Origin of the sequence: Ramlibacter sp. PS4R-6 (assembly GCF_037572775.1) — a bacterium.
Lineage (GTDB): Bacteria > Pseudomonadota > Gammaproteobacteria > Burkholderiales > Burkholderiaceae_C > Ramlibacter.
This window is the reverse complement of sequence record NZ_JBBHKA010000001.1, coordinates 891,706-947,804: the sequence shown is the minus strand read 5'-3', so window position 1 is coordinate 947,804 and position 56,099 is coordinate 891,706. Positions and strand designations below refer to the sequence as shown.

The following is a 56,099-nucleotide window of genomic DNA, read 5'->3' as shown; positions in this document are numbered from 1 at the left end:
CTGGCGCATGGAGACGAGCGGCATGGTGAGCTTCCTGCGGGGAGTTGAAGAGACTGCCGCGATTTTACGAGGCGAGGCTCGGCAGGGGAGCTCAGCCGTGGGCCCCCGGCGCTTTCAGGCCACCCGGCAGATCTTCAGCATGTTGGTGCCGCCCGGGGCGCCCATGGGTTCGCCGCAGGTGATGGCGTAGATGTCGCCGCTTTGCATGATCCCGCGCTTCTTCAGGTGCGACTCCGCTTCGCGCAGCGCCTCGTCGCGCTCGGCGCTCTGGTCCATCAGCAGCGGGCGCACGTTGCGGTACAGCGCCATCTTGCGCTGCGTCGTCAGGCGCGGCGTCAGCGCGTAGATCGGGATGTGCACGAGGTGCCGGCTCATCCACAGCGGCGTCGAGCCCGAATCGGTCAGCGCCACGATCGCCTTGCACCCCAGGTGGTGCGCCGTGAAGAGCGCGCCCATCGCGATCGACTGGTCGATGCGCGAGAAGGTCATACCCGAGAAATCGGCGTCGAGCTTCACGTCCTCGGCCTTCTCCGCCTCGGAGCAGATGTTGGCCATCTCGATCACGGTCTCCAGCGGGTACTTGCCGGCGGCCGTCTCGGCGCTGGTCATCACCGCGTCCGTGCCGTCGAGCACGGCGTTGGCCACGTCGCTGACTTCCGCGCGCGTGGGCACGGGGTTGGTGATCATCGACTCCATCATCTGCGTGGCGGTGATGACGACCTTGTCGCGCTCGCGCGCCATGCGGATCATGCGTTTCTGCAGCGCCGGGACCGCGGCGTTGCCGACCTCGACCGCGAGGTCGCCGCGCGCGACCATGATGCCGTCGCTCGCGTCAAGGATGGCTTCGAGGTTGGGGATGGCCTCGGCGCGCTCGATCTTGGCGATCAGGCCCGGCTTGTGGCGCTGCTCGGCGCCGGCCACGTTGCACAGCTGGCGGGCCATCTCCATGTCGGTGGCGTTCTTCGGGAAGCTCACCGCCACGTAGTCGGCGTGGAAGGCCATCGCGGTGCGGATGTCTTCCATGTCCTTCGCCGTGAGGGCGGGAGCCGTCAGGCCGCCGCCCATCTTGTTGATGCCCTTGTTGTTGGACAGCACGCCGCCCAGCTTCACGGTCGTGAGGATCTCCTCGCCACGGACGCCGTCGACCGTGAGCACGATGAGCCCGTCGTTGAGCAGCAGCACGTCGCCGGGCTTCACGTCGCGCGGCAGCTCCTTGTAGTCCAGGCCCACGCCGCGGGCATCGCCCGGCTCGGTGCGCGAGGCATCCAGCGTGAACTTCGCGCCCGGCTCCAGCATGGCCTTGCCGTCCGCGAACTTGCCGACGCGGATCTTGGGGCCCTGCAGGTCGGCCATGATGGCCACCTCGCGGCCCGCGCGCTGCGCGGCCTCGCGAACGAGGTTGGCGCGGTCGATGTGGTCCTGCGCCTTGCCGTGGCTGAAGTTCAGCCGCACGCAGTTCACCCCCGCGCGGATCATCTGCTCGAGCAGTTGCGGCTCGCTCGAGGCGGGGCCGAGGGTGGCGACGATCTTGGTGGCGCGACGGGCCATGGGCTTCAGTTCTCCTTGCGGCCCATTGTCGCCGAACGACGTTGCCGAGGCATGTCAGCCCTTGGCACGCTTCTCCAGGATCTCGAAGGCCGGCAGCTGCTTGCCCTCCAGCACCTCCAGGAAGGCCCCGCCGCCGGTGGAGATGTAGCCGATGTCCTTCTCGATGCCGTACTTGGCGATGGCCGCCAGCGTGTCCCCGCCGCCGGCGATGCTGAAGGCGTCGGACTGCGCGATGGCGCGCGCCACCGTTTCGGTGCCGTGGGCGAACGCGTCGAACTCGAACACGCCGACGGGGCCGTTCCACACGATGGTGCCCGCGGCCTTGAGCTGCTGCGCGAGCTGCTTCGCGGTCTCGGGGCCGATGTCCAGGATCATGTCGTCGGGCGCGACGTCCTTCGCGGCCTTCACCGTCGCCGGCGCATCGGCCGCGAAGGTCTTGGCAACGACCACGTCGGTGGGGATCGGCACCGCGGCGCCGCGCGCCTTCATCGCTTCGATCACGGCCTTGGCATCGCCGAGCAGGTCGGCTTCGGCCAGCGACTTGCCGATGGGCAGGCCCGCGGCCAGCATGAAGGTGTTGGCAATGCCGCCGCCCACCACCAGCTGGTCGACGTTCTTCGCCAGCGATTGCAGGATGGTGAGCTTGGTCGAGACCTTGGAGCCCGCGACGATGGCCACCAGCGGCCGCTTCGGTTGCGCCAGCGCCTTCGTGATCGCGTCGATCTCGGCCGCCAGCAGCGGGCCCGCGCACGCCACCTTGGCGTACTGCGCGATGCCATAGGTGGTGGCCTCGGCGCGGTGCGCCGTGCCGAAGGCGTCGTTGACGTAGATGTCGCACAGCTGCGCGAGCTTCTGCGCGAGTTCCGGGCTGTTCTTCTTCTCGCCCTTGTTCACGCGGCAGTTCTCCAGCAGCACCACCTCGCCGGGCTTCACGTCGACACCGGCCACCCAATCGCGCTTGAGCGGCACCTCGCGGCCCAGCAGCTCGCCCAGGCGCTTCGCGACCGGCGCGAGCGAATCCTCGGGCTTGAACTCGCCTTCGGTCGGGCGGCCCAGGTGCGAGGTCACCATCACCGCGGCGCCGGCATCGAGCGCCATGCGGATGCAGGGGACCGACGCGCGCACGCGCGTGTCCTCGGTGATGTTGCCGGCATCGTCCTGGGGCACGTTGAGGTCGGCACGGATGAAGACGCGCTGGCCGCGCGCGCGGCCCTGGGCACAGAGGTCGGAGAAGCGAAGGATGTTCATCCCCCGATTCTAGGAACTCACCAGCCCAGTCCCAGGTGCAGCGGCAGGTACACGGCCATACCACCGGCGATGGTCAGCAGGACGCTGCGCCGCCAGTAGAAGAGCAGGGCGCCGACGGGGGCCGCGAACAGGCGCGCGTCCTGCCAGGTGGGCACGAGCTGGCCGGCGCTCATCACGACTTCCGGCGCGACCACGCCGGCCAGCGCGGCCACCGGCGCGTACTGCAGCGCGCGGTCGGCCCAGGCCGGCAGCGTCCACGGCCGGTCGAGGATGAAGAAGAAGCAGCGCGTGAGCACGCTCACGCCGGCCAGGCCGACGATGACCGCGAGGGTCCAGAAGTCCGTGCCCCTCATGCCGGCTCCTGCGTGGCCGCGGGGGCGCGGCGCTCCAGCCAGAAGCTCACGGCCACCGCGACCGTGATCGCGACGACGATGTTGAGTTTCAGCGGCAGCGCGTACGCGGCCACCGCGGCGGCGCCCGCGATCACCGCCGCCAGCTTGCGCAGCGGCGTGTTGGCGAGCGACGCGAGGATGCCCACCAGGCACAGCACGCCGGCGAAGCCCAGGCCCCACGACGTCGGGACCAGGTTGCCCAGCACGATGCCGATGACGCTCGCCGTCATCCAGCTGGTCCACGTGACGAAGTAGTTGCCCGAGAGGAAGGCTTCCTCCTCGCGCTTGCGCTCCGGCGTCGTGCCCGGCGTGGGGAAGCGGCGCGTGAACATCGCGTAGCTCATGTCGGCGGTGAGGTAGCCGTTCACCAGCCGGCGCCAGCGCGGCATGTGCATCAGGTACGGCCGCAGGTGCAGGCTGAACACGACGAAGCGCAGGTTGACGCAAAAGCCCGTGGCCCAGATCACCCAGATCGGCGCGCCGGCCACGATGAGCGGGATCGACGCCAGCTGGGAGCTGCCGGCGTAGACGAGGAAGGTCATGGCCAGCGCCTCGACCACGCTCATGCCGGACTTGACCATCGCCACGCCGGTCATCAGGCCCCACGCCGAGATGCCCGTGGCCAGCGGCAGCATGGCCAGCGCCGCCTCCTTGAAGGCGGGATGCGTGTAGTTCTCGCGGCGGAAGAACATCAGCCCAAGCGCTGGCCGGCTTCGAGCGGGAAGCCGCGCAGGAAGTCGGTGGCCGCCAGCCGCTTGCCGCCGGCGCGCTGCAGCTCGGTGATGTCCAGGCGCGAGCCGTCGCCGCAGGCCACGCCGATGCCGGCCTCGTCGATGGCGACGACGGTGCCGGGTGCGGCGCCGCCACGTCCGGGCGCGGCATTCGCGCGCCACACCTTGAGGGCTTCACCGCGAATGGTCGCCGAAGCACCGGGCGCGGGATTGAACGCACGCACGCGCCGCGCGATCGCCTCCGCCGGCTGCGACCAGTCGATCGCCGCTTCGGCCTTGTCGATCTTGTTCGCGTAGGTCACGCCATCGGCCGGCTGCGGCGTGCGCGTGAGGCCGCCGCAGGCCGCCATCTCCAGCGCCTCGACGACCAGGCGGCCCCCCAGCGTCGCAAGCCTGTCGTGCAGCGATCCCGTGGTGTCGTCCGCCGTGATCGGCGTGCGCTCGACGAGCAGCATGTCGCCGGTGTCCAGTCCCGCGTCCATCTGCATGATGGTCACGCCGGTCTCGGCATCGCCCGCTTCGATGGCGCGGTGGATGGGGGCCGCGCCGCGCCACCGTGGCAGCAGCGACGCATGGATGTTCAGGCAACCCAGGCGCGGGGCATCGAGCACCCACTGCGGCAGGATCAGGCCATAGGCCGCCACCACCATCACGTCGGCGCGCGCAGCCTCGATCGCTGCCTTGGCGGCGCGGGCGTCGTCGGGGTACTTGCCGTCCAGCCGCAGGCTGCGCGGCTGCGCGACGGCGATGCCGTGCTCCTGCGCGAACTGCTTGACCGGCGAGGGCTGCAGCTTCATGCCGCGGCCCGCGGGCCGGTCCGGCTGCGTCAGCACCAGCGGGATGGGAAAGCGCGCGGCGTGCAGCCGCTGGAGGGCGACCCGCGCGAATTCGGGGGTGCCGGCGAAGATGACGCGCAGGTTGTCGAAGATCGGGGTCCTATCGGCGGGTGAAGTCCGGGGCGTTGATCCATTCCATCCCGGGGTGGGCGCGCTGCACGATGCCGTTCGGGTCCACGTAGACCCAGTAGAACATGTTCCCGCCCATGACGTCCTGCCAGCGGTATTCCCAGACGACGCCGCGGAAGCTGGAGACGCGGTCGATCTTGCCGGGCGGGCCGAATTCGCGTTCGATGTCGGCGGCCGTCCAGCCCACCTGGATGCGGTTGAAATTGGGGTCGGTCAGCGCCTGGTACACGCGCACCGCGCGCCCCGAGGCGTCGAGGTCGACCATCCAGGCCTGCTGGCCCGCGGGCTGCAGCGAGTACTGCAGCCGCTCGCCGCCGCCGGGCAGCGGCACGATGCGCGTGGGACGCCCGGCCTTGGCGATCACCTGGTCCTTGGGCGTGCCGGGCGGGATTTCGCGCGCGCCGAAGACGGCGCAGGCGGACAGCAGGGCGGCCGCGAAGGCGGCGCTGGCGATCTTCAGGTACTGCATCGAAGAGTCTCCGGGTGGCGGTGGGTTCAGGCGCGCTCGGCGTCGCGCTGCGCCTTGAGCATCTTGGTCTTGATCCGGTTGCGCTTGAGCGGCGACAGGTACTCGACGAACACCTTGCCGCGCAGGTGGTCCATCTCGTGCTGGATGCACACGGCAAGCAGGCCCTCGGCCTCGATGGTGCGCAACTTGCCGTCGGTGTCCAGCGCCGCCACCTTCACGCGTGACGGGCGCTCCACGCCGTCGTAGATGCCGGGCACCGACAGGCACCCTTCGTCGTTGACCTGCGTCTCCTCGCTGGCCCAGGTGATCTCGGGGTTGATGACCACCAGCGGCTGGTTGCGCTCTTCCGACACGTCGATCACGATCACCCGCTCGTGCACGTCCACCTGGGTGGCGGCCAGGCCGATGCCGTTGGCGTCGTACATGGTGTCCAGCATGTCCGCCACCAGCTGGCGGATGCGGGCGTCGACCGCGGCCACGGGCTTGGCGACCGTGTGCAGGCGCGGATCGGGATAGGTCAGGATGGGAAGCAGGGCCATGGCTGTCGCAATTTTGTGTCGCTATTTTCGCTACTTTTGGCGCCCAAGGCTGGACACGGTGGGCATAAACGTTGCCGTATCAAGGGCTTGGGCGCAGAATCATCAGTACTTTGTCAAGACTTTCGACCGCCTGCGCAAGCCGGCGGCCGCGCAGCCGATGCAACACCGCACCCCGCTGAAGCCTGTCCAACGTCCCCGCCTGCCCGCCGTCGCGCTCGCGTGCGCCGGGCTCGCCGCGCTGCTCGCGGCCGGCGCCGCGACCGCGCAGTCGCGCTTCCCGATCACCACGGACCAGCGCTCGACGGCGCAGGCGGTGGCCACGTCGGGCGTGCCGCTGTCGGAGCTGGCGCCCGACGCGCCGGACCAGTACACGGTCAAGCGCGGCGACACGCTGTGGGCCATCTCCGGCATCTTCCTCAAGAGCCCGTGGCGCTGGCCCGAGCTGTGGGGCATGAACATGGAGGAGGTCAAGAACCCCCACTTGATCTACCCCGGCCAGCAGCTCATTCTGGAAAAGTTGGACGGCCGCGCGCGCCTGCGCGTGCGCGGCGGCGACGCCGGCGCCGACCCGGCGCTGGAGACGGTGAAGGTCTCGCCGCGCGTGCGCATCAACCCGCTGGCCGACACCAGCGCCGTGCCCACGCTGCAGCCGAACCTGATCGAGCCCTTCCTGGCCGAGCCGCTCGTCGTCGGCGACGCCGAGTTGCTCGCAGCCCCGCGCATCGTGGCAGTGCCCGAGATGCGCGTGCTCATCACGCGCGGCGACCGCGCCTACGCACGCGGCCTGTCCACCACGCCCATGGTCATGAAGGTCGCGGGCCGCAGCGAGGACTGGCGCGTGTTCCGCAACGCGCGCGCCATCAAGCACCCCGAGACGAAGCAAGTGCTGGGCTTCGAGGCCCAGTACGTCGGCAAGGCGCAGCTGGTTCGCAGCGAAGGCTCGCAGCCCGAGGCGTCGTCGCCCTTCTGGTCGCAGTGGACCGGCGGCAACACCGTGATCCCGGCCACCATCGACATCGTCTCCGCCAAGGAGGAGATGCGCGTGGGCGACCGCCTGCTGCCCGAGCCGCCGCGCCAGTTCACCAGCTACGTGCCGCACGCACCGGCGGGCCCGATGGGCGGCACCATCGTGTCCGTGTACGGCGACGCCGTGTCGCTGGCGGGCCAGAACCAGGTGGTGATGATCGACAAGGGCACGGCCGACGGCGTCGACACCGGCACCGTGCTGGCCATCCTGAAGACCGGCGAGCGCCGGGTGGACCGCACGCAGTCGGGCCAGGTCGCGAACATGAAGCTGCCCGACGAGCGCAACGGCCTGCTGATGGTGTTCCGCCCCTTCGAGAAGCTCTCGTACGCGCTGATCCTCGAGATCAACGACACGGTGCAGATCGGCGACCGCGTCGCCAGCCCGCGCTGAACGACCGCATCCCATGGACCGCGAGGAGCTGGCCGGCTGGCTGCGTCTCGCGCTGCCGGGTGTGGGCAACCAGTCGGCGCGGCGCCTGCTCGCCGCCTTCGGCCTGCCGGCGACCGTCATCGCCCAGCCCCTCGCCGCGCTGAAACAGGTCGTCGGCCCGCAGGAGGCCGAGGCCCTCGCAACGCCGCATGAGGATTTCGCGCAGCAGGTCGAGCGCACGCTGCAATGGCTGGAGGCCGGCGACGCCGACGCGCCGCGCCACGTCCTCACGCTGGCCGATGCGCGCTACCCGCCGGGGCTGCTGCAGATCGCCGACCCGCCGCTGGTGCTGTACGTGACCGGCGAGCCGCCGACGCCGTGGCCCGACGGCATCGCCATCGTCGGCAGCCGCAACGCGACGGCGCAAGGCGTGGCCAACGCGCGCGCCTTCGCCGAGAGCTTCGCGCGCTCGGGTCTCACCGTGGTCTCGGGCCTGGCGCTGGGCATCGACGGCGCAGCGCACGAAGGCGCGCTGGCCGGCGCGGCCCCGGGCACGGTGGCCACCGTCGCCGTCGTCGGCACGGGCCTGGACCGCGTCTATCCCAAGCAGCACCGCGACCTCGCCCACCGCATCGCCGCGCGCGGGCTGATCGTCAGCGAATACCCGGTGGGCACGCCGCCGCTGGCGCCCAACTTCCCCAAGCGCAACCGCATCATCGCGGCGCTCACCCATGGCACCGTGGTGGTGGAGGCGGCGCTGCAGTCGGGCTCGCTCATCACCGCGAAGCAGGCGGCGGAGCAGGGCAAGGAGGTGTTCGCGATCCCCGGCTCCATCCACTCGCCGCAGTCGCGCGGCTGCCATGCGCTGATCAAGCAGGGCGCCAAGCTGGTGGAGACCGCGCAGGACGTGCTGGAGGAGCTGCCGCAGCTCGCGGGCCGCGCGGCCGCCGCCACCGCGCCGCTGCGCGCACCGGCCGCAGGCGGCGATGCGGTGCTCGACGCACTGGGGTTCGATCCGTCCACGCTCGATGCGCTCGTCGCCCGCACCGGCATCGCCGCGCCGCAGCTGCAGGCGCGCCTGCTCGAACTGGAACTGGCGGGGCAGGTTGCGCGCCTGGCGGGCGGCCTGTACCAGCGCATTGCCAGCGCCTGAGCGCCGCCCGGGTTATTGCAGCCGCGCAACACCGCGCAAAAACGCGCGTGCACGCGGCGGCAAAGCCGTTATATTCGCGCTCAATGTTCGATGTGCTCGTCTTTGTCTACGAACACTACTGGCGGGGCGACCAATGCCCCGAGCTCCAGACTCTCGAACGGAAACTCAGCGCCCACGGCTTCGAGCCCGAAGAGATCCACGCGGCCCTCGTCTGGCTCGACGGCCTGAACTTCGCGGCGCAGAACGCCGCCCTTCCCGAAGAAGCGCCCGCGCTCGCCGCAGCGGCTTCCAGCCTGCGCGTGTATTCGCCGGCGGAGCAGGAACACCTGGGCGCCGAGTGCCTGGGCTTCATCGCCTTCCTCGCCGGCGCGGGCGTGCTGCCGCCGACGATGCGCGAGATCGTGATGGACCGCGCCATGGCCGCGCCCGGCGACCCGGTGTCGCTCGACGACCTGAAGATCATCGTGCTGATGGTCTACTGGAGCTTCGGGCAGCAGCCCGACGCCCTGGTGCTCGACGAGTTGTGCGACTCGCCGGAGTCGCGCATCGCGCACTGAACGGCGCGCCACGCGCGCCCTTGGCGCTCCTTACTGGAACAGCCGTTCGGGGTTCGCGTCGAGTTTCGCGAGCGCGTCGCGCGTGGCGCGCACGGTGAGCGCTTCTTCCTCGGCCGGCAGCAGCAGGCCCGCCTGCAGGTAGGCCGCCAGGCGCTTGGCCTGCACCAGGTAGCTGCGGCCGCCGCGCGCGGCGAACAGGTGCAGCTGCTTGCGCTCGCTGCGCCACACGTACTGCACCTGCGTGGTGGCGCCGTTGTGGTCCAGCGCGAACCAGTTGCCCAGCTGCAGCTCGTTGGCCCAGGAGATCATGGCGGCGTTCGGCTTGGAGCCGCCGTCGGCGATCACCTCGATCATCGAGGCGTCGATGCCCAGCATCATCTCGATGCTCTCGCGGTCCAGCGGCAGGTCGGTGTCCGGGTCCTCGCCGACGAAGTCCTCGAGGTTCTCCAGCCGCTTGGTCATCGCGTCGATGCGGTCCTGCGGGATCGCCTCGGTCTTGGACAGGAACGCGTCGGCGAAGATGTCGCCGATCGCCTTGACCTGCGCTTCCTGCGCCTTGCCCGTGATGCCCACCAGCGCCATGCCCTGGCGCAGGCGCCCGAGCAACTTGGGCAGGTCCTGGATCACCTTGGCGCGCTCGCTGCGGTTGGGCTTGGCGCTGGCGGCCCACACCAGCTCGGAGGCCGCCGCCTTGAAGGCCAGCGTCTCCTCGTTCTTGGGGCCGTGCTTGACGGCGGCCAGCGCCAGCACCTCGGCCCACACCTTGAACAGGAACTCGCGGATTTCCTCGCGCACCGGCATGTCGGCGAGCAGCTTGCGCATCTCGATGGTGTACTGGATCGCCATCGTTTCCTTCTGCTCGACCTGCTGCGCGACGCTGACCACCTTCTGGCGCGACTGCTCCTCGGTGAGGAACTTGGCGAGGAACTTCTGGAACTCCTCGTACACCAGCTGGAACACGCGCCGGCCCGTCTCGGGGTACTGCTCGATCACCTGCACGATGCGCTTGATCTCGAGCTCCAGCGCGCTGCCGTTGATGGAGCCGGCGTCGAAGCCCATCACCACCGAGCCCATGCGGTCGATCAGCTGGCGCGCCGGATGCTCCAGCGTGCTGAAGAACTCGGGCTCGCCGATGGCCACGCGCAGCACCGGCATCTGCAGGCGCGCGAACCACACGCGGATGGCCGCGGGGATGCGCTCCTCGGCGAGGATCGCCTGGAACATCAGCGCCACGATCTCGATCGTGGCCTTCTCGCTGTCGGTGTTGGCCTTCTTCTTGAGCTCGCCGGTGCGCTGGCGCAGGTCGACCGCGACGCGCTGCACGGCGGCGTCGTCGTAGACGACGATCGCGTCCTCGTCGCCGGCGCCGGCGCCCGCGGCGCCGCCGCGCGTATGCTCGACGACCGTGTCGTGCACGCGCGAGATCTCGTGCGACAGCGCCTCGGCCAGCGCGGGCGAAGGCCGCGTCGCCGGCGCCGCGTCGTAGCCGGCCACGCGATCGGTGAGCAGCCGCTTGAGCTGGCCGATGACGCCGCTGGCCCGCGCCCGCGCCCGCGCGAGCGGCGGGCTGGACGTCATCATGCGCGTCTCGTCGGAGATGCCCGTGTGCGGCGCATGGCCGGTGGACGCGTGCCCGCCGCCCGTGTGCTGCGCGCCGCCGGCGCCGCGCGCACCCATGGGCGCACCGGCCTGGCCGTTGCCGCCCATCGGTCCCTGCGGCGCGCCGCCGGCCGGGGCGCCGTAGCCGCCTTGCGGCGCATGGCCGCCGCCACCCTGGGGCATCGCGCCGCCACCACCCTGCGGTGCGTAGCCGCCGGCGGCCCCGGCGGCTTGCCCGCCGCCAGCGTATCCACCACCACCACCGCCACCACCGCCGCCGCCGGCCGGTGCGCCATAGCCGCCGCCGACGTACGTCGTTTCCGGAAAACCGTAGCTGCCGCCGGCCCCGGCGACACCGCCCGCAGGCATGCCGCCACCGCCGCCGCCACCACCCCAGTCACCACCACCGCCGCCGCCCATGGGCGCGCCGGCGGTGCCGGGGCCGGAGTCCTGCGGCGGCTGCTCGCCGGGTGCCTGCTGCTGGGGCGGCCGCGGCTGCGCGGGCGCGTTGGCACCGCGGCGCACGCGCGCGCTGAAGTCGATGTCGCGCAACACGTTGTTCGCGACCAGGAATTCATTGAGCTGCGTGTAGGCCTTCGGGACCGTCTCCAGCATGACCTTCAGCACCAGGTCCTGCACCAGGTTCCACGCCTCGTTCGACAGGCCCGCCGCGCCCCACTGCTCGACCAGCGTGAGGCACAGCGTCTCGGGCCGCAGGATGTCGGTGGTGGACTGGTCCTCGCCCTCCAGGTGCTGGATGCGCACCTTCAGGTCGTTCAGGTCCCACACCGCCTTCTCGCCGATGACCAGCGCCAGGCGCGAGGACATGATCTTGCGGTCGACCACGTCCTCGCCGACCAGCTGCAGGTTCATCATCGCGTCCAGCCGCATCATCCCGGTGGCCGTCGGCGGCTCGACCGCCTTCTGCCAGGCCTTGGCGGTGCCGCTCACGAACGCGGGGCCCTTCTTGTCGAAGTCCATCATCGCGTCGCGGCGCTCCTGCATCTCGCGGGAGCCTCCCGGGGTCTGCGCCAGCTCGAGCAGGCGCGCGCGGATCTGCGTGCCCAGCGGGCCGAGCAGCGCCGAGACGTTGGCGACGAACTGCTCCCGCGCCTTGCGTGCGACTGCGGGGCCGTTGGCGGGAGTGCGATGCGTGGCCAAGCGTCGTCGTCCTTGCGGCCTACACCGTGGCGCCGGCGTTGGGGTCGTTGGGATCGCCCTCGCGGCGCGCGGGCGCCTTCACGAGGTCGTCGCGCTTGATGCCCAGCCACATCGCGATGGCCGCGGCGACGAACACCGACGAGTAGATGCCGAAGCAGATGCCGATGGTCAGCGCCAGCGCGAAGTGGTGCAGGGTGGGGCCGCCGAACAGCAGCATGGACAGCACCATGGCCTGCGTGCAGCCGTGCGTGATGATGGTGCGGCTGATCGTCGACGTGATGGCGTTGTCGATGATCTGGATGGTGGTCATCTTGCGGAAGCGCCGGAAGTTCTCGCGGATCCGGTCGAAGATGACCACGGACTCGTTCACCGAATAGCCCAGCACCGCCAGCACCGCCGCCAGCACCGCCAGCGAGAACTCCCACTGGAAGAAGGCGAAGAAGCCCAGGATGATCACCACGTCGTGCAGGTTGGCGATGATGGCCGCCACCGCGAACTTCCACTCGAAGCGGAAGGCAAGGTACACGACGATGCCCACCACCACCATCGCCAGCGCCTTCAGGCCGTCGCTGGCGAGCTCGTCGCCGACCTGCGGGCCGACGAACTCCGTACGGCGCAATTGCACCTTGGCGTCGTCGGCCTTCAGGGCCGCCAGCACCTTGTCGCTTTGCTGCGCCGAGCTCACGCCCTTTTGCGCCGGCAGGCGGATGAGCACGTCGCGCGAGGTGCCGAAGTTCTGCACCTGCACGTCCTGGAAGCCCAGGCCGGCCACGGTGCGGCGCACCTTCTCGACGTCGGCCGGCTGCGAGTAGCCGACCTCCATCACCGTGCCGCCGGTGAACTCCACCGACAGGTGCAGGCCGCGCGTGACGAGGAAGAAGACGGCGGCGGCAAAGGTCAGGAACGAGACCACGTTGAAGACCAACGCGTTCTCCATGAACGGGATGTCCCGCCGGATCCGAAAGAATTCCACTGTTTTCTACCCCTGCTCCGCCTTGGTTATAGCGCCTTCCGTACCGGGCCGCCAGACGGTGCCGATGGAAACGGACTTGAGTTTCTTCTGCCGGCCGTACCACAGGTTGACGAGCCCGCGCGAGAAGAACACCGCCGAGAACATCGACGTGAGGATGCCGATGCAGTGCACGACGGCGAAGCCTCGAACCGGGCCCGAGCCGAACGCCAGCAGCGCCAGGCCGGCGATCAGCGTCGTGATGTTCGAGTCGAAGATCGTGCCCCACGCCCTTTCGTAGCCGGCGTTGATCGCCGCCTGCGGTGACGCCCCGTTACGAAGTTCCTCGCGCACGCGCTCGTTGATCAGCACGTTCGAGTCGATGGCCATGCCCAGCGCCAGCGCCATGGCCGCCATGCCGGGCAGCGTGAGCGTGGCCTGCAGCATGGACAGCACCGCCACCAGCAGCAGCAGGTTCACGCCCAGCGCCACCGCCGAGAACACGCCGAACAGCATGTAGTACACGGTCATGAACAGGCAGATGCCGGCGAAGCCCCAGGCGACGCTGTGGAAGCCCTTGGTGATGTTCTCGGCGCCCAGCGTCGGGCCGATGGTGTATTCCTCGATGATCTCCATCGGCGCGGCCAGCGAGCCCGCGCGCAGCAGCAGCGCGACGTCGTTGGCCTCGGTGGTGGTCATCGCGCCGGAGATCTGCACGCGCCCGCCGCCGATCTCGCCGCGGATCACGGGGGCGGTGACGACCTCGCCCTTGCCCTTCTCGAACAGCAGGATGGCCATGCGCTTGCCGACGTTCTCGCGCGTGACGTCGCGGAAGATGCGCGCGCCCTTGGCGTCCAGCGTCAGGTGCACGGCCGGCTCCTGCGTCTGGTTGTCGAAGCCGGGCTGCGCGTCGGTGAGGTTGTCGCCGGTGAGGATCACCTGCTTCTTGACCACCACGGACTGGCCGCGGCGCTCGAGGAATTTCTCGTCGCCGAAGGGCACGGGCGCGGTGCCCAGCTCGGCGCCGCGCGCCTCGGCGCTCTCGTCGACCATGCGGATTTCCAGCGTGGCCGTGCGGCCCAGGATCTCCTTGGCCTTGGCGGTGTCCTGCACGCCGGGCAGCTGCACGACGATGCGGTCGAGGCCCTGCTGCTGGATCACGGGCTCGGCCACGCCCAGCTCGTTGATCCGGTTGTGCAGCGTGACCATGTTCTGCTTGAGCGCCTGCTCCTGCACGCGGCGCGCCGCCTCCGGCTTGATCGCGGCGACCATGCGGTATTCCGTGCCGTCGGGGCCGTCGGTGGACTGCAGGTCCGGGAACTGGTCCTGCAGCACGTTCTTCGCGGCCTGCAGCGTGGCCTGGTCGCGGAAGCGCACCTCGATCTGCTGGCCGCTGCGGTTGATGCCGCCGTGGCGCACGTTCTTCTCGCGGAACGACGTGCGCAGGTCGCCGGCCAGCGACTCGGCCTTCTTGGTCAGAGCCGCCTGCATGTCCACCTGCAGCATGAAGTGCACGCCGCCGCGCAGGTCCAGGCCCAGGTACATGGGCGCGGCGCGCAGGGACGACAGCCACTTGGGCGAGCCGGACAGCAGGTTCAGCGCGACCACGTAGGTGGGGTCGGCCGGGTCGGGGTTGAGCGCGCGCTGGATCGCGTCCTTGGCCTTGAGCTGCGTATCGGTGTTGGTGAAGCGGGCCTTGACCGAGTTCGGGTCCAGCGCCACTTCCTCGGGCTGGATGCCGGCCTTGCCCAGCGCGTCGCGTACGCGCGCTTCGGTCGTCGCGTCGACCTTGACCGTCGCCTTGGCCGACGACACCTGCACCGCCGGCGCCTCGCCGAAGAAGTTCGGCAAGGTGTAGATCGCGCCCACCAGGAGCGCGATCACGATCAGGACGTACTTCCAGGCGGGGTAACGATTCACTTCACCGTACCCTTGGGAAGCACCTGGACCACGGCGTGGCGCTGCACCTGGACCTCGACGCCGTTGGCGACCTCGATGGACAGCATCGAGTCGCCCAGCTTGGTCACCTTGCCGACCATGCCGCCGGAAGTGGCGACCTCGTCGCCCTTGGCCAGCGCATCCAGCATCGCGCGGTGCTCCTTCTGCCGCTTCATCTGGGGACGGATCATGATGAAGTACAGGACGACGAACATGAGCACCAGCGGCAGCATGCTCATCAGGGAGGAAGACATGTCGCCGCCGGCGGCGGTCTGGGCATAGGCGCTGGAAATGAACACGGGGAAGCTCCGGGCGTGAAAGGGGTTCGAGCATGCGCCCGCACCCCGGTTCCCCGGGGTGCGGGCGAAAGCCATCGATTGTATGTCGCGGGGCTGCTTTAAGAAGTTCGAGTAACTCCGCGATTTCCCTGTGGGTTCGCGGTTACGCGGCCTTCGTCTGCAGGCCCGCGGCGGGCCACTCGCGCATCAGCGCGTCCCAGCGTGCGCGCGCGGCGTGCAGGTTGCGTTCCTTGACGTGGCCGAAGCCCTTGATCTGCTCGGGGATGCGCGCGATCTCGACGGCCGTTTCATGGTTGCCCGCCGAGAGCTGCGCCATCACCTGCTCGAGGCTGGCGCGGTACTGGCCGACGAGGGCGCGCTCGGTGCGGCGCTCCTCGGTGCGGCCGAACGGGTCGAGCGCCGTGCCGCGCAGGCCCTTCAGGCGCGCGAGCACCTTGAACAGCGACATCGTCCAGGGCCCGAACTTCTGCTTGACGAGTTCGCCCTTGTCGTTGCGCTTGGCGGTCGCGGGCGGGGCCAGGTGGAAGTTGATCTTGTAGTCGCCTTCGAACATCGCGGCGATCTTCTGCTCGAAGCCCGTCTGCGTGTACAGGCGCGCCACCTCGTACTCGTCCTTGTACGCCATCAGCTTGAACAGGTAACGCGCCACCGATTCGGTGAGCGTCGTCTTGCCCAGCGGCGCTTCGGCCTGGCGCACGCGCTCGACGAAGTCGCTGTACTGCTTCGCGTACGCGGCATCCTGGTACTGCGTGAGGAACTCGACGCGCCTGGCGACCAGCGTCTCGATGCTGTCGCGCTTGCGCAGCTCGATCACCTGCGCCGGCGTCAGCAGCTTCTCGACCGAGGCCCAGTCGTGCGCGGCGCGGCGGCCCCATTCGAAGGCGGCCTTGTTCTTGTCGACCGTGACGCCATTGAGCTCGATCGCGCGCATCAGCGATTCGTGCGCCAGCGGCACCCAGCCCTTCTGCCAGGCGAAGCCCAGCATCATCGGGTTGGTATAGATGGAGTCGCCCAGCAGCTTGGTCGCTGCGAGGTCGGCGTTGAACACGGCCACGCCGTTGTCGCCGACCGCCTTGGCCACTTCGGCGGCGCAAGCATCCGACGGGTTCGACCAGTTCGAGTTCTTCACGAACGCCGCCGTGGGCGAGCCGTGGCCGTTGAGGGCCACGCGCGTGCGGCCCGGGCGCATGCGCAGCACCGTTTCCTTGCCGGCGGTGACGATGGGGTCGCAACCGATCACCGCGTCGGCGCCGGCCATGGTCACGCGCGTCGTGCGGATCGCGTCCTGCGACTCGCCGATGATCACGTGGCTCCACGTCGCGCCGCCCTTTTGCGCCAGGCCCGCCGCGTCCTGCGTGACGATGCCCTTGCCTTCGATGTGCGCGGCCATGCCGAGCAGCTGGCCGATGGTGATCACGCCCGTGCCGCCGACACCGGCGACGACGATGCCGTACGCGCCTTCGATGGGGGCGATGCGCGGCTCGGGCAATGCGGGCAGGCCTTCGAGCGATGCGGCCTCGGCCTTCGCCTTGGCCTTGAGCTTGCCGCCTTCCACGGTGACGAAGCTCGGGCAGAAGCCCTTGAGGCAGCTCGTGTCCTTGTTGCAGGTGCTCTGGTTGATGGTGCGCTTGCGGCCAAATTCCGTCTCGAGCGGCTCGACCGACAGGCAGTTGCTCTTGACGCTGCAGTCGCCGCAGCCTTCGCACACCAGGTCGTTGATGACGACGCGCAGGGCCGGGTCGACCATCTTGCCGCGCTTGCGGCGGCGGCGCTTCTCGGTGGCGCAGGTCTGGTCGTAGATGATGGCCGTGGTGCCCGCGATCTCGCGGAACTGGCGCTGGATCGCGTCGAGCTCGTCGCGGTGGTGCACCTCGACGCCGGGCGGCAGCTTGGCCACCGTGTACTTCTCGGGCTCGTCGGTCACGACGACCTGCTTCGCGACGCCTTCGGCGGCGAGGCTGTGCGAGATCTGGATCACCGAGTGGCCCTCGGGACGCTCGCCCACCTGCTGGCCGCCGGTCATCGCCACCGCGTCGTTGTAGAGGATCTTGTAGGTGATGTTCACGCCCGCCGCGATCGACTGGCGGATGGCCAGCGAGCCGCTGTGGAAGTAGGTGCCGTCGCCGAGGTTGGCGAACACGTGCTGCTCGTGCGTGAAGGGCTGCTGCCCCACCCATGGCACGCCCTCGCCGCCCATCTGCGTGAAGCCGATGGTGGAGCGGTCCATCCATGTGGCCATGAAGTGGCAGCCGATGCCGGCCATGGCGCGCGAGCCTTCGGGCACGACGGTGGACGTGTTGTGCGGGCAGCCCGAGCAGAACCACGGCGCGCGGTCGCCCTTGACTTCGAGCACGTCCATCGCGCGCTCTTTCGCCTCGAGGATCGCCAGCTGCGCATCCATGCGCGCAGCGGTGTCGCTGTCCACACCCAGCTTCTTCAGCCGCATGGCGATGGCGCGCGCGATGATCGCGGGCGACAGGTCGGCGTTGGCGCGCAGCAGCTTGTTCTCGCCGGGGTTGGCCTGCGACCACTCGCCGCCGGAAGCATCGCCCGGCACTTCGTTGAACTTGCCGACCACGTTGGGCCGCACGTCGGGGCGCCAGTTGTACAGCTCCTCCTTCAGCGCGTACTCGATCACCTGGCGCTTTTCCTCGACGACGAGGATTTCCTTCAGGCCCGTGGCGAAGTCGCGCGTGATGGTCGCTTCCAGCGGCCACACCACGCCGACCTTGTGCACGCGGATGCCCAGGCGGCGGCACGCGGCGTCGTCGAGCCCGAGGTCCAGCAGCGCCTGGCGCGCGTCGTTGTAGGCCTTGCCGCTGGCGATGATGCCGAAGCGGTCGTTGGGGCCTTCGATGACGTTGTAATTGAGCTTGTTGGCGCGGATGTACGCGAGCGCCGCGTACCACTTGAAGTCGAACAGGCGCGCTTCCTGGTCGAGCGCGTGGTCCGGCCAGCGGATGTGCAGGCCGCCGGGCGGCATCTCGAAGTCGGTGGGGATCGCGATTTGCACGCGCTGCGGATCGATGATCGCCGTGCTGCTCGACTCGACGATCTCCTGGATCGTCTTCATGCCGGACCACACGCCGGCGTAGCGGCTCATGGCGAACGCGTGCAGGCCGAGGTCGAGGATCTCCTGCACGTTGGCCGGGAAGAACACCGGCAGGCCGCAGGCCTTGAAGATGTGGTCGCTCTGGTGCGCGGCGGTGGAGCTCTTGGCGACGTGGTCGTCGCCGGCCACCGCGATCACGCCGCCCCACGGCGTGGTGCCCGCCATGTTGGCGTGCTTGAAGACGTCGGAGGTGCGGTCCACCCCCGGGCCCTTGCCGTACCAGATGCCGAACACGCCGTCGAACTTGTGCTGCTCCTTCGGCACGAACCCGAGCTGCTGCGTGCCCCACAGTGCAGTGGCCGCGAGTTCCTCGTTCACGCCAGCCTGGAACACGATGTTGTTGGCCGCCAGGTGCTTCTTGGCGCCCCACAGTGCCTGGTCGTAGGTGCCCAGCGGGGAGCCGCGGTAGCCGCTGATGAAGCCGGCGGTGTTCTTGCCTTGCAGCGCATCGCGCTGGCGCTGCAGCATGGGCAGCTTCACGAGTGCCTGCACGCCGCTCATGAAGGCGCGGCCCTGGTCCAGCGAGTACTTGTCGTCCAGCGTGACCGTCTCGAGGGCCTTGCGGATGTGTTCCGGTAGCGGCGCATTCATGGCGTCGTTGTCTCCTGCTTGGGACTGCACAGTGTATGCCCGGGGCCCAGATAAGTCTTTGCGTTTAGTGCCGGAAACTGGGTAGGATGAGAAAGGATCTTGCTCAAATGGCCACCCCATGGAAACGCTCGACAAGTTTGACGTCCAGATACTGAATGAGCTGCAGGCCGACGCGCGCCTGACCAACGCCGAACTGGCGCAGCGCGTGGGCCTGTCGGCGGCGCCGTGCTGGCGGCGCGTGCGCGCGCTGGAACAGGCCGGCTACATCAAGGGCTACCGCGCCGAGATCGACCGCCACAAGATCGGCCTGGGCGTGCTGGCCTTCGTGCGGCTCGACGCCGACAAGAACACCGGCGAGCGCACCAAGGAGATGGAAGAGGCGATCCGCAAGATCCCCGAGATCGTCTCGTGCCACTACATCAGCGGCGCCGGCACGTTCGAGCTGCAGGTGGTCAGCCGCGACCTCGACTCGTTCTCGCAGCTCGCGCGCAAGGTGCTGATCAACCTGCCCAACGTGAAGGACCTGCACACCAGCTTCTCGCTGGGCGAGGTCAAGGCCAGCAGCGCGCTGCCGCTGGCGCACCTGAAGCCGCCGGCGCGCTAGTCGCGCACGCAGCGCGCCTGCAGCGGCGGCGCGACGAGGTTCAAGCGGGCGTCGCGGCCGTCGAACTCCACCTTCGCGCTCGTGTTGCTGTAGACGGTCTGCTGCGGCGTGGTGCCGCCCGCGTCGCGCAGCAGTGTCTCGGGTTCGCGCGCGGCGAACAGCAGCTCGGCGCTGCCGTCGCCGAAACGCACGTCGAACTCCAGGCCGCCTTCGCAGCGGTAGTGCGGCGGCTTCGCCACGGCAACCGGGGGCGGCGGGGCCGGTGGCGCAGCAGGCGCGGGCGCCACCACGGCTGGCGGCGAGGAAGCGCACCCTCCCAGAAGCAGGACGGCGCTGAAAAGCCAGCGGCACTCGGGCATGCGCGCATTGTGCGCACGCCGCCAGCTCAGCGGGGCTGCAGCACCCACAGTTTCAGCGGCTGGCGCAGGCGCCCCGCGAGTTCGCCCGCTTCCGCACCCCATCCGGTGAAGTAGTCGGCGCGCACGCCGCCGACGATGGCGCTGCCGGTGTCCTGCGCGAACACCAGCCGCTGCAGGCTCACCACGGGCCCCGCGGAAACCAGCCACACCGGCGTGCCGTAGGGGATGCTGTCCTTGTCCACCGCGATCGAGCGCCCCGGCGTGAGCGGCACGCCCTGCGCGCCGCGCGGGCCGGCCGATGCATCACCCTCGGGCAGCGGCTCCTCGCGGAAGAACACGTAGCGCGGGTTGCTCCACAGCATCTCGTTGACGCGGCCCGGGTTCTGCGCGGCCCACGCCTTGATGCCGGGCCACGAGGCGTCGCGGATCGCGCCCTGCTGCAGCAGCCAGTTGCCGACGCTGCGGTAGGGCTGCTCGTTGGTTCCGGCGAAGGCGAGGCGCACGGTGCGCTGCGTGCCGTCGGGTTCGGTGATGCGCAGGCGCGCCGATCCCTGGATCTGCACCACCAGCGCATCGAGCGGGTCGGCGAGCCACGCGATCTCGCGGCCGCGCAGCTGCGCGCGCGCCTCGGGCAGCGTGTCGATCTCCTCGCGCGTGTACCAGGGCCGGCGGCTGGCGAGCGTCGCGGGCGGGCGGTACAGCGGCGCGGCGTTGCGTGCGGTCGCCACGCGCGTCGCTTCCAGGAGCGGTTCGTAGTAGCCCGTGAGCAGGCCGTCGGCGGGGCCCGCGAGCGGCTCGACGCGGTAGGGCTGCAGCTTCTCGAGCATCCACGCGCGCTGCTCGTCGGCCGATGCGATCGACAGGCGCCGCACGTCGCCGCACAGGCGCGCCCAGTTCGCGGGCGGGCGTTCGCAGCCCTTGAGCCACGCGTTCCAGGCGTCGTAGAGGGCGTCGTCGGCGAAGCCCGGCAACTCGCTCCACGCCACGGGCACCCAGCGGCTCTTCGGCATCGTGACGACGTCGCCCGTCACCGCGGGAGCGCTCGTCGCGGGCGATGCCGGCCGCGGCGCTTCGTCCATCGGCGGCAGCGGCACCGAGGCGCAGCCGGCCAGCGTTCCTACAATCGCGAGCCATGCGAAGGACCGTGCCATGTGGGTGATTCTGCTCGAAGCGCTGCTCGCGCTGGCGCTGCTGCTGCTGATCGTGTGGTGGACCATGTTCGCCGGGCGCAAGGGCGGCGAGCCCCCGCGCGACGAAGACAAGGGGAAGGACTAGGCCCCGCGCAGCAGGTTGGCGAGCTCCACCGCCGACTTCACTTCCATCTTGTCGAACACGCGCGCGCGATGCACTTCCACCGTGCGCACGCTGATGTCGAGCTGGTCGGCGATCAGCTTGTTGGGCAGGCCCTCGACCACCAGCCGCATCACGTCGCGCTCGCGTTCGGTCAGCTCGGCCAGGCGCGCCTGCACCGCGCCCTTCGCGCGCCGCGCGTCCAGCACGCCTTGCGAAAGCTTGAGCGCCTGCTCGATGCGGTCGACCAGCGCGTTGTCGGAAAACGGCTTCTCGCAGAAGTCGAAGGCGCCGCGCTTGACCATGTCGACCGCGGTCGGCACGTCGGCGTGGCCGGTCAGGAAGATCACCGGCATCAGCTCCGTCAGGCCGCGCTGCACCAGCTTGTCGAACAGCGCCAGGCCGCTCATGCCGGGCATGCGCACGTCCAGCAGCAGGCAGCACGGCTGCGCGGGCGCCCAGCCGCGCGCCAGCATCTCGTCGAATTCCTCGGCGCCGCCGTACGACTCCGACAGCAGGTGCCGCGAGCGCAACAGCCACGCCAGCGCCTCGCGCACGCTTGCATCGTCGTCGACGATGAACACGAGGGCGTTTTGCGAAGGTTGCATGTCAGGGGGTCGCAGCCGCCAGCGCGCGGGCGTCGACGGGAAGCGTGAACCGGAAAATCGTACCCGTGGGGCGGTTGGGCTCGAATGCGAGGAATCCCCCATGCTGCTCGACGACCGTGCGGCACAGCGACAGGCCCAGGCCCATGCCTTCGGTCTTGGTCGTGAAGAAGGGCGTGAACAGCTGCTGCTGCACCTCGGCCGGGATGCCCGGGCCGACGTCCGCCACCGAGAACTCCAGCCACGCCATGCCCGGGGCCAGCGAGGCGCCGCCGGCCCTGCGCACCTCGATCAACAGAGAGGGCTGCGCGACGCCGCTTTCGTCCATGGCCTGCATCGCGTTGCGCGCGAGGTTCAGCAGCACCTGTTCGACCATCGTGCGGTCCACCAGCACCGGCGGCAGGCTGGCGTCGACGTGCGTTTCGACGCGCACGCCCAGCTTGCGTGCCTGCAGCGACACCAGCGGCATCACCGAATCCACCAGCGCATCGGGCGCGATCGGCTCGCGCTCCTTGTCGCGGCGGCGCACGAAGTCGTGCACGCTCTTGATCACCTTGCCGGCGCGCTCGGCCTGTTCGGCGATGCGCTTCATCGCCACCTCGATGTCGCCGATGGACTCGTCACCGCCCGCCGTCACCTGCGACTTCAGCAGGTTGAGCGACCCCGTCGCGTAGCTGGAAATCGCGGCGAGCGGCTGGTTCAGCTCGTGCGACAGCAGCGACGCCATCTCGCCCACGGTGGCCAGGCGCGCGGTGGCCTGCAGCCTTTCCTGGCTGGCGCGCGACAGCTCCTCGACGCGGCGCTGCTCCGACAGGTCGAGGAAGGCGCTCATCCAGCCGGTCTGCACGCCGTTGTGGTTGATCAGCGGCGCCTCGATCACCAGCACCGGGAAGCGCGTGCCGTCCTTGCGCATGAAGATGGACTCGAAGCCTTCGCGCGGCGGGCTGTGGCGGCCCGACAGGCGCCGCTCCTGCCGCTTGGCGTAGTCGCTCGCGAATTCCGGCGGCCAGTACGGCGCCGGCGTGGCCTTGCCCAGGAGCTCGTCGGGGCCGAAGCCCACCATCGCGCAGAAGGCCGGGTTGACGTAGGTGGTGCGGCCCTGCAGGTCGCGCGCGCGCAGGCCCGTCACCAGCGAGTCCTCCATCGCCTTGCGGAAGGCCAGCGCGTCGGCCAGGTCGCGCTCGGCGCGCAGGCGCCGCTGCGTGTCCTTGCCCAGCAGCCACAGCACCACGAGGAGGGCGATCGCCATCGCCGTGAGGATGGCCGTGAGCACGTTGGGAAACAGCTGCGGCGCCGCACGCCAGCTGTCCATGCGCAGCACCACCGTGTTGCCCGGCAGGTCCAGGAGCTGCTGCCCCGTGAAGATGTGGCTGCCGCGCCGCGCGGCGCCGCGCAGCGCCAGGCGCGTGCCGTCGGCCTCGGTGAACGAGATGTCGTGGCTGTGCGCGAGCTGCGGCTCGATCAGGTGGTTCAGCACCTCGGCGAGCGAGTAGCTGGCGATGACGTAGCCGGTGAGCTGGCCGGCGGTGGCCTGCGGCAGGCACAGCTCCATCACCTCGATGCCCAGGCCGTCCATCTGCGGCACGAAGTAGCTGGTGGAATACGCCGGGCCGGTCAGGCGCCGCGCCGCCGCGCAGGCGAGGTTGATGTCGCCCTGCGAGGCCCCGCGGCCCAGGCGCGTGAACACCGGCGGGCGGAAGGGCGTGTCCACCGCCGCCACCACCTTCATCGTGGCGTCGCGCCACTCCAGCCGCATCCACTCGCGGTGGCTGCGCAGCAGCGCCTGCGCCTCCTGCGTCCACGCGGCGGGCGTCGCGTTGCTCGAATGCAGCGCCTGCAGCGTCTGCACGTTGCGCGTGAGGCCGGCGCGGATGTCGTTGGCGGCGTCGAAGGTGTCGCGCTCGACGCGGCCCTGCTCCATGCTCGTCTCGTAGCGCCCGGCCAGCCACACCAGCGTGGCCAGCATGCCGGCCACCAGCAGCACCAGCAGCGCCCACAGCGACAGGCGCGTGTGCGCCGAGCGCCAGCGCGCAAGGGCGGCCAGGGCCGGTTCGCGCTTCATAGCACGCGGTGCTCCAGCGCCGGCAGTTGCTGGCGCACCTGCGCCAGGCGTTCGGCGTCGAGCTCGGCGAGCACCACGCCGGCGCCGCTCTCGCGCTGCGCCAGCACCACGCCCCAGGGGTCGACGACCATGCTGTGGCCCCAGGTGCGGCGGCCGTTCTCGTGCGTGCCGCCCTGCGCCGGCGCGACGACGTAGGCGAGGTTTTCCACGGCGCGGGCGCGCAGCAGTGTTTCCCAGTGCGCCTGCCCGGTGACGTGGGTGAAGGCGCTGGGCACCAGCAGCACGTCGGCCGCCAGGCGCCGGTACAGCTCCGGGAAGCGCAGGTCGTAGCACACGGACATGCCGATGCGCCAGGTGCGTCCGCCGCCCTCGATGTCGAACGCGACCGCGTCGCCGCCGCTTTCGATCACGCGCGACTCGTCGTAGCGCTCGCGGCCGTTGTCGAAGCGGAACAAATGGATCTTGTCGTAGCGCGCGAGCCGCTCGCCCTGCGCCGAGAAGGCGAGGCAGGCGTTGCGCACGTGCGCGTCGTCGCCGGCTTCCAGCGGCAAGGTGCCGCCGACGATGGCCATGCGCAGCTGGCGCGCCGCATCCTGCAGGAAGCCCTGGATCGGGCCGTCGCCGAAACGCTCGCGCACCGCCAGCTTGTCGCCGTCCTTGTGGCCCATGAAGCAGAAGTACTCGGGCAGCACGGCCAGCTGCGCGCCCGCGCCCGCCGCTTCTTCCAGCAGGGCGCCGGCCGTGCGCAGGTTGGCCTCCACCGAGACGCCCGAGACCATCTGGAGTGCGGCAACCTTCATGGCCCCCACTCTAGTTCGTATTGGGCGGTTTCGGCGCATCCGCCTGCGCCTCGCCCTTCTTGCCGACGCGGTTCACGCGGGGGTCGGTCCAGGTGCCGTCGATGTGGAACTCCTGGGTGTTGGCGCGAATGAGCGGCTGGCGCAGCACCAGTTGCGCAAGGAAGGTGCCCAAGCCGATGGCGGGGTTGATGGCCGCCGCCACCAGCGAGGCCGTGCCGGCGTTGATCTCCGGCACCACCACCACCTTGAGGTCCTGCGTCTCCTTCTGGATGTCCGCGCGGCCCTCCATCAGGACGGCGGCGTTCAGGCCCTTCATCTGCAGGTTGTTGGTGGCGGCGATGCCGTCCCGGATGGTGACGTCGCCGCGGATGAAGTCGAACGCGAAGCCCTCGGTGAAGACGTCGCGAAAGTCGAGCGCGAGGCGCCGCGGCAGCGACTGCAGGCTCAGCACGCCCAGCAGCTTGGCCAAGCCCGGGTCGGCCTTGAGGAACTGGCCGGCCTCGATGCCGACGTTGAAGGCGCCGTCCATGCTGCCGTAGTTGAACGCCAGCGGCGAGCCGATCCACGCCACCTGCCCTTCCATCTTGCCCTTGCCGCGGCGCATCACGTCCTTCATGCCGAAGCGCGCGAGCAGCTGGCCCGAGTCGGCGATGTCCAGGCGGAAGCGCATGGCGGTGCGCATGCGTTCCGGGGTGCGCGCGCCCGCCGCGCGGGCGGGTCCGGGCACGGCCTGCGCGTTGAGCGCCGCCCAGTTGCCGGTGGCCGAGAAATTCGCCTCGGGCATCGTGAGGTTCAGCTTGTTCAACCGCCATTCGCGCGCGCCTTGCGCGCGGTTGGCCGCCTCGATCTCGAGGCGCCCCAGCTTCTTGCCGCGCAGCTCGAAGTCGTCCACCACGACGTCCAGCGCCGGCAGCGCCGTGGGCTGGTCGTCGAGCAGCGACTCCACCTCCTTCGTGGCCGACGCGCCGAGCGACAGGCGCGTCAGGCGTGCAAACAGGCGCCCGCCGGCCGCTGCGGACGAAGGGCGGTACTCGGCAAAGCCGTTGAGCTCGTTGGCGTCGAGGTTCAGGCGCCACGTCGCGCCGTCGCGTGTGGCGCCGACGACGACGTTGTGCAAGGTGCGGCCCTGCGCGACGAGTTCCTTCGCCCGCACGGCCATGATGGTGGGCAGGTAGCTGCCGGGTGCGGCGGATGCCCCGGGCGCGGCCGCCGCGGCGGCGCGTGCCGGCGGCGCCAGCAGCTCGTCCCACTGGTCCAGGTTCACGCTGGCGAGGTTGATGTTGGCCGCGATGCCCTGCTCCGGCATCGCCACGCCTTCGCCGGCCGCCAGGCCCACGCCGATCGTGCCGCGCAGCACGCGCGTCTCGGGGCCCGACACGTCGCGCAGCAGGTTCACCGACACGAGGCGGCCCGCCTCGAAGGTCAGCTGGTCCTGCAGCCGCCCGGCCTGCGCCTCGTGCGGCAGCGCCAGCGCCTCGCGCGTCAGCGCGTTCTCGTAGCGCAGTGGCAGCACCGCGTCGGGGGCCTTGTTCAGGGGCGCCGGCAGGTTCAGGCCCAGGCCCTGCAAGCTGCTGGTGACGGTGACCTCGGGATGGCCGCGCCGGAACATCACGTTGACCGCATAGGGCGTGCCGCCGCTGGCGTCGCGCGCGAGACGCGCCACCGCGCCGAGCTCACGCGCCTGGCGCAGGCCCTCGGCGGTGGCCGTGCCCTGCGCGCGGATCACGATGACGGTGTCGGGCGAGCGCGGCGCCGCCGGCCGCGTGCCGCCTTCGATCTTCACATCGCCGCCGAGCGAGCGGGCGGTGGCGCCGTTGATGGCGAAGCCCTTGTCGCTGAACGTCACGCTGCCGCGCGAGCGTGCGAGCAAAGGCGTTTCGGGCGTGACCTGGATGTCGTTGCCCGGGAGCACCACCGTGCCTTGCACCTTGGACTTGTCGACGGCCGCGAGGGGCACTTCGAGCTTGAGCTTGACGTCGGCGTTGCCGCTGCCGGTGGCCTTCGCGAGGGCCTGGTTCAAGTAGTCGTTCACGGGCGATCCGTTGACGATGGCCAGCGCCTCACCCAGCGGGCCGTGGAACTCGGCGCCGACGGCCACCACCGTCTGGTCCAGGTCCGGGATCTGCGCGTCGGCCTTGACCTGCAGCGTGGGTGCGCCGGTGAGCAGGCCCTTCGCGTTCTTCACCTGCATGCCCTGGCGCTCGAACAGCAGCTCGCCCGACAGCTGCGTGAGCGCGGGCCAGGCCGGCCCGCCCTTCGTGAGCGAGCGCGGCACGAAGGCATAGGTGGCGTTCTGCACGTCGGCGGTGACGCGGAACTCGCCCTGCTTCGCGTTGCGGAAGGGGAAGTCGGCGAGGTTGCCCTTGACGCGGAACTTCGCGTTGGCCGCCACGGCCGACACCACCGATTCGCGCACGTAGTCGCGCGCGGACTTGGGCACGCCCAGGGGCAGGTAGCGCCACACGCGGCTGCCGTCGGCGCGCGCGAGGCTTGCCTGCAGGTCCAGCACGCCGGGGAAACGCTGCGCGCCATCGGCCGTGCGCCAGCGCACCTGGCCTTCGCCGTTCGCGTCGGCGTTGGTGAACTTCAGGTTGTTGAGCGACACCGAGATCGCGTTGCCGTCCAGCTTCCACTGCACGTCGGTGGCGAGTTCGTCGAGCGTGACCATCGGCTCCTCGAACACGCCGGGCAAGTCGAGCGAGCCGCGCCGCACCTCCAGCTTGCCCTTGCCGCCGGCCTGCGTCAGCTCGAAGTCGATGGTGGCCCCGCGCACGCCGGGCGTGGACCCACGGGCCGGCTGCGTGCCGCTGGCCGCCTGCGCCGGCCGCGCCGCGATCTCCAGGGCGCTCGCGCGGCCGCGGCCCTCGTACGACTGCAGCGCGTCGAGCGGGCCCTGCCACTTGGCGTGCAGCGCATCGACCATGCCCTTGGGCGCGAACTCCTGCAGCGCGCGGTGCGTGGCCGGCCCGAGCGGCAGGCGCGTGGCGACCTGGCCGAGCGCGTTCAGGTCCAGCTTGTCGGCGCGGATCTCGCCGCGCGGCGGCTGCGAGCCCTCGGCGTCGGTCCAGCTGACGAACACGTTGCCGCCCGGCCAGCGCACGCCGTCGGGCGTGGCGAACTGCAGCTGCTGCGTCTCGAATTCGAAGCCGGTGGCCAGGCGCTGGCCGCCGATGCGGCCCGACACCGAGGTGAGCTGCAGCGGCGGCAGCTTGGGCGCCAGGCGCGTGTTGACGTCGGCCAGCTCCACGTCGGCGGTGCCGCCCACCACCTGGCCGTTGGCGACGTCGGCCCAGGCGCGCACCGCGCCGTGGCCGGCGCTGACCTCGATGCCCAGGTTGGAATAGCGGCGCAGCTGCGAGACGTCCACGCGCGCGAAGTCGCCGTGCACCTGGCCCTGCCAGTCCTGCCAGCGCGCGCCGCCGTGCGCGAGCAGCGGCTCGCGGAAGATGCCGCGCAGCGAGAAGCGGTCGCCCCATTCGCGCGGCGGCGTCGCGTCGATGCGGATGGCGTGGCGCCGGCCGCCGTTGCGCATGACGAATTCCACGTTGGACAGCTGCAGCGGCTGCGCGCGGCGCAGTTCGTCGGTCCAGCGCACGGTGCCGCCGCGGATGAAGAATTCGGCCTGCGAGAAGAACCAGTCGGCGGCGCCCGCGTCGTCGTCGGGGCGCCGCGACACGTCCAGCCCGGCGACGAAGATGCGGCCGGTGCGGTCGCGGCGGATGTCCAGCTCGGGCCGGTCGATGTAAAGCTGCTCGAACCCCAGGTTCAGCAGCGAGCGCGGCGACACCGCGCCGAGCACGCGCGGCAGGCGCAGGGCGGGCCGGCCCGAGGGGTCGAGCAGCAGCACGTCGCTGAGCTCGAAGGTGGGCATCAGGCCCTCGGTCACGGCCTCGATGCGGCCGATGCGGACCTCAATCCCCAGCGCGCGCGAAGCCCGCATTTCCAGCTCGGGGCGCAGCTCGCCGATTCGCGGCACAATGAAAGCATGAAGGGCACCCCATGCCAGCGCCAGCACCAGCCAGGCGGCCAGCAGCAGCCACAACACGCCTTTCGCGAGGGCTGCGAGCGCCTGCAGGCGGCGTGAGGGCAAGGGCGGCAGGCGGGCGTACATGAAAACTTCGGCGTGTCAGGAATTATGACCCCCGGCCATCGCATGGGTTCAGTGGCGGAGGTGGAAGAACGCCTGTCGGACCACTCGCGTTTCGCCCAGCGCCTGCGCCGCCGCTATGCCGGCGAACTCGCCCTGCTGCCTCCGGGCCCCCCGGTCCACGACACCTTGCGCCGCTGTTACGACAGCCTGCGCACTGCCGGCCACGAGCCGGGCACCGCCCTGCGCATCCTGCGCCAGCTGGCGATGGAGCGCCTGATCGCGCTCGACTGCGACGAAGGCGCGCCGCTGGCCACCGTGACGCGCGCCGTCACCGAGCTGGCCGAGTTCGCGCTCGACATCGCCTGCGCCGAGGCCTGCCGCACGCTCGATGCGGAGCACGGCGCGCCGCTGGCGCCCGGCGGCGGCCGCGCGCAGCTGTGGGTGGTGGGCATGGGCAAGCTGGGCGCGCGCGAGCTCAACGTCTCCAGCGACATCGACCTGGTCTACGTCTACGACCACGACGGCGACACGGCCGGTGTGGCGGGGCGCGGGCGCATCACCAACCACGAGTACTTCGTGAAGGCGGTGAAGATCGTCTTCGGCCTCGTGGGCGACACCACCGAGCACGGCTTCGTCTTCCGCGTCGATTTGGCGCTGCGCCCCAACGGCAACTCCGGCCCGCCCGTGGTGTCGCTGGGCGCGCTGGAGGACTACTTCATGGCGCAGGGGCGCGAGTGGGAGCGCTTTGCCTGGCTCAAGAGCCGCGTCGTCGCCCCGCGCGCGGCGGTGGAGGACTGCTCGGCGCAGGCCCTGCGCGGCGCCGTGCTGCCCTTCGTGTTCCGCCGCTACCTCGATTACAACGTGTTCGACTCGCTGCGCGTGCTGCACCGGCAGATCCGCGAGCATGCCGCGCGCCGCAGCGCCGGCCGCCCCGAGCGCGCCAACGACGTCAAGCTCTCGCGCGGCGGCATCCGCGAAATCGAGTTCATCGTGCAATTGCTGCAGGTGGTGCGCGGCGGCCAGTACCCCGAGCTGCGCACGCGGCCCACCCTGCAGGCGCTGCAGCGCGTCGCCGCCGCGGGGCTTATGCCCGAGGCCACCGCGCAGTCGCTGGCCAAGGCCTACGAATTCCTGCGCCGCGTCGAGCACCGCATCCAGTACCTGGACGACCAGCAGACGCACGTGCTGCCCCTGGGCTGCCGCGAGGACGACGGCGACCTCACCTGGATCGCGAAGACCATGGGCTTCGCCGATTGCTGCCCCTTCCTGCACGAGCTGGACAGCCACCGCGAGTTCGTGGCGCAGGAGTTCGACACGCTCCTGGGCGGCGCACAGGAGTGCAAGGGCTGCGTCGGCCCCAAGGGCAACGGCAAGCCCGCGCCCGAGCTCGACACCCTGCTGGAGGAATTGCCCGCGCAGCTGCGCGAGCGCGTGGCGCAGTGGCGCAACCACCCACGCGTGCTGGCGCTGCGCGAGGACGCGCGCGCCCGCCTGGTGCGGCTGCTGGAGCGTACCAGCCAGTGGCTGGTCGAAGGCCGCGTGAGCGAGGAGGCCGCGCTGCGCATGGCCGACTGGATCGAGCCGCTCTTGCGCCGCGAGAGCTACCTCGCCTTGCTGTGGGAGCGCCCCGGCGTGCACGAGCGCCTGCTGCGCCTGCTGGGCGCGGCGCGGTGGCCGGCGCGCTACATCCTGCAGCACCCGGGCGTGATCGACGAGCTGGCGAGCGAGCAGCTCTATTCCGAGAGCTTCAACGCGGAGGAATTCGAGGTCGACCTGGAAGACCGCCGCCGCGCGCTGCAGATCACGGGCGAGGACGACGACGAGCAGCTGCTGAACCTGCTGCGCCGCGCGCACCACGCCGAGATGTTCCGCACGCTGGCGCGCGACGTCGACGGGCGCCTCACGGTGGAACAGGTGGCCGACGAGCTGTCGGCGCTGGCCGATTCGGTGCTGCGCGTGACCGCGCGCTGGTGCTGGCAGCGCCTGAAGCAGGCCCATCGCGAGGAGCCGCGCTTCGGCATCATCGGCTACGGCAAGTTGGGCGGCAAGGAGCTGGGCTACGGCAGCGACCTGGACATCGTGTTCGTCTACGAGGACGAGGACGAGCGCGCCCCCGAGGCCTATGCCGCCTTCGTGCGCAAGCTGATCAACTGGCTGTCGACCAAGACCGCCGAGGGCGACCTGTTCGAGATCGACACCGCCCTGCGGCCCAACGGCAGTTCGGGCCTGCTGATCACCACCTTCGAGGCCTACGCCAACTACCAGCAGCAGCGCGGCAGCAACACGGCGTGGACCTGGGAGCACCAGGCCATGACGCGCGCGCGCTTCGTCTGCGGCGCCCGCTCGATGGCGCAGCGCTTCGACGCGGTGCGCGAAGCGGTCATCACCGCGGCACGTGATGCCGATGCGCTCAAGCGCGAGATCGTCGCGATGCGCGAGAAGGTGCGCGCCGCGCACCCGGTCAAGCGCGACCGCTTCGACGTCAAGCACAGCCCCGGCGGCATGGTCGACGTCGAATTCGCCGTGCAGTTCCTGGTGCTGTCGCAGGCATCGGTGCACCGCGAGCTGATCCCGAACGTCGGCAACATCGCGCTGCTGCAGCGCGCGGAAGATGCGGGCCTCCTGCCCCACGGTGTCGGTGCCGCCGCCGCGGCCGCCTACCGCGAGCTGCGCCGCGTGCAGCACCAGGCGCGGCTGAACGAGGAGCCGACGCACCTGCTGCCGGCCGCGATGGAAAAGGAAGAACAGGCCGTCCTGGCCCTGTGGCGCGCCGTCTTCGGCTAGCTGCCGCGGATCCGGTTCACGAGCGAAGTCGTCGAATACCCGTCGACGAAGGGGAGGGCCAGGGCCTTGCCGCCGTAGCCGAGCACGAAGCGCGCTTCTTCCAGCGTGTCCATGTCGTAGTCGCCGCCCTTCACCAGCACCGCCGGCCTGAGTTCGTGCACCAGCTGCAGCGGCGTGTCCTCGTCGAAGAAGGTGACCAGCGAGACCGATTCGAGCGCTGCCAGCATCGCGGCGCGGTCGTCCTCGCGGTTGAGCGGCCGCTCGGGGCCCTTGCCCAGGCGCCGCGCCGACGCGTCGGTGTTGATGGCGACCACCAGGCTCGCGCCCAGTGCACGCGCGTGTTCGAGGTAGGTGGCGTGGCCGCGGTGCAGCACGTCGAAGACGCCGTTGGTGAAGACCACCGGCTGCGCCAGCCGCGCCACGCGCGCGGCCGCTTGCGCGCGCGGGACGATCTTGTCGGCGAAGGAGGTCACGCCGCGCTGGGCAACGCGCCGCCGCCGGCCGAGCCGAGGCTGGCGGCGATCTCCTTGCGGTAGCGATTGAGCTCCTGCACGCTCTTGAAGCTGCGGTCCATCAGCAGCGACATGTTGTGCAGGATGCGCTCGACCACCTTGTTCTCCCACACGGAGTCGAAGTTGATCTGCTTGTCCAGCCACTGCTCGAGCCACTCGGGGTCGGGCAGGCGCGACTGGATGGTGTCGCGCGGGAACAGCAGCTTGTTCACGTGCAGGTTGGTCGGGTGCAGCGCCTGCGCCGTGCGCCGTGCGCTGGCCATGAGCACGCCGATCTTGGTGAAGGCGGCCTTGGCTTCGAGGCCGAAGTTGTCGAGCGCGCGCTTCATGTAGCGCAGGTAGGCGCCGCCGTGGCGCGCCTCGTCCTGCGACAGCGTGGTGTAGATGTGCTTGATGACCGGCTCGGTGTGCCATTCGGCCGCGCGGCGGTACCAGTGGTTCAGGCGGATCTCGCCGCAGAAGTGCAGCATCAGCGTCTCGAGCGCCGGCGCCGGCTCGAACTCGAAGCGCACCTCGTGCAACTCCTGTTCGGTGGGCGCGAGGTCGGGGCGGAAGCGCTTGAGGTATTCCATCAGCACCAGCGAGTGCTTCTGCTCCTCGAAGAACCAGATCGACATGAACGCGGAGAAGTCCGAGTCGTCGCGGTTGTCACGCAGGAACATCTCGGTGGCCGGCAGGGCCGACCACTCGGTGATGGCGTTCATCTTGATCGTCTGGGCCTGCTCGTCCGACAGCTTGTCGGCCTCGAAGCTCGCCCAGGGAATGTCCTTGTCCATGTCCCAGCGGACGGACTCGAGCTGCTTGAAGAGTTCGGGGTAGAGCATGGTCTTTCCGGGGGCGAATCCCTCATTTTAGTTCGCAAGGTGAAAATGGCCTGACAACGATCCGACGAGGACCTGCGATGTTGAGAACTTTTCGCTTCGCTTCGGCGCTGGCGCTGGTGCTCCTCTTCGGTGCACAGGCCGCGCGGGCGGCCGATGCGGCCTGTCCGGCTGCCCTCGCGCACACCTTCCCCCGCCTGCAGGACGAGAAGCCCCAGGCCCTGTGCCAGTACGCCGGGAAGGTGGTGCTGGTGGTCAACACCGCCAGCTACTGCGGCTACACGCCCCAGTACAAGGGGCTGGAGGCCTTGCACGACAAGTACAAGGGCCGGGGCCTGGTCGTGCTGGGCTTTCCCTCGAACGACTTCGAGCAGGAAAAGGGCAGCAACAAGGAGATCGCGGACTTCTGCGAGAACACCTACGGCGTGAAGTTCCCGATGTTCGCGGCCTCGCACGTGAAGGGCGCGCGGGCCAATGCCCTGTACAAGCAGCTCGCGCTCGCCACCGGGCAGGAGCCCCAGTGGAATTTCTGGAAGTACCTGGTGGGACGCGACGGCAAGGTGCTCGCCGCCTACCCGAGCCAGGTCACGCCCGAAGACCCGAAGCTGCTGGCGGCGATCGAGCGCCAGCTGGCGGCGCGCTGAGGTCAGGCCGCTGCAAGCTCTGTACGCGCAGCGACACAAAAATTTACCCAAGCGTTGCCGACGGGGCTGGAACCGCGCGGGATCATCCCCACTCTCAAAAGTGGCGAGGGACTCCTATTTCTGCTGCGAAGCCTTCCGGCCCCGGCCGGTTTGCAATCCCGAGGCGACTCTTCTCCTCCTCCCTCCCTCCCTCTTTCGTTTCGGGGCGCTTCGCAGCGTTTTTATTCCGCAGAAAGCAAGAAACCGCCCGAGGGCGGTTTTTTGTTGGGCACGCGGCGCTCAGGCGGGCTTGGTGTCGGTGAAGCTCGCGCGCGTCATCAGCTTGTCATGCAGTTTCGCGAGATTGGGGTAGGGCTCGCGCCAGTCGATCTGCGGGAAGCGGAAATCCAGGTAGCCCAGCGCGCAGCCCACGGCGATGTCGGCCAGGCTCAGGTAGATGCCGGCGCAAAAGGGTTTGTCGCCCAGACCCTGGCTCATGGCCTTGACGCTGCCGTTGATCTTGGCGAGCTGCCGGTCGATCCACGCCTGGCTGCGCTCGCTTTTCTTGCGGCCGGCCCAGTTGGCCTCCAGGCGCGCGGTGATCGCGGCGTCGCACACGCCGTCGGCCAGCGCCTCCCAGGTCTTCACCTCGGCGCGCTCGCGCCCCACCGCGGGAATGAGCTTGCCCACCGGCGACAGCGTGTCGAGGTATTCGACGATGACGCGGGAGTCGAAGAGGGCCTCTCCGCCTTCCATCACCAGGCAGGGCACCTTGCCTAGCGGGTTGGATTCGGCGATGCGGGTGTCGGCGGACCAGACGTCCTCGAGCACGAATTCGTAGTCCAGCTTCTTCTCGGCCATGACGATGCGCACCTTGCGCACGTACGGGCTGGACGTCGCTCCGATCAATTTCATGGACAAGTTTTCTTCCCGTGGCTGTTCGAGTTGTGGGCCGGTCCATTTTACCGAGCGGCTCGCGCCCGGGCGTGTCATGTGACCCTCCTAAAATCGGGGCATGACGCTTTCGACCATCTCCGCGCTGTCGCCGTTGGACGGCCGCTACGCCGCCCGCCTCGCGCCGCTGCGCCCGCTGATGAGCGAGCACGGCTACATGCACAAGCGCGTGCAGGTCGAGGTGTGCTGGTTCATCGCCCTGTCGGACGCCGGCTTCGCCGAGTTCAAGCCGCTCACGCCCGGCGCCCGCACCTACCTGCTCGGGCTGGTGAAGAACTTCTCCGAGGCCGACGCGCGCGCCATCAAGGAGATCGAGAAGACCACCAACCACGACGTCAAGGCCGTGGAGTACTGGGTCAAGTCGAAGTTCGAGGCACGCCCCGAGCTGAAATCCGCAAGCGAGTTCGTGCACTTCGCCTGCACCAGCGAGGACATCAACAACACCAGCCACGCGCTGCAGCTCAAGGGCGCGCGCGACCAGGTGCTGCTGCCGGCGCTGGACGCGCTGGTGTCCACGCTGCGCGACATGGCGCACGCCTACGCCGACGTGCCCATGCTGTCGCGCACGCACGGCCAGACCGCCAGCCCCACCACCGTGGGCAAGGAGATCGCCAACGTGGTCGTGCGCCTGGCCGCTGCGCGCGAGAAGATCGCCGCGGTCAAGCTGCTGGGCAAGATGAACGGCGCGGTGGGCAACTACAACGCACACATTGCCGCCTGGCCCGACTTCGACTGGGAAGCTTTCGCGCGCAAGGTGGTGGAGACGCCCGAGCCGCTGGGCCTGGGCCTCGTGTTCCAGCCCTACAGCATCCAGATCGAGCCGCACGACTACATGGCGGAGTTCTTCGACGCCGTCGCGCGCGCCGACACCATCCTGGTGGACTTCGCGCGCGACGTGTGGGGCTACATCAGCCTGGGCTACTTCAAGCAGCGCCTGCGCGAGGGCGAGATCGGCTCGTCGACGATGCCGCACAAGGTCAACCCGATCGACTTCGAGAACGCCGAGGGCAATTTCGGCCTGGCCAACGCGCTGCTCAAGCACCTGTCGGAGAAGCTGCCGATTTCGCGCTGGCAGCGCGACCTGACGGACTCCACGGTCCTGCGCAACATGGGCGTGGCGCTCGGTTACGCGCTGCTCGGCTACCACTCGATGCACGTGGGCCTGGGCAAGCTGGAATTGAACCGCGAGGCCATCGACGCCGACCTGGCGAATGCCTGGGAAGTGCTGGCCGAGCCGATCCAGACCGTCATGCGGCGCTTCCACCTGCAGGGCGCCTACGAGAAGCTCAAGGAAGCCACGCGCGGCAAGTCGGTGCGCGCGGAGGACCTGCACGCGCTCGTGCGCAGCCTCGACATCCCGCAGGTCGAGAAGGAGCGCCTGCTGGCGATGACACCGGCCAGCTACGTCGGCAAGGCCGCCGAACTCGCACGGCGCTGCTGAAGCCGTGGCGCTGAAGTCCACCGTCTTCAAGGCAACGCTGGCCGTTGCCGACATCGACCACGGCTACTACGCCGACCACGCGCTCACCATCGCGCGCCACCCGAGCGAGACCGACGAACGCATGATGGTGCGCCTCGCGGCGTTCGCGCTGAACGCGCACGCGGTGCAGACCGTGTGCAACGGCGACGCGACGCTCGGTTTCGGCGCCGGGCTGTCCACGCCCGAAGACCCGGACGTGGTGCTGCGCGACTTCACGGGCCGCACGCGCCTGTGGATCGAAGTGGGCCAGCCCGAGGACCGGCCGGTCGCGAAGGCTTGCTCGCAGGCCGACGCGGTGGCGGTGTACGCCTATTCGAATGCGGCGGAGATCTGGTGGCGCGGCATCGAGGGGAAGCTCGCGCGGCTGGCGCACCTGGCGGTGTGGCGCATCCCGGCCGCGCAGTCGCAGGCGCTCGAAGCACTGGCGCAGCGAACGATGCAGCTGCAGGCCACGATCCAGGAAGGGCACCTGATGCTGGGCGATTCGCGCACCAGCGTCGACGTCGAGCCGCAGCGCCTCAAGTAGGCATCCAGGCGCCGCAGCTCCAGCACTGCTCGAAGCCGCCCTCGACCATCTCGCCGCAACCGCAGAGCCAGCGCCGCTGCGGCACCCGCGCGAGGTCGTGAAGCAGCGTGCGCGCCTGCGCCTCCTGCTCCTCGTGCATGAGCCACACCTCGGGCAGGCACTGGTCGGGCGGCAGGTCGCCGGCGATGGCGCCCAGGTAGTAGCGCTGCATGGTCGCCTCGATGCCGGCCTGCCGCAGGGCATCGACCCAGAGCGCGCAGATCGCGATGTTGGGCGCCCGGGTCAGCCGCAGCATCAGGCGGCTTTCTTCAGGACCCGCTCGGCGTAGCGGTTGAAGCGCCAGGCGCCGCCGTGCAGCGTGATGCGTCGCCACGTGACGCGCTTTTCGGCGGGCGTCATTTCGCCCCAGAGCTTCACCTCCTCGAAGGTGCGGCCGCAGCCCTTGCACTGTTCGTCGCCCTGGCTGGTCGAACAGATCGCGATGCAGGGCGTGTCGGGCGTCGTCTGGTACCAGGCTTTCCACGCTTCGTAGGCGTCGCGCGGCATGCCGTGCTCATCCGCTTCGTCGAAGCGGTGGTACACCATGAGCGCGTACACCTCGGCCAGCGCGCGCAGCTCCGGCGCCAGCGTGATGCCGTCGGGCGAGGGCTTGAGGGCCCGCCAGTGGTTGATGGCGGCCTCGATGTCCGTGATGTGGATGCCGGCCATCGGGACAATGGTAGCGCCGAGTGGAAACACGTACACCCCGGCACCCCCCGTTTGTGCTGTAATGGTCACACGAAGGGGAGTAGCTCCAATTCGGCGATGTCGTCATTACGAGGCCTGCGAGGGCCTCCGGCGCGCCGGGCCATTCCAACATACTCCTGCCGAGCAAGACCTTCGACTGGGAACCCGCGTGGGTTCGGTCGAGGGTTTTTTTGCGCCTGCGACCGATCCTGCACGGGCTGAAAAACGCTCGGACAACAGGAGAAACGTTCGCATGGAATTCTTCACCACCGCGTGGTGGTCGGCGCTGGCCGCCATCATCCTCATCGACCTTGTACTGGCCGGGGACAACGCGATCGTCATCGCGCTGGCCGCCCGGAACCTGCCCAGCACGCTCAAGAAACGGGCCATCGTCTGGGGCACCGTCGGCGCCATCGTCGTGCGCGCCGCCATGACCGTCGGCGTCGTCTGGCTCCTGCGCGTGCCCGGCCTGATGCTGGCAGGCGGCATCGGCCTGCTGTGGATCGCCTACAAGCTGCTGGCCGAACCTTCGGAAGACAAGGACCACGGCGTGCCCGCGACCTCTTTCTGGGGCGCGATGAAGACCATCGTCATCGCCGACGCGCTCATGGGCGTCGACAACGTGCTGGGTGTCGCCGGCGCCGCGCACGGCGACTTCATCCTCGTGATCATCGGCCTGGTGGTCAGCGTGCCCATCGTCGTCTTCGGCAGCACCGTCGTGCTCAAGCTGGTCGAGCGCTTCCCGCTGATCATCCACGCCGGCGCCGCCGTCCTGGCCTGGACCGCCGCGCGAATGATCATCCACGAGCCCATGCTCGACGAGATCTTCGACGAAGCGGCGCTGCGCTGGCTCACCTACGCCGCCGCGATCGCCGGTGTGCTTGCCGCCGGCCACTGGGCCGCGACCCGTGTCTCCCACCGCCCCTCCATCAACGCCTGACAACAAGGAGCAACGACCATGGAAACCATCATCGTCTACATCGACGAAGCCGACTGGGCGCTGCAGCAGCTCGCGCCGATGGCCTGCACGGAGGGCGCGCCCGCGTCCCGCTGGGTGCTGGTCGCCTGCCCGCCGCGCATGGCGCACCACGTGAGCAAGTGGCTGACGCACGCGGCCCGCAAGGCCTGGCGCGAGAAGTGGTCGGGCGCGATCTTCGCGCAGGTCGAGCCGATCCTGCGCAAGCGCGGGCACACGACGGTGCGCGTGATCGCCAAGGGCCCGCTGCCGGAGCTGACGCAGGACCTCGTGCGCCAGCACGCCGCCGTGCACGTGCTCGACGCGCGCCGGCCGAAATTCGGCCAGCCGCTGGCGCCGGTCTCGGAGGAACAGCAGCAACCGGGCGGCAACAAGGGCCAGTGGGAGGTGCCCGCGGCCGTCGCCGGCATGGGCGCCGTGCTGCTGCTCGCCGCCGACTAGGGGCTCGCGCCCCGCCATGGGCGCGGTGTATAACCGCGCCCATGCTGAAGATCCTCGCGAAGTGGCTGCTCCTTGCCTCGGCGCTGCTCTTCGTCGCCTACGTCTACGAAGGCGTGGTGGTCAAGAGCTTCGGCTCGGCGATGCTTGCGGCCTTCGTCCTCGGCCTGCTGAACACCATCGTGCGGCCGGTGCTGGTGGTGCTCACGCTGCCGGTCACGGTGCTGACCGTGGGGCTGTTCCTCTTCATCATCAACGCCCTGATGTTCTGGGCGGCGGCCGAGCTGCTCGACGGCTTCCAGGTGCGCGGCTTCCTCGCCGCCTTCATCGGCTCGCTGATGTACTCGGTGCTCGGGCTGATCGTCGACTCAGCGCTCGAGAGCCTGTTCGCGAAGAAGTGACTGCATCTCGCGCGCGCGGGCGTCGATGATCGACGCCTCGATGTGGTCGCGCGCGCTGGTGCCGCGGCGCAGCAGCTCCTGCGCGGCGCGCAGCCGGTCCAGCGCCGCCTGCCAGTCCAGGCGCGCGGCCTGCACTTCGGCCTCGGCACGCACCGCCCGCAACGTCTGCCCCTGCGCGGCATGGGCCTGCGCCAGCAGCTGCCACATGTAGGCGTCCCTGGGGTTGAGCGAGACGAAGGTCTGCAGCCGTTCGGCCGCGGCCCCGGCCTGCCCGCTGCGCATGCGCGCCTGCGACGACAGCACCAGCTCGGGCCGCGCGGGGTCGGCGAGCGCCAGCGCCGGCTGGGCATCGCCCGCGGCCAGCGCGATCTCGGCGGCCAGCAGGCGCGCCTGCCGCGCCGTCTCTTCGTTGCCCGCGGCGAGTTGCGCCAGGCGCGGCAACAGCGCCTGCGCCGCGCGCGCATCGCGCAGCTTCGACTGCGCGAGCGCCGCCGCGTACAGCGCGCCGGCCTCGCGCGCGCGGCTCGCGGGATCGGCGCGCGTGGCGTCGGCCGTCGTGAAGCTGCGCAGCATGTCCACGCCCGGTTCGGACAGCACCTTGGCGCGGCCGGCCATCATCAGGTGCAGCATGTCGGGCGTGCGCGCCGCGCCGGGCGCGGCCAGTTGCATGCGCTGGTGCACTTCGGCGATGCGCTCGGTCGTCATCGGGTGCGAGCGCAGGTAGGGATAGGAGCCGTTGTCGCTCAGGCGCGTGGCCGCCTGCAGCTTCTCGAACATCGACGCCATGCCCTGCGGCTCGAAGCCGGCCTGCGTCGCCACCTGCAGGCCGATGCGGTCGGCCTCGCGCTCCATGTCGCGCGTGTAATTGAGCTGGTTCTGCATGAACAGGGCCTGGCCGCCGACCATCGCGGCCTGCGCGGCGTCGGCGTTGCGGCCCGCCGCGAGGGCCCCGAGGATCATGGCGCCGAGCAGGATCGGCATGTTCTTCTTTTCCTGCGCCATCATCCGCGAGATGTGGCGCTGCGTGACGTGCGTCAGTTCGTGCCCGAGCACCGCGGCGAGCTCGTCGGCGCTGGTGGTGGCGCTGATCAGGCCCAGGTTCAGCCCCAGCCACCCGCCGGGCAGCGCGAACGCGTTGATCGTGCGGTCCTTGCCGAGCAGCACGTCCCAGGCGAAGCGCTCGTCGATGTCGGAGCCGAGGTCGCCGCGCGTGCGCGCCGCCGCCAGCAGGCGCTTCCAGATCCCGAGCACGTACTCGTCGAGCACCGGGTCTTCGATGTAGTCGGGGTCGCGGTACAGCTCCTTGGCCACCTGCATGCCCAGCTTGCGTTCGGCCGACACCGACAGGTCGCCGCCGCCACCCAGCGTGGGCAGTTGCGCCGAGACCGGGGGCGCCATCGCGACCAGGGCCGCGAGGAGGGCGCAGGCGAGGCGGCGCGGTCGCATCAGTACGGGTCCACCGGCGCGAAGCCGACGACGTCGCCGGTGGCCGGCTCGATGAAGGCCACCCAGGCGAGCTTGCGCGAGACGAGCGGCAGGTACTTGGTGCGGGCCGCGTCGCGCCCCAGGCTGGCGAGCGCGGCGTCCAGCGCCGGCGCCTTGGCGGGCATGCGGCGCCGCAGCGCCTCGACCGGCTGCGCCGCCGCCGTCACGCGCGGCCGCGCCTGGTCGTAGGGCTGCCACAGGTCGGGCCGCGCGGCGAGCTGGATGCCTTGCATCGCCACGAGCGTGGCCTGCATGTTCTCGTTGGCGTCGCGGAAGGGCCGCACCGCGAGCAGCGTGGGCCCGCCCCAGGGTTCGGCCTGCACCCCCGGCGGCGTCTGCGCCAGCAGGTCCTCGGGCACGTCGACGCCGTGCACGACGCGCAGCCGGTCGAACTCGAACACCATGTGCACGGGTCGCGCGACGGCCACGGTCCACAGGCCGTAGCCGAGCGCGGCGAGCTGGATGCAGGCGACCACCGACAGGTCCAGGACGAGCTCGCGCCGCGGCTTGGCGAGGTTGAAGATGGTCAGCGTGATGAGCGGCCCCAGGATCACGTCGACGCCGGTGACGATCAGGAACAGCTCGCGGCCGCCCGAGATGTCGCGGTAGGGATAGGGGTACCAGAGCGCGAAGACCAGCGTGGCCGCCAGCGCGGCGATCCCCGCGCTGATGGCGAGGTGGACCAGCGCGGCGCGCAGCCGTTCCTGACCGATGACCATGGCCGTATGATGCATGACGCACGTGAAGGAAACGTAACCGTCACGTGCGAGCCGTTTGGCAGCCATGAGTTCCCTCACCCATTTCGACGCCCAAGGACAGGCCCACATGGTGGACGTCGCCGGCAAGGCCGCGACGCACCGTGTGGCGGTGGCGAGCGGGCGCATCGTGATGCAGCCCGCCACGCTGGCGCTCGTTGAGGGCGGCAACGCCAAGAAGGGCGACGTGCTGGGGGTCGCCCGTATCGCCGGCATCCAGGCCGCCAAGAAGACCAGCGAGCTCATCCCCCTGTGCCATCCGCTGGCGCTCACGCGCGTGGCCGTCGATTTCGCCGTCGTGCGCGACGCGAACGCCATCGACTGCACCGCGACCGTCGAGACGGTGGGGCCGACCGGCGTGGAGATGGAGGCGCTCACCGCCGTGCAGGTGGCGCTGCTGACCGTCTACGACATGTGCAAGGCCGTAGACCGGGGCATGACGATCACCGACGTGCGCGTGCGCGAGAAGCACGGCGGCAAGTCGGGCAGCTTCGTCAATTCCTGACGACGCCCGCCTGCGTCTTCAGCCACAGCGCATGCTCCTTCGGGAACGCGATGCGAAAGCGCGCCAGCAGCGCCGTCGCCGCGTCGCGCTCACCGATCATGGTGGCGCTTTCGATCGCCTTCTCGATCACGCGCGGCTCGGGCGAGTAGTGCAGCATGGCGAGTGACGTTTCGTAGGTCCAGCGCGCGTTGTTGCGCGTGAGCGGGGTGATGGTGAGTTCGGCGAACGATGCGTACTCGCGGAACAGCCACGAGGCGCGGATGTGCGGCAGCGGGTCCTCGCGGTAGGCCGCCAGGCGGTCCTCGGGCGCCAGGTAGATCTGGCTCACGCGCAGGTAGTCCCAGGCGGCATAGCCGACCAGCACCGCCAGGGCCGTGGGCACGACGACGGCCAGCTTCTCGCCCGCAAGCGGCGTGCTGTCGCGCGGCCACAGCACGCCGATCGCCAGGCCCAGCGCGACCTGGAAAGGCGCATACCAGAGCGGGTACTCGAGCAGGCTGTGCATCGCCACGACGGCGAGCACGCCCCAGGCCAGCTGGCGGTCGCTGCCGGCCTCGCGCCAGGGCTGCGCGCGCACCAGCACCACCGCGGCCGCGGCGATCACGAGCAGCGCCGCGGGCAAGCCGAGCTCCACCGCCAGGTGCAAGGGCAGGTCGTGCGCGTTGTCGAGGATGTCGCAGAAGCGCGCGCCGGGGTACAGCGTCATCAGGTGCGCGTAGTCGAGTTCGCCCCAGCCCCAGCCGCCCCAGGGGCGTTCGCGCACCAGGTGCGCGATGTTGGACCACAGGATGGAGCGGCTGCCGCAGGCTTCGGGGCCGGTCACGCGCTCCCACAGGCTCACGCTGGTCACGCCCGACGCGACCGCCAGCAGCCAGGGCAGCAGCACGGCCGCGGCCGCGTACGCGCCGATCGCGCTCGACGCGACCAGGGCCTGCGCCCGCGAGCGCGTCGGCCACAGCATCGCCAGAGCAGCGAGCGCCAGGAACTCGACCAGGCCCGTGCGCGAAGCCGACGCCGCGTTGCCGATGCCGAACCACACGGCCAGCGGCACCGCAAATGCGAGGCGCCAGCCGCCCCGCACCTGCCACAGCACCACCGCGAGGCCGATCGCGGTGAGCGAGGCGAACTGGTTGCGCTGGCGCAGGTTGGCGTAGGCCGTGCCCGCTTCCGTCGCGCTCACCCACGGTGCGAGCGCGCCCGACAGCGCGAAGTACTGCAGCAAGGCCATCGCGGTGCTCAGCGCCGCGGCGATCCACCACGCTGCGGCCAGCGTGCGCACTTGCGACTCGCGCTGCGCCCACGCGCCGACGCCGGCGGCCAGGCCGATCACGGCCAGCGCACCGCCCAGCGCCGCCGGCTCCAGGGGCGACAGGGCCTGCCACGCGCCCAGCGGCACGAGCACGGCGATGGCCAGCAGAGCCGCGCGGCTGAAGGCGCAGCCGGTGAGGACGTTCGCGGCGATCGCGCACGTGGCCCCGGCCAGCCACGGAACGATGGCGCTGGACGGCCCCGGCGCGAACGGCCACAGCCAGGGCAGCAGCAGGAAGGCGCCGACCGCCAGCGGCGCCAGCGCGGCGGCGGACGGGCGCGGCGTTTCAGCCACGGACGACGGCGGCTTCGACCTGCGCCGGGTCGCGCCGGAAGGCATCGAGCGCCAGCGCCAGGCACTCCGCGAACTCGCGGCGGAAGCGCGGCTCGGCAAAGGTCTCGGCCCAGGCGCGGCAGGCGTGCGGGTCGATGGCGGTGGCGTGCGTGTCGAAGTCGCGCACCGCGGCGGCCAGGGCCGCCGGCGTCTGCGCGTCGAACAGCAGGCCGGTGGGCTGCGCCTGCGTGCGCACGTCGCGCACCGTCTCTTCCGAGCCGCCCACGCCGTAGGCGATGACGGGCGTGCCGCAGGCCTGGGCCTCCACGGGCGAGATGCCGAAGTCCTCCTGCGCCGCGAAGATGAAGGCGCGCGCCGCGCCCAGCTGCTGCTGCACCACCTCGTGCGGCTGCCAGCCCATCAGCGTGACGTTGGGCGGGCAGCGCGCCCGCAGCTTCGCCGCCTCGGGCCCGTCGCCGATGACCACCAGCTTGCGGTCGGGCAGCTGGCGGAAGGCTTCGAGCATGAGGTCCACGCGCTTGTACGACACCAGGCGCGACACCGTGACGTAGTGGTCCTCCTTGCGCTCCTGCAGCGCGAAGCGGTCCACCGCCACGGGCGGGTAGACCACGCGCGCGGGCCGCCGGTAGGCGCGCCAGATGCGGCGGCGCACGTGGTGCGAGATGGCCATGAACGCATCGACGTTGTTGGCGCTGGCGCGGTCCCACTGGCGCAGGCGGTGGAACATGTAGCGCGCCAGCATGCCCTTCACGCCACGCTGCAGCCCGTAGTCCTCCAGGTACTGGTGGTGCAGGTCCCAGGCATAGCGCATGGGCGAGTACACGTAGCTCAGGTGCAGCTGTTCGGCGGTGGTGATCACGCCCTTGGCGAAGGCATGCGAGCTGGAGACGATCACCTGCGCGTCGCGCAGGTCGTGCGACTCCACCGCCAGCGCGGTGATGGGCAGGTAGTTCCAGAAGCGCGTGCGCGCGCCGGGGAATTTCTGCAGGAAGGTGGTGCGGATGGCCGCCGCGCCCAGGCGCCGGCGGTTGGCTTCCGAGAGGAAGTCGATGGTGGCGAACACCTGCGCCTGCGGCAGGCATTGCAGGATGGCGCGCAGGCAGTCCTCGGAGCCGCCCCATTCGGTGAGCCACTCGTGCACGACGGCTGCCTTACCATCCGATACTGTCTGTCCGTGCAAACCGTCATCCATTTCGATACGCGCTGGTTCGGCGAACACGGCATCGGCCGCTTCGCCCAGGAGTTGTTCCGGCGGCTGCCGGGGACGGTGCCGCTGCGCATTGCCGGCGGCAAGCTGTCGCCCGTCGATCCCCTCGCCTGCACGCTGGCCGCCTCGCGCCTGCGCGGCGGCCGCTACTTCTCGCCCGGCTTCAACCCGCCACTGTACAGCCCCGTGCCCGTGGTCTTCACGATGTGCGACCTGATCCACCTGCGGGTGGCCAGCGAGTCCACGCCGGTGCGGCGACTGTACTACCGCACCGTGGTACGGCCGGGGGCGCGCCGGGCCGAGCGCATCCTGACGATCTCGGAGTTCTCCCGGCGCGACGTGCTGGAATGGACCGGCGTGCCCGAGGAGCGGGTGGTCAACGTGGGCACGGGCGTGTCGGAGGTGTTCACCCCGGACGGCACGAGGCACGAACCCGGCTTTCCCTACCTGCTGCACGTGGGGCGGCGCGCCAGCCACAAGAACGTCGAGCGGCTCGTGGCCGCCTTCGCGCATTCGCGCGCGCGCGCCACGCACCAGTTGCTGTTCACCGGCCACGCCGACGCCGAAACCGCCGCGCACATCCGCGCGCACGGCGTGCATGGCCAAGTGCAGTTCACAGGCCCCGCGGACGACGCGCGGCTGGCCGCGATCTACCGCGGCGCCACGGCGCTGGTCTTCCCGTCGCTGTACGAGGGATTCGGGCTGCCGGTGGTGGAGGCGATGGCCAGCGGCACGCCCGTGATCACCTCGGACGCCACCGCCACAGCGGAGATCGCGGGTGGCGGGGCTGCGCTGCTGGTGGACCCGCTGCGCGTGGAGGCCATCGCCGAAGCGATCGACCGGCTCGTGGACGACGGCGCGCTGCGCGCGGAACTGGCGCGGCGCGGCATCGCGCACAGCGCCCAGTACACGTGGGAACGTTCGGCCGCGCTCGCCCGGGCCGCGCTCGCCCCCACCGCATAATCGGCGCATGGGAACGGTGCTTCTCACCGGCGCCACGGGCTTCGTGGGCAGGCAGGTCCTGCGCGAACTGCGGCGGCGCGGCGCGGCGGTGCGCGTCGCGGTGCGCGACGGTTCCCAACACCGCCTGGAGGATCGCGAGGGCCTGCATTCGGTCGTGACCACGCCGGACCTTTTCGGTGAGCCGGCTTCGTGGTGGGCCTCGGCCTGCGCAGGGATGGACACCGTCGTGCACGCGGCCTGGTATGCCGAGCCGGGCCAATACCTCGGCTCCCCGAAGAACATCGACTGCCTGGCAGGCACGCTGCGGCTGGCGCAAGGCGCCGCCGCGGCGGGCGCGCGCCGGATCGTGGGTGTGGGCACGTGCTTCGAGTACGAGGTCTCGGCGGTCCCGCTGTCCACTCACGCGCCGCTGCGGCCGCAGACGCCCTACGCAGGGGCCAAGGCGGCGGCTTTCCTCGCCCTGTCGCAGAACCTGCCGCCGCTGGGCGTGTCGTTCGCATGGTGCCGCCTGTTCTACCTGTATGGCGAAGGCGAGGATCCGCGCCGCCTCGTGCCGCAGCTGCGCTCGCGCCTGCAGGCCGGCCAGCCCGTGGACCTGACGCGAGGCGACCAGGTGCGCGACTACATGGACGTGGCCGACGCCGCACGCATGATCGTCGACACCACGCTCTCCGGCGTCGAAGGCGCCGTGAACGTCTGCTCGGGCGTCCCGGTGACGATCCGCGCGCTGGCCGAGCGCATCGCGGCCGAATACGGCCGCGCGGACCTGCTGCGCTTCGGCGCGCGGCCCGACAATCCCTTCGACCCGCCGCACATCGTCGGCATTCCCGGCCAGCAAGGCGCTTGAACCCCCCTGTCCTCCTCTCGGTCCTGCCGGAGCTGCATGCGGGGACCGGGCACGTCTACGGTTACCACCTGAGTGTGGCCGAGGCGGCCCGGCAGGCGGGCTGGGACCATGAAGCGCTCGTCCCGCGTGACCATGGCATCGACGCCCTCCCGCCGGGCTGGCATGCCGTGCTCGAGCCCGGCGACCTGGCGGCGGGCCTGCCCGCGGCGGTGCGCGCGCTGCGGCCGCAACGGCTGGTGGCGGACGGGCAGCGCTTCGCCGCGTCGCTGCACCAGGCGGTCGCACCACGGCTCGAACGGGCGGACCGCGACGCCGTCGTCTTCCTGGAGCGTTTCAACGGGCCCCAGCTGCTCGCGGCCGCGCGCGGCATCCGTTCCTTGCCACGCGAGCGGCTGCAGTTCTGGCTGATGTTCCGCCAGGATCTGCGCTCCGCCGGGATCATGGGCCGTGCGTATGCCTGGGCAGCGCGGCGAATCGCGCGCGAGTGGCAGGACCGCTTCCGGCTCCTCACCGACAGCGAGCCGCTCGCGCGCGAGCTGCAAGGCCACCTGGGCCTGCAGGCGCACGTCATGCCGATCCCCCACACGCGGGTGGCGCCGTCACCGCCGGGCCCGAAGGGCGACGGCGAGATCGTGTGCTGGTGGCCCGGTGCGCCGCGGCCCGAGAAGGGGCTGGCGCCGATCCAGGCCTTCGCCGCCGCGCACGACACGGGTTCGCGGCCGGTGCGCCTGGTCGTCGCGCAGGATGCCGACGTCGGCGGGGGCGGCGCCGTGCGTGTCGAAAAGATCCCTTCGCGCATCGACGATGCCGCCTACGGCCGCTGGCTGGGCACCGCCGACTACGTGCTGCTGCCCTACGAGCCGGCACGCTACCGCTACTCGACATCGGGCATCTTCGCCGAGGCCGTGGTCGCCGGCAGCATCCCGCTGGTGACGGCCGGCACCTGGATGGCGCAGGAGCTCGAGCGGCACGGCGTCGCGGAACTCGCGCTCGACTGGCGCGAGCCCGCGCGCATCCCGGCGATGCTGGCGACCTTGCGCGGCGACGCCGGATTGCGCGCGAGGCTCGATGCCATGCGCGCGCACTACGCGGCCTACCACTGCGAAGCGTCGTACGCGCGCGCGCTGCAGTCGGTGCGCGCCGCCGGCGGATGACCGCTCAGGCCGGCACGACCCGGTAGCGCCTCTGCCCGAGCCAGCAGAGAGAGACGATCACCGCTTCGGCGGCAACCGACGCCCAGGCTGCCCCGAGCAGCGAATGACCGGGGATGAGCGCGAGGTTGAGCGCCAGGCTGGTCAGGGCGCCGCACGCCGTGGCCGCGAGCAGCACGCCGTCCAGCCGCAACGCGATCACGCCCCACACCGCGAGCTGCCCCACGAAGACCACCGCGCGTGAGAGCGCCAGCACGACGAAGGGCGCGGTGCCTTCCTGGAATTGCGGCCCGAGGAAGCGGTCGAACACGAACGGCGCGGCCAGCGCCGCCACGACCAGCGCACCGACGGCGAGGGCGATGTGCGTGCGAAGGTAGGAACGCTGTTGCGCGCGCAGGACGTGTTCGCCTTCCTCGCGCGCGCGCACCAGCCGCGGCAACAGGAGGCCGTTGATGCTGGCGAACACGAGCTCCAGGCCGCTGGCCAGCTGCAGGCACACGCGCAACACACCCGCCGCGGCGTCGCCCTGCATGCGGGCGACCAGGAGCACCGGCAACGCGGTGTAGACGAAGATCAGGAGCGCGAGCAGCCAGTAGCGCCAGCTTTGCGCGATTAGGCGCACGGCCACCGCGCCCGTGTCGCGCCAGCGCATGCCCGGCGCAGGCGCTGCCGCGTGCACCCCGGCGAAGGCCTGCGTGACGGACACCGCCGCCATGACCGTGCCGACGGCAACGAGCACCCACAGGTCCGACCCCGCCGGCATGCCGGGGCGGAAGAACAAGGCGTAGGCGCCGGCGACGAGCAAAGCGGACATCGCCGTGAGCGCCGACCAGCGCGGCATCCGCTCGGTGGCCTGGAACACGAAAGGCAATTGCACCGCGGCGATCACCAGCAGCGGCCCGCCGAGCAGCCACGCCGTGCGCACGACGCCGGGCTCCTGCGTCGCCAGCGCCCAGGCCATCCAGGCGAGGGCGAGGGGCACGGCGACCGCCAGCCGGAAGGCCAGGACCGCGCGCGCCACGGTCGCGGCGGACTCCTGCCCCGAGGCAATGGCGCGCACGCTGGTCATCTCCAGGCCCCCGTTGAAGGCCAGCGCGGCCTGCTGCACGCCGACCTGCACCTGCGCGCCGATGCCCACGTTGACAGCACCGAGGCAGCGCGCGGCATACGTGTTGCCGACGAGCAGCAAGGCGTTCGCGGTGGCGTTGAACAGCGCGACGCGCAGCGCCGTGCGCGCGAGGCCCGAGCCCTGCTGCCCGTCCCCGCGCGCGGCGGTCACCGCAGGTGGATCCGCTGCTCGCGGAACCAGGCGATGGTGCGGCGCAGGCCCTCGTCCAGGCCCGTGCCCGGGAACCCCGGCAGCAGGCCCTGCACCTTGGCCGTGTCCAGGAACTTGGAGCGCGCGCCGACGTAGCGGCTCGTGTCGTACTGCACCTGCGCCGCGTCATAGCCGACGACGCGGCAGATGGCATCGACGAACTCGCGGATGGAATGCTCGCGGCCGGCGCCGAGGTTCACGAGCTCGTTGTCCACGCGCGGCGCGAGCGCCAGGGTCGCGTCCACGAAATCGTCGATGAACACGACCTCGCGTCGCTGGTGCCCGTCGCCCCACAGCACGACCGGCTCGCCCAGGTCCTTGCCGCGCAGGATCTTGCGGATCAGGTCGAAGATGAAATGCATCTGGCGGCCGTCCACGTGGTAGCCGGGCCCGTAAAGCGTCGACGGCACGAGGCACAGGTAGCGCAGGCCGTACTGCGCCGCCAGGGCGCGCGCGCCCTGCAGCAGCATGCGCTTGGTCATGGCATACGTGTACAGGCTCTCGATCGGCTCGCCGACCATGTAGTTGGCCTCGACCAGCGGCATCTCGGGCGCGTAGGCGCAGCTCGTGCCCATGAAGACCAGCTTCGCCTGCGGCTGCGCACGCTGCCACCACTCGAGCACCTGCGTGTTGATCTGCTGGTTGATGACCCACTGCTCGCCCGGGTGGCGCAGGCAGAAGTCGCCCGCCTGTGTCCACGCCGCCAGGTGGTAGATCACGTCCCAGCGCTGCGCGGGCAGCGCGTCGAGCGACCCTTGGCGCGTGAGGTCGCAGTCCCTGGAGCCGAGCGCCACGGGCGCATCGCCGCGCTCGCGCAGGCGCTCGCACAGGTGCGTGCCGAGGAAGCCGGTGCCGCCAGTCACGAGGATGCGCGTCATGGCTGCGGGTCCACAGGGAAGTAGAACTCGACCCCGCGCTCGAGGAGCTCGCGGTTGTTGGCGAGGATTTCCTGCTTGAAATTCCACGCCAGCACGTAGTAGATGTCGGGCGGCACGTCGATGTCGGATTCCATGCGCAGCGGGATGTGCATGCCGGGCGAGACGAGGCCGCGGCGCAGCTCGTTTTTCTCCACCAGGCACTCGATCAGGTCGGGGCCTATGCCGAAGAAGTTGAGCAGCGTGTTCCCCTTGACGGGCGCGCCGAAGCCGAACACCCGCTTGCCCTGCGCGCGCGCGGCGCGCAGGTAGGCGAGGTCGCGCGCCTTGACCTCCTGCACCTGCTGCGCGAAGCGGTGGTAGGCAGCGGCCGTGTTGCAGCCGCTCTCGCTTTCGCGGCGGCGCAGCTCCTGCAGCCGCTCGCTGGTGGCGCGCGTTCCCTTGTGCGACACGAAGCCGATGATGGAGCCGCCGTGGATGGGCGCGAGCCAGGCATCGAACATCGACAGCCCGTGCCGCTGCAGCAGCACCTCGATCGTCTCGAGCGTGTAGTACAGCAGGTGCTCGTGGTAGACCTGGTCGAACGCCAGGTTCTCCATGATGGTCTTCATGTACAGGAACTGCACGACGAAGACGCCGTCGTCCTTCAAGCCTTCGCGGATGGCGTCGGTGACCGAGTGCAGCTCCTCCAGGTGGAAGAACACGCCCGCGGCGTTGATCGCGTCGAAGCGCCGCCCCAGGCTGCGCAAGGTCGGCAGGTTGAAGAAAGCGTTCACGGTCTTCACGCCCGCCTCGTTGGCGCGGCGCGCGGTGCCCGCGGACGATTCGACGCCCAGCACGTCCCAGCCCAGTGCCTGGAAGTGCTTCAGCTGGGTGCCGTCGTTGGAGCCGATGTCGAGCACGGCCTTGTCGCTGCGCCCGGCGCCAAAGCGGCGGTCGACCTCCTCGGCCACGCTGCGGAAATGCGCCGACAGCGACTTCGTCACGCCCGAGAGGTAGGTGTGGTCGCCGAACATGACCTCCTTGCGCACCGTGTAATCGAGCTGCGCCGTGGCGCAGCTGCGGCAGCGCAGGACGCGCAAGGGGTAATACGGCTCGTGGCCGGCTTCCTCGGGCTTCAGGAAATGGTTGCACCACGGCTGTTCGCCGAGGTCGAGCACCGGCTCGAGGTCATTCGAATCGCAAACGCGGCAGTCCATGGTGTCAGTCGCCGAACCAGTGGCGATTGTCCGTGATGAAGCGGCCGGCCTGCGCCATCGACGCCTCCGTGCCGATGTCGAGGAAGGGACAGGCCGCCGCGACCACCTGCACGGGACGCCCTTCACCCAGCAGCGCGGGGAAGACGTCCGTCTCGAAGCTCAGGGGCCGGCGCGGGGGAAATGCATCGACGGCGGCGCGCGAGAACAGGTAGACACCCGCGTTGACGAGCCCGGCCCCCGCGCCCGCGCGCTTTTCCGCGAAGCCTTTCAAGCGCGCCTGCGCGTCGACGGCCAGGCTGCCGTAGCGCGAGGCGTCATCGACTTGCACGGCCAGCATCGCCGCGGCGGCGTTCGTCAAGGCCGCGCCCAGCGGCGCGAGATCCGCGAGCGCGAGCGAATCGCCATTGAGGACCAGCACGTCGGCGCCCTCGGGCCGCAAGGCGTGCCACGCATGCAGGAAGCCACCGGCAGTGCCCAGGGGTTCAGGCTCGGCGGCCACGTCCACCTGCATGCCGCGCAGCTGCAGGCCCGCGGCGAAATCCGAAATCTGTGCGGCGCCGTAGCCGGCTGAGAGGATTGCGCGCTGCACGCCCTGGCCATGCAGGTAGCGCAGGACCCATTCGAGGAAAGGCCGGCCCGCCACCGGCGCGAGCGGTTTCGGCAGCGCGCCCAGCAGGTGCCGCACGCGCGTGCCCAGCCCCCCGGCAAGGACCACGGCCACCCGCGGCGCCGCGTTCGTCACTCAGACGTTCCCATAGCGCACGTTGCGCAGGATGGTGTAGCCCTTGAGCAGTTCGCGGATGCCCCGGTCCAGGCCCCACTCGGGCTTGAACCCGGTCGACGCGAGGCGCGCATTCGACACGATGTAGTCGCGCTTGTCGGGGTCTTCGCCGATGGGCGCCTCGACGTAGACGAAGCCGGGCACGTGCTTCTGGATCACCTGGCACAGCTGGATCTTCGTGAGGTTGGCGTCGTCCAGCCCAACGTTGTACGCACGGCCGCGCATCGACTCGAAATTCTGCAATGCATGCAGGAAGGCCCGCGCGACGTCCTGCACGTGGATGTAGTTGCGCGTGAAGTGCCCCTCGAACACGAGCAGCGCGCGGTCGTGCACCGCGCGGTAGGTGAAGTCGTTGACCAGCAGGTCCATCCGCATGCGCGGCGACATGCCGAACACCGTGGCGAGCCGGAAGGTCAGGCTGTTCTCGCGCTGCAGGACCGCCGTCTCGGCGTTCACCTTGGTGATGCCGTACAGCGACAGGGGGCGCAAAGGGCTGTCCTCCGTGCACGCCTTGTCCTTCTCGCCGATGCCGTAGCCGCTGTTCGACACGGGCATCAGGATGCGCTGCTCGCGGCTCGCGAGTTCGCACACCATCTCCACCGCATCCTGATTGATCGTCTGCGCGCCCAGCGGGTCGATCTTGCACATGGGCGCGCCCACCAGAGCGGCCAGCGGGATGACGGTGTCGGCGCGCGCCATCAGCTTCTTGACCAGCTCGCGGTCGCGGCAGTCGCCGCGCACGACGTCGAAGGTGTCCCAGCCGCAGGCGTCGGCGAGCGACGACTGGCCGAACATGAAGTTGTCCAGCACGGTGACGCTGTGGCCTGCCTGCAGCAGGCGCGGCACCAGCACCGAACCGATGTAGCCGGCGCCGCCGGTCACGAGGATGTTCACTCTTGGCTCCGTTGGAATTCAGGCATGGACGACGGTGCTTCCCGGCGCGTTGATGCCGATCTTGACTTCATGGTGGCTCGCGAGGGCCGCGCGCACCTGCGCCTGGCGCGAAGGCGGCACCAGCAGCAGCATGAAGCCGCCGCCGCCCGCACCCAGCAGCTTGCCGCCGAGCGCGCCCGCCTTCATCGCGCGGTCGTACAGGCTGTCGATCTCCGGCGCGCTCACCGAGGCGTCGAGCTTGCGCTTTTCCAGCCAGTTCGCGTGCAGCAGTTCGCCCAGCGCGCCCACGTCACCATTTCCGACGAGGACGCGGTGTGCTTCCTCGACCAGCGCGAGCATCGACTTGAGCGTCGCTTCGTTCGACGCGAGCTTGCCGAGCTTGGCCTTCTCGACTTCCTGCGCCTTGCGCGTCAGGCCCGTAAAGTACAGCAGCATGCTGTCGTTGAGGGCGCGCATGCGGTCGGGCGAGATCGCGATGCGCTCGACGTTGAATTCGCCGTTGCCGGAAAAGCGCACGAGGTTGAGCCCGCCGCAGGCGGCGAAGACCTGGTCCTGCAGGCCCACCGTTTCCCGCAGCACGTCGCGTTCGACGTGGATCGCGCAGCGCGCGAGTTCCTCCTGCCCGATGGCGCGGCCCTGCAGCGCGCGCAGGCCCTTGATCAGTCCGACGCTGAAGCTCGACGAGGAACCCAGGCCGCTGAACGACGGCAGGTCCGACGCGAGGTTCACCTCGACGTCGCGCTCGACGCCGCAATAGCGCAGGATTTCGCGGAAGGGCGTGTGCTCGACGCTTTCGAGGTCCGGTGCCAGTTCCACCTTGCGGTAGGAAAAGCGGATCTTGTGGTCGAACAGCCAGGACGGCAGGTGCGACACCGTGTGATAGATGTACTTGTCGATGGCGGTGCCGAGGACGGCGCCGCCGTGGCGCGAGAAGAATTCGGGGAAGTCCGTCCCGCCGCCGAAAAGGCTGACGCGCAAGGGCGTGCGAACGATGATCATGGGGTGCTGCTCCCCAGCAAGGATACGCCACCACCGGGCGCCGGCAGGAGCGCCCCGATCCGCTCCACGCATTGCCGCGCGCTGTCGCGCCAGCTGAAGGCGGGCATCGCGGGCACGGCCGCGGCGCCGCCGGACGCGTCGTCGATCAGCAGCCCTGCCAATTGCGACGCGTCGCGCGGGTCGAACCAGCGCACGCCCGCGTCGGCGATCTCGCGGAACACCGGCAGGTCGCTCGCGAGGACGGGACAGCCGGCCGTACGGGCTTCAACCAGCGGCAGGCCGAAGCCTTCGTACAGCGAGGGGACCACGAGCGCGCGGCAATGGCGGTACGCGTGCGCGACCTCCGTGTCGTTCGCGTCGTCGACCAGCATCACCCGGGCGGCCTCGCGCGCATGGCGTTCGAGCCGTTCGACCACGTCGCGGCACTCGCCGGTCCTGCGGCCGATGACGAGCAGCCGGGCGTCGCAGCCGCGGCGCCACGCGTCTTCGAAGGCAGCGACGACCAGCGCATGGTTCTTCTTCGGCTCGAACGACCCCAGCACCGCGTAGCAGCGCGGATGCTGCAGGAAAGCGCGCAGGTCATCGCGCACGCTGCCATCGGAGGCGACGGGCACGTCGCAGCCGAGCCGGAACGAATCCGCCGGCGGCATCTCCCAGCCATGGCGGCGCGCCGCCTCGCGCACGCTCTCGAGCGTGAAGCGCGAGTCGCACAGCAGCGCGTCGCTGCCGCCCACCAGCCGCCTCAACCAGTCGGCGAAAGCCCCACGCACCCAGGGCAGGCAGAACTGCGGCGCCTGCAAGGGCATCAGGTCGTAGATCACGCCCACGACGGCGGCGCCGCTGCGGCGCGCCTGGCGCGCGCCCTTGTCGACCGCGTAGTTCCAGCTGGCGTCGGCGAGAACCAGCACGTCGCCGGGCGCGAACGCGATCCGCTTCCGCGATGCAACGGCCTCGCGAAACGACACGCCCGATGCCAACGCCCACGCCGGCCGGACCAGGGGCCAGGGCAGCCGCAGGATGTTCTCGACCACCCGCTTCAACGGGCCGGTGGCGGCCCGCAGCGCCGCTGGCCGGGCCTCGTCGCCGGCGAGGGGCGCGAGCGCACCGGCGTCGCGGAAGCCGTCGCCGTCGAAGGCGACGCAGACGAAGTCGGCGCCTTGCGCGCGCGCGACAGCCGGCAGTTCCTCGGCCAGCCGCCGCACCGTCCGCGTGATGCCGACAGCGCGCGGTTGCAGGCGCGTGTAGGTGCAGTCCAGCAGGATGCGGCGCACCTGCACTCAGATCTCCCGGTTCCACGGCAGCCCGCTGCGCCCGCGGATGAAGCTGCAGTCGAACTTCGTGGTGCCGTCGAGGAGGCCCGCCACGGTGCCGATCTCCACGGGGTTGAGCGCGCGCCAGAACTTGTAGAGCACGCGGCCGTCGTTCAGCACGTAGACCTTCATGTCCGAATCCGGGTAGTGGCGCACGACGCCGTGCGGGATGCGCAGCACGCCTTCGCCATGCTGGAAGAAGCGCGGGCACATCTGCTCGACCTTCGCCAGCGCCTGCAGCGCCTGCGGCGAAACCGGCTCCTGCGGCACGGGGTTCACGGCGTCCTGGCGCTTGAGCGAGCACTGCCAGAAGCCCACGGGCTCCTTCGGCGGCTCGCGGCCGGCATGCGTGCCGATCGAACGCAGCCCGCCGGACCGCAGCAAGGTGCAGGCGTCGGCGCCGGCCAGCGCGAGGCCGTGCGGAGCCAGCAGCTTGTCGAGCGCATCGCGCACGTCGGGGATCGGGAGGCCCTGCGCGTCGAGCTGGCCGGGGATGGTGGGCGCGAGCAGCCGGATGGGGCCGGGCGAGCGCGCGATGAACTCGCGGCCCCATGCCGTGTCGCGCCGTCCCTCGCCGACCGACGCGACGTTGATCCAGCGCGACTGCGGCGGAAACTGCGGCGCGATCAGCGAATAGCTGATGCTCGAGAGCGTGACGTAGGTGACCGGGCGCGGGTCGTCCGCCTTCGGCACGTCCACCTGGAAGTAATTGCCCTGGCCCCACGACGACCACGCCCACGCGTCCCAGGGCGGCCGCTCGCTGACGACGAACACCTGGCCGGCGAGCAGGCCGGCCACCAGCGCCAGCTGCATGCGGCGCGACAGCGGCAAGGCGAGCACCAGCCCGACCGCCAGCGGGCCCGCCGCGAGCAGGATGGGGATGAAGTAGCGGCCGTTGCCGCTCGTGAGCAGCCACGGTGGCATGCACGCGACCGCGAAGGCCAGCAGCGCGATAAGGGCCGCCGGCGGTTTGGAGCGCAGGCGCGTCCAGAGCAGCAGCAGGCCCAGCGCGAGGATTTGCACCGCCGCCAGCCGCAGGTCCGGCGCGGCGATCTCGACGTACACGTTCGCATCCGGCGCCGTCATCGCGAGGGGCCGCAGCAGGGCGTCGCCCCAGGTGTCGGGACTGAAGCGGATCAGCGCCATCAGCGATGCCACCCGGTGAGGGCGCGCAGCGGGGCCAGCCAATCGTCGGCGATCGGGTAGAACGGATTGCCCGTTTGCTGCCACACCTGCCAGCCCCAGGGCGCATAGGCCACGAAGAAGGCCAGCGCCGCGACGAGGCCGGCGAGGACCGTGCGCGCAAGGCGCGGGCGCCATGCGTCGCCCGGCCACAGCCACAGCAGCGGCAGGACCACGACGATCACGCCGTTGCTCAATTTGAACGCCGTCGCGATGCCCCCGAGCGCCGCCGACCCAATGGCACTGCGCAGCAACGCGCGTTCATCCAGGCCCGGGACGGCCACCGCGCGTACCGACAGCGCGATCGCCCAGACCAGCGGGATGGCC

53 protein-coding genes (2 of these 53 only partly in view) are annotated in these 56,099 nt (G+C 70.3%); 16 read left to right on the top strand and 37 right to left on the bottom strand.

Annotated features, from left to right (window positions below; genetic code table 11):
- From fba to def, 8 genes are all read right to left on the bottom strand, one after another.
- Positions 1-24, bottom strand: the beginning of a protein-coding gene (gene fba, locus WG903_RS04605) for a class II fructose-bisphosphate aldolase (protein ID WP_340073047.1). The gene continues 1,041 nt to the left of window position 1, outside the view; only the first 24 of its 1,065 coding nucleotides appear in the window; it begins with the start codon at positions 22-24; its stop codon lies beyond the left edge, outside the window.
- 90 nt (positions 25-114) lie between these two features.
- The gene (gene pyk, locus WG903_RS04600; protein WP_340073046.1) at positions 115-1,548 is read right to left on the bottom strand and encodes a pyruvate kinase; all 1,434 of its coding nucleotides are present in this window, start codon (positions 1,546-1,548) and stop codon (positions 115-117) included.
- A gap of 54 nt (positions 1,549-1,602) precedes the next feature.
- Positions 1,603-2,796: a phosphoglycerate kinase gene (locus WG903_RS04595; protein WP_340073045.1), complete on the bottom strand. Its 1,194-nt coding sequence runs from the start codon at positions 2,794-2,796 to the stop codon at positions 1,603-1,605.
- A gap of 17 nt (positions 2,797-2,813) precedes the next feature.
- Positions 2,814-3,149, bottom strand: a complete 336-nt coding sequence (locus WG903_RS04590; protein ID WP_340073044.1) for an AzlD domain-containing protein — start codon at positions 3,147-3,149, stop codon at positions 2,814-2,816.
- Positions 3,146-3,880 (bottom strand): AzlC family ABC transporter permease, encoded by a 735-nt coding sequence (locus tag WG903_RS04585; RefSeq protein ID WP_445263578.1) that lies wholly within the window; start codon positions 3,878-3,880, stop codon positions 3,146-3,148. Before WG903_RS04585 ends, WG903_RS04590 begins: the two co-directional genes overlap by 4 nt.
- Positions 3,880-4,836 carry a methionyl-tRNA formyltransferase gene (fmt, locus tag WG903_RS04580; protein WP_340078193.1) on the bottom strand — a complete coding sequence of 319 codons (957 nt, stop codon included), beginning with the start codon at positions 4,834-4,836 and terminating at the stop codon, positions 3,880-3,882. The genes WG903_RS04585 and fmt overlap by 1 nt, the downstream gene beginning before the upstream one ends.
- 19 nt (positions 4,837-4,855) lie before the next feature.
- Positions 4,856-5,353 (bottom strand): hypothetical protein, encoded by a 498-nt coding sequence (locus WG903_RS04575; RefSeq protein WP_340073043.1) that lies wholly within the window; start codon positions 5,351-5,353, stop codon positions 4,856-4,858.
- A 26-nt stretch (positions 5,354-5,379) separates the two neighbouring features.
- Positions 5,380-5,892, bottom strand: a complete 513-nt coding sequence (def, locus tag WG903_RS04570; protein ID WP_340073042.1) for a peptide deformylase — start codon at positions 5,890-5,892, stop codon at positions 5,380-5,382.
- A 157-nt stretch (positions 5,893-6,049) separates the two neighbouring features.
- Here def and WG903_RS04565 point away from each other — a divergent pair, with 157 nt between their 5' ends.
- From WG903_RS04565 to WG903_RS04555, 3 genes are all read left to right on the top strand, one after another.
- Positions 6,050-7,309, top strand: a complete 1,260-nt coding sequence (locus WG903_RS04565; RefSeq protein ID WP_340073041.1) for a LysM peptidoglycan-binding domain-containing protein — start codon at positions 6,050-6,052, stop codon at positions 7,307-7,309.
- A gap of 13 nt (positions 7,310-7,322) precedes the next feature.
- On the top strand, positions 7,323-8,441 hold the full coding sequence (gene dprA / locus WG903_RS04560; RefSeq protein ID WP_340073040.1) for a DNA-processing protein DprA: 1,119 nt from the start codon (positions 7,323-7,325) through the stop codon (positions 8,439-8,441).
- Between the two features lie 83 nt (positions 8,442-8,524).
- Complete coding sequence (locus WG903_RS04555) at positions 8,525-8,998, top strand: DUF494 domain-containing protein (protein WP_340073039.1); 474 nt, start codon at positions 8,525-8,527, stop codon at positions 8,996-8,998.
- Between the two features lie 30 nt (positions 8,999-9,028).
- On the opposite strand, the gene WG903_RS04550 is transcribed toward WG903_RS04555, so the two are convergent.
- From WG903_RS04550 to WG903_RS04530, 5 genes are all read right to left on the bottom strand, one after another.
- Positions 9,029-11,758, bottom strand: coding sequence for a DUF1631 family protein (locus tag WG903_RS04550; protein WP_340073038.1), 2,730 nt, complete (start codon positions 11,756-11,758; stop codon positions 9,029-9,031).
- Positions 11,759-11,777: 19 nt separating this feature from the next.
- Positions 11,778-12,731 carry a protein translocase subunit SecF gene (secF, locus tag WG903_RS04545; RefSeq protein ID WP_340073037.1) on the bottom strand — a complete coding sequence of 318 codons (954 nt, stop codon included), beginning with the start codon at positions 12,729-12,731 and terminating at the stop codon, positions 11,778-11,780.
- Between the two features lie 6 nt (positions 12,732-12,737).
- Positions 12,738-14,627, bottom strand: coding sequence for a protein translocase subunit SecD (secD, locus tag WG903_RS04540; RefSeq protein WP_340073036.1), 1,890 nt, complete (start codon positions 14,625-14,627; stop codon positions 12,738-12,740).
- On the bottom strand, positions 14,624-14,944 hold the full coding sequence (yajC, locus tag WG903_RS04535) for a preprotein translocase subunit YajC (protein WP_340073035.1): 321 nt from the start codon (positions 14,942-14,944) through the stop codon (positions 14,624-14,626). Before yajC ends, secD begins: the two co-directional genes overlap by 4 nt.
- Positions 14,945-15,086: 142 nt before the next feature.
- A complete protein-coding gene (locus tag WG903_RS04530) occupies positions 15,087-18,647 on the bottom strand; it encodes an indolepyruvate ferredoxin oxidoreductase family protein (protein WP_340073034.1) in 3,561 nt (1,186 codons plus the stop codon).
- Between the two features lie 118 nt (positions 18,648-18,765).
- Here WG903_RS04530 and WG903_RS04525 point away from each other — a divergent pair, with 118 nt between their 5' ends.
- Positions 18,766-19,251, top strand: a complete 486-nt coding sequence (locus WG903_RS04525; RefSeq protein WP_340073033.1) for an Lrp/AsnC family transcriptional regulator — start codon at positions 18,766-18,768, stop codon at positions 19,249-19,251.
- Here the strand turns inward: WG903_RS04525 and WG903_RS04520 are convergent.
- Positions 19,248-19,610, bottom strand: coding sequence for a hypothetical protein (locus tag WG903_RS04520; RefSeq protein ID WP_340073032.1), 363 nt, complete (start codon positions 19,608-19,610; stop codon positions 19,248-19,250). The two genes, WG903_RS04525 and WG903_RS04520, sit on opposite strands and share 4 nt — an antisense overlap.
- A gap of 26 nt (positions 19,611-19,636) precedes the next feature.
- Positions 19,637-20,761 carry a murein transglycosylase A gene (gene mltA / locus WG903_RS04515; RefSeq protein ID WP_340073031.1) on the bottom strand — a complete coding sequence of 375 codons (1,125 nt, stop codon included), beginning with the start codon at positions 20,759-20,761 and terminating at the stop codon, positions 19,637-19,639.
- Between mltA and WG903_RS04510 the strand changes: the two genes are divergently transcribed.
- Positions 20,760-20,885 carry a hypothetical protein gene (locus tag WG903_RS04510; RefSeq protein WP_340073030.1) on the top strand — a complete coding sequence of 42 codons (126 nt, stop codon included), beginning with the start codon at positions 20,760-20,762 and terminating at the stop codon, positions 20,883-20,885. The two genes, mltA and WG903_RS04510, sit on opposite strands and share 2 nt — an antisense overlap.
- On the opposite strand, the gene WG903_RS04505 is transcribed toward WG903_RS04510, so the two are convergent.
- Genes WG903_RS04505 through WG903_RS04490 form a run of 4 tightly spaced genes read right to left on the bottom strand, consistent with a single transcriptional unit; the run spans position 20,882 to position 28,478 of the window.
- Positions 20,882-21,508, bottom strand: coding sequence for a response regulator transcription factor (locus WG903_RS04505; protein ID WP_340073029.1), 627 nt, complete (start codon positions 21,506-21,508; stop codon positions 20,882-20,884). The genes WG903_RS04510 and WG903_RS04505 overlap by 4 nt on opposite strands.
- A gap of 1 nt (position 21,509) precedes the next feature.
- Positions 21,510-23,567: a two-component system sensor histidine kinase NtrB gene (locus tag WG903_RS04500; protein ID WP_340073028.1), complete on the bottom strand. Its 2,058-nt coding sequence runs from the start codon at positions 23,565-23,567 to the stop codon at positions 21,510-21,512.
- Positions 23,564-24,367 carry a carbon-nitrogen hydrolase family protein gene (locus WG903_RS04495; protein WP_340073027.1) on the bottom strand — a complete coding sequence of 268 codons (804 nt, stop codon included), beginning with the start codon at positions 24,365-24,367 and terminating at the stop codon, positions 23,564-23,566. Before WG903_RS04495 ends, WG903_RS04500 begins: the two co-directional genes overlap by 4 nt.
- Positions 24,368-24,377: 10 nt before the next feature.
- Positions 24,378-28,478, bottom strand: a complete 4,101-nt coding sequence (locus WG903_RS04490) for a YhdP family protein (RefSeq protein ID WP_340073026.1) — start codon at positions 28,476-28,478, stop codon at positions 24,378-24,380.
- Positions 28,479-28,502: 24 nt separating this feature from the next.
- Here WG903_RS04490 and glnE point away from each other — a divergent pair, with 24 nt between their 5' ends.
- The gene (glnE, locus tag WG903_RS04485) at positions 28,503-31,241 is read left to right on the top strand and encodes a bifunctional [glutamate--ammonia ligase]-adenylyl-L-tyrosine phosphorylase/[glutamate--ammonia-ligase] adenylyltransferase (protein WP_340073025.1); all 2,739 of its coding nucleotides are present in this window, start codon (positions 28,503-28,505) and stop codon (positions 31,239-31,241) included.
- Here the strand turns inward: glnE and rfaE2 are convergent.
- Positions 31,238-31,714: a D-glycero-beta-D-manno-heptose 1-phosphate adenylyltransferase gene (rfaE2, locus tag WG903_RS04480; RefSeq protein ID WP_340073024.1), complete on the bottom strand. Its 477-nt coding sequence runs from the start codon at positions 31,712-31,714 to the stop codon at positions 31,238-31,240. The genes glnE and rfaE2 overlap by 4 nt on opposite strands.
- Positions 31,711-32,577, bottom strand: a complete 867-nt coding sequence (locus WG903_RS04475) for a ferritin-like domain-containing protein (RefSeq protein WP_340073023.1) — start codon at positions 32,575-32,577, stop codon at positions 31,711-31,713. Before WG903_RS04475 ends, rfaE2 begins: the two co-directional genes overlap by 4 nt.
- A 77-nt stretch (positions 32,578-32,654) precedes the next feature.
- On the opposite strand from WG903_RS04475, the gene WG903_RS04470 reads away from it, so the two are divergent.
- On the top strand, positions 32,655-33,218 hold the full coding sequence (locus tag WG903_RS04470) for a glutathione peroxidase (RefSeq protein WP_340073022.1): 564 nt from the start codon (positions 32,655-32,657) through the stop codon (positions 33,216-33,218).
- 279 nt (positions 33,219-33,497) lie between these two features.
- Here the strand turns inward: WG903_RS04470 and WG903_RS04465 are convergent, their stop codons facing one another.
- Positions 33,498-34,112, bottom strand: coding sequence for a glutathione S-transferase N-terminal domain-containing protein (locus WG903_RS04465; RefSeq protein WP_340073021.1), 615 nt, complete (start codon positions 34,110-34,112; stop codon positions 33,498-33,500).
- 100 nt (positions 34,113-34,212) lie between these two features.
- Here WG903_RS04465 and purB point away from each other — a divergent pair, with 100 nt between their 5' ends.
- Positions 34,213-35,592 (top strand): adenylosuccinate lyase, encoded by a 1,380-nt coding sequence (gene purB, locus WG903_RS04460; protein WP_340073020.1) that lies wholly within the window; start codon positions 34,213-34,215, stop codon positions 35,590-35,592.
- A 4-nt stretch (positions 35,593-35,596) separates the two neighbouring features.
- The gene (locus WG903_RS04455) at positions 35,597-36,157 is read left to right on the top strand and encodes a YaeQ family protein (protein WP_340073019.1); all 561 of its coding nucleotides are present in this window, start codon (positions 35,597-35,599) and stop codon (positions 36,155-36,157) included.
- Here WG903_RS04455 and WG903_RS04450 read toward each other — a convergent pair.
- Together WG903_RS04450 and WG903_RS04445 are read right to left on the bottom strand one after the other, a co-directional pair.
- Entirely contained in the window at positions 36,150-36,452 is a 303-nt protein-coding gene (locus WG903_RS04450) for a DUF2007 domain-containing protein (RefSeq protein WP_340073018.1), read from the bottom strand. The genes WG903_RS04455 and WG903_RS04450 overlap by 8 nt on opposite strands.
- A complete protein-coding gene (locus WG903_RS04445; protein WP_340073017.1) occupies positions 36,452-36,865 on the bottom strand; it encodes a DUF3717 domain-containing protein in 414 nt (137 codons plus the stop codon). Before WG903_RS04445 ends, WG903_RS04450 begins: the two co-directional genes overlap by 1 nt.
- 271 nt (positions 36,866-37,136) lie before the next feature.
- Here WG903_RS04445 and WG903_RS04440 point away from each other — a divergent pair, with 271 nt between their 5' ends.
- From WG903_RS04440 to WG903_RS04430, 3 genes are read left to right on the top strand one after another with little or no spacing between them, the layout of a single operon-like run.
- On the top strand, positions 37,137-37,823 hold the full coding sequence (locus tag WG903_RS04440) for a TerC family protein (RefSeq protein WP_340073016.1): 687 nt from the start codon (positions 37,137-37,139) through the stop codon (positions 37,821-37,823).
- Positions 37,824-37,841: 18 nt separating this feature from the next.
- The gene (locus WG903_RS04435) at positions 37,842-38,300 is read left to right on the top strand and encodes a hypothetical protein (RefSeq protein WP_340073015.1); all 459 of its coding nucleotides are present in this window, start codon (positions 37,842-37,844) and stop codon (positions 38,298-38,300) included.
- 41 nt (positions 38,301-38,341) lie between these two features.
- Positions 38,342-38,698: a phage holin family protein gene (locus WG903_RS04430; protein ID WP_340073014.1), complete on the top strand. Its 357-nt coding sequence runs from the start codon at positions 38,342-38,344 to the stop codon at positions 38,696-38,698.
- On the opposite strand, the gene WG903_RS04425 is transcribed toward WG903_RS04430, so the two are convergent.
- Both WG903_RS04425 and tfpZ read right to left on the bottom strand, forming a co-directional pair.
- Positions 38,666-40,144, bottom strand: coding sequence for a M48 family metalloprotease (locus WG903_RS04425; protein WP_340073013.1), 1,479 nt, complete (start codon positions 40,142-40,144; stop codon positions 38,666-38,668). The two genes, WG903_RS04430 and WG903_RS04425, sit on opposite strands and share 33 nt — an antisense overlap.
- On the bottom strand, positions 40,144-40,902 hold the full coding sequence (tfpZ, locus tag WG903_RS04420; RefSeq protein WP_340073012.1) for a TfpX/TfpZ family type IV pilin accessory protein: 759 nt from the start codon (positions 40,900-40,902) through the stop codon (positions 40,144-40,146). Before tfpZ ends, WG903_RS04425 begins: the two co-directional genes overlap by 1 nt.
- A 64-nt stretch (positions 40,903-40,966) precedes the next feature.
- Here tfpZ and moaC point away from each other — a divergent pair, with 64 nt between their 5' ends.
- Positions 40,967-41,443: a cyclic pyranopterin monophosphate synthase MoaC gene (gene moaC / locus WG903_RS04415; RefSeq protein ID WP_340073011.1), complete on the top strand. Its 477-nt coding sequence runs from the start codon at positions 40,967-40,969 to the stop codon at positions 41,441-41,443.
- Here moaC and WG903_RS04410 read toward each other — a convergent pair.
- Both WG903_RS04410 and WG903_RS04405 read right to left on the bottom strand, forming a co-directional pair.
- Positions 41,433-43,046: a PglL family O-oligosaccharyltransferase gene (locus WG903_RS04410; RefSeq protein WP_340073010.1), complete on the bottom strand. Its 1,614-nt coding sequence runs from the start codon at positions 43,044-43,046 to the stop codon at positions 41,433-41,435. The genes moaC and WG903_RS04410 overlap by 11 nt on opposite strands.
- Positions 43,039-44,187 (bottom strand): glycosyltransferase, encoded by a 1,149-nt coding sequence (locus tag WG903_RS04405; protein ID WP_340073009.1) that lies wholly within the window; start codon positions 44,185-44,187, stop codon positions 43,039-43,041. Before WG903_RS04405 ends, WG903_RS04410 begins: the two co-directional genes overlap by 8 nt.
- 33 nt (positions 44,188-44,220) lie before the next feature.
- Between WG903_RS04405 and WG903_RS04400 the strand changes: the two genes are divergently transcribed.
- Genes WG903_RS04400 through WG903_RS04390 form a run of 3 tightly spaced genes read left to right on the top strand, consistent with a single transcriptional unit; the run spans position 44,221 to position 47,217 of the window.
- On the top strand, positions 44,221-45,216 hold the full coding sequence (locus WG903_RS04400; protein WP_340073008.1) for a glycosyltransferase family 4 protein: 996 nt from the start codon (positions 44,221-44,223) through the stop codon (positions 45,214-45,216).
- A 7-nt stretch (positions 45,217-45,223) separates the two neighbouring features.
- On the top strand, positions 45,224-46,063 hold the full coding sequence (locus WG903_RS04395) for an NAD-dependent epimerase/dehydratase family protein (RefSeq protein WP_340073007.1): 840 nt from the start codon (positions 45,224-45,226) through the stop codon (positions 46,061-46,063).
- Positions 46,060-47,217, top strand: a complete 1,158-nt coding sequence (locus WG903_RS04390; RefSeq protein ID WP_340073006.1) for a hypothetical protein — start codon at positions 46,060-46,062, stop codon at positions 47,215-47,217. Before WG903_RS04395 ends, WG903_RS04390 begins: the two co-directional genes overlap by 4 nt.
- Positions 47,218-47,221: 4 nt before the next feature.
- Here WG903_RS04390 and WG903_RS04385 read toward each other — a convergent pair whose 3' ends face one another.
- The 9 genes in view from WG903_RS04385 to WG903_RS04345 are tightly spaced (at most 18 nt apart) and all read right to left on the bottom strand, a layout consistent with a single transcriptional unit that may run on beyond the window.
- Complete coding sequence (locus tag WG903_RS04385; protein ID WP_340073005.1) at positions 47,222-48,493, bottom strand: lipopolysaccharide biosynthesis protein; 1,272 nt, start codon at positions 48,491-48,493, stop codon at positions 47,222-47,224.
- The gene (locus WG903_RS04380; RefSeq protein ID WP_340073004.1) at positions 48,490-49,410 is read right to left on the bottom strand and encodes an NAD-dependent epimerase/dehydratase family protein; all 921 of its coding nucleotides are present in this window, start codon (positions 49,408-49,410) and stop codon (positions 48,490-48,492) included. The genes WG903_RS04385 and WG903_RS04380 overlap by 4 nt, the downstream gene beginning before the upstream one ends.
- Positions 49,407-50,606, bottom strand: a complete 1,200-nt coding sequence (locus WG903_RS04375) for a class I SAM-dependent methyltransferase (RefSeq protein ID WP_340073003.1) — start codon at positions 50,604-50,606, stop codon at positions 49,407-49,409. The genes WG903_RS04380 and WG903_RS04375 overlap by 4 nt, the downstream gene beginning before the upstream one ends.
- Positions 50,607-50,610: 4 nt before the next feature.
- Complete coding sequence (locus WG903_RS04370; protein WP_340073002.1) at positions 50,611-51,348, bottom strand: sugar phosphate nucleotidyltransferase; 738 nt, start codon at positions 51,346-51,348, stop codon at positions 50,611-50,613.
- Positions 51,349-52,281, bottom strand: coding sequence for an NAD-dependent epimerase/dehydratase family protein (locus tag WG903_RS04365; protein WP_340073001.1), 933 nt, complete (start codon positions 52,279-52,281; stop codon positions 51,349-51,351). It lies immediately after the preceding gene.
- A gap of 18 nt (positions 52,282-52,299) precedes the next feature.
- Positions 52,300-53,280 (bottom strand): GHMP family kinase ATP-binding protein, encoded by a 981-nt coding sequence (locus WG903_RS04360; protein ID WP_340073000.1) that lies wholly within the window; start codon positions 53,278-53,280, stop codon positions 52,300-52,302.
- Positions 53,277-54,557 carry a glycosyltransferase family 4 protein gene (locus WG903_RS04355; RefSeq protein ID WP_340072999.1) on the bottom strand — a complete coding sequence of 427 codons (1,281 nt, stop codon included), beginning with the start codon at positions 54,555-54,557 and terminating at the stop codon, positions 53,277-53,279. The genes WG903_RS04360 and WG903_RS04355 overlap by 4 nt, the downstream gene beginning before the upstream one ends.
- Positions 54,558-55,736, bottom strand: coding sequence for a hypothetical protein (locus WG903_RS04350; RefSeq protein ID WP_340072998.1), 1,179 nt, complete (start codon positions 55,734-55,736; stop codon positions 54,558-54,560). It abuts the gene before it with no gap.
- Positions 55,736-56,099 carry the final stretch of a hypothetical protein gene (locus WG903_RS04345; protein WP_340072997.1) on the bottom strand. It continues 461 nt past the right edge of the window, so 364 of the gene's 825 nt are visible here — the last part of the coding sequence; its start codon lies off the right edge, out of view; it ends in the stop codon at positions 55,736-55,738. Before WG903_RS04345 ends, WG903_RS04350 begins: the two co-directional genes overlap by 1 nt.

Excerpts from the sequence above, each read along its gene's own strand:
- pyk (WP_340073046.1), bottom strand. The coding sequence starts at position 1,548 with ATGGCCCGTCGCGCCACCAAGATCGTCGCCACCCTCGGCCCCGCCTCG.
- WG903_RS04595 (WP_340073045.1), bottom strand. The coding sequence starts at position 2,796 with ATGAACATCCTTCGCTTCTCCGACCTCTGTGCCCAGGGCCGCGCGCGC.
- WG903_RS04590 (WP_340073044.1), bottom strand. The coding sequence starts at position 3,149 with ATGAGGGGCACGGACTTCTGGACCCTCGCGGTCATCGTCGGCCTGGCC.
- WG903_RS04585 (WP_445263578.1), bottom strand. The coding sequence starts at position 3,880 with ATGTTCTTCCGCCGCGAGAACTACACGCATCCCGCCTTCAAGGAGGCG.
- WG903_RS04575 (WP_340073043.1), bottom strand. The coding sequence starts at position 5,353 with ATGCAGTACCTGAAGATCGCCAGCGCCGCCTTCGCGGCCGCCCTGCTG.
- def (WP_340073042.1), bottom strand. The coding sequence starts at position 5,892 with ATGGCCCTGCTTCCCATCCTGACCTATCCCGATCCGCGCCTGCACACG.
- WG903_RS04565 (WP_340073041.1), top strand. The coding sequence starts at position 6,050 with ATGCAACACCGCACCCCGCTGAAGCCTGTCCAACGTCCCCGCCTGCCC.
- dprA (WP_340073040.1), top strand. The coding sequence starts at position 7,323 with ATGGACCGCGAGGAGCTGGCCGGCTGGCTGCGTCTCGCGCTGCCGGGT.
- WG903_RS04555 (WP_340073039.1), top strand. The coding sequence starts at position 8,525 with ATGTTCGATGTGCTCGTCTTTGTCTACGAACACTACTGGCGGGGCGAC.
- WG903_RS04530 (WP_340073034.1), bottom strand. The coding sequence starts at position 18,647 with ATGAATGCGCCGCTACCGGAACACATCCGCAAGGCCCTCGAGACGGTC.
- WG903_RS04525 (WP_340073033.1), top strand. The coding sequence starts at position 18,766 with ATGGAAACGCTCGACAAGTTTGACGTCCAGATACTGAATGAGCTGCAG.
- WG903_RS04520 (WP_340073032.1), bottom strand. The coding sequence starts at position 19,610 with ATGCCCGAGTGCCGCTGGCTTTTCAGCGCCGTCCTGCTTCTGGGAGGG.
- WG903_RS04510 (WP_340073030.1), top strand. The coding sequence starts at position 20,760 with ATGTGGGTGATTCTGCTCGAAGCGCTGCTCGCGCTGGCGCTGCTGCTG.
- mltA (WP_340073031.1), bottom strand. The coding sequence starts at position 20,761 with ATGGCACGGTCCTTCGCATGGCTCGCGATTGTAGGAACGCTGGCCGGC.
- WG903_RS04505 (WP_340073029.1), bottom strand. The coding sequence starts at position 21,508 with ATGCAACCTTCGCAAAACGCCCTCGTGTTCATCGTCGACGACGATGCA.
- WG903_RS04500 (WP_340073028.1), bottom strand. The coding sequence starts at position 23,567 with ATGAAGCGCGAACCGGCCCTGGCCGCCCTTGCGCGCTGGCGCTCGGCG.
- WG903_RS04495 (WP_340073027.1), bottom strand. The coding sequence starts at position 24,367 with ATGAAGGTTGCCGCACTCCAGATGGTCTCGGGCGTCTCGGTGGAGGCC.
- WG903_RS04490 (WP_340073026.1), bottom strand. The coding sequence starts at position 28,478 with ATGTACGCCCGCCTGCCGCCCTTGCCCTCACGCCGCCTGCAGGCGCTC.
- glnE (WP_340073025.1), top strand. The coding sequence starts at position 28,503 with ATGACCCCCGGCCATCGCATGGGTTCAGTGGCGGAGGTGGAAGAACGC.
- WG903_RS04475 (WP_340073023.1), bottom strand. The coding sequence starts at position 32,577 with ATGCTCTACCCCGAACTCTTCAAGCAGCTCGAGTCCGTCCGCTGGGAC.
- WG903_RS04470 (WP_340073022.1), top strand. The coding sequence starts at position 32,655 with ATGTTGAGAACTTTTCGCTTCGCTTCGGCGCTGGCGCTGGTGCTCCTC.
- WG903_RS04465 (WP_340073021.1), bottom strand. The coding sequence starts at position 34,112 with ATGAAATTGATCGGAGCGACGTCCAGCCCGTACGTGCGCAAGGTGCGC.
- purB (WP_340073020.1), top strand. The coding sequence starts at position 34,213 with ATGACGCTTTCGACCATCTCCGCGCTGTCGCCGTTGGACGGCCGCTAC.
- WG903_RS04450 (WP_340073018.1), bottom strand. The coding sequence starts at position 36,452 with ATGCTGCGGCTGACCCGGGCGCCCAACATCGCGATCTGCGCGCTCTGG.
- WG903_RS04445 (WP_340073017.1), bottom strand. The coding sequence starts at position 36,865 with ATGGCCGGCATCCACATCACGGACATCGAGGCCGCCATCAACCACTGG.
- WG903_RS04440 (WP_340073016.1), top strand. The coding sequence starts at position 37,137 with ATGGAATTCTTCACCACCGCGTGGTGGTCGGCGCTGGCCGCCATCATC.
- WG903_RS04435 (WP_340073015.1), top strand. The coding sequence starts at position 37,842 with ATGGAAACCATCATCGTCTACATCGACGAAGCCGACTGGGCGCTGCAG.
- WG903_RS04430 (WP_340073014.1), top strand. The coding sequence starts at position 38,342 with ATGCTGAAGATCCTCGCGAAGTGGCTGCTCCTTGCCTCGGCGCTGCTC.
- WG903_RS04425 (WP_340073013.1), bottom strand. The coding sequence starts at position 40,144 with ATGCGACCGCGCCGCCTCGCCTGCGCCCTCCTCGCGGCCCTGGTCGCG.
- tfpZ (WP_340073012.1), bottom strand. The coding sequence starts at position 40,902 with ATGGTCATCGGTCAGGAACGGCTGCGCGCCGCGCTGGTCCACCTCGCC.
- moaC (WP_340073011.1), top strand. The coding sequence starts at position 40,967 with ATGAGTTCCCTCACCCATTTCGACGCCCAAGGACAGGCCCACATGGTG.
- WG903_RS04395 (WP_340073007.1), top strand. The coding sequence starts at position 45,224 with ATGGGAACGGTGCTTCTCACCGGCGCCACGGGCTTCGTGGGCAGGCAG.
- WG903_RS04380 (WP_340073004.1), bottom strand. The coding sequence starts at position 49,410 with ATGACGCGCATCCTCGTGACTGGCGGCACCGGCTTCCTCGGCACGCAC.
- WG903_RS04375 (WP_340073003.1), bottom strand. The coding sequence starts at position 50,606 with ATGGACTGCCGCGTTTGCGATTCGAATGACCTCGAGCCGGTGCTCGAC.
- WG903_RS04360 (WP_340073000.1), bottom strand. The coding sequence starts at position 53,280 with ATGATCATCGTTCGCACGCCCTTGCGCGTCAGCCTTTTCGGCGGCGGG.
- WG903_RS04350 (WP_340072998.1), bottom strand. The coding sequence starts at position 55,736 with ATGGCGCTGATCCGCTTCAGTCCCGACACCTGGGGCGACGCCCTGCTG.